Annotated in this window: 58 protein-coding genes, 1 tRNA gene and 1 pseudogene; 17 read left to right on the plus strand and 43 right to left on the minus strand. The window is 63.1% G+C overall.

Annotated elements, in window-relative coordinates; genetic code table 11:
- Both DXK50_RS08440 and DXK50_RS08445 read left to right on the plus strand, forming a co-directional pair.
- Nucleotides 1-606: pseudogene (locus DXK50_RS08440) on the plus strand (hypothetical protein); the annotation flags it as partial.
- The gene (locus DXK50_RS08445; RefSeq protein WP_212630006.1) at nt 606-1,631 is read left to right on the plus strand and encodes a phage integrase; all 1,026 of its coding nucleotides are present in this window, start codon (nt 606-608) and stop codon (nt 1,629-1,631) included. The pseudogene DXK50_RS08440 and the gene DXK50_RS08445, both read left to right, overlap by 1 nt.
- Nucleotides 1,632-1,656: 25 nt before the next feature.
- Here the strand turns inward: DXK50_RS08445 and DXK50_RS08450 are convergent.
- The 5 genes from DXK50_RS08450 to DXK50_RS08470 form a co-directional block, all read right to left on the minus strand.
- Nucleotides 1,657-1,730: transfer RNA gene (locus DXK50_RS08450), tRNA-Gly, on the minus strand.
- A gap of 85 nt (nt 1,731-1,815) precedes the next feature.
- Entirely contained in the window at nt 1,816-2,703 is an 888-nt protein-coding gene (locus tag DXK50_RS08455; protein ID WP_212630007.1) for an alpha/beta fold hydrolase, read from the minus strand.
- Nucleotides 2,704-3,092: 389 nt separating this feature from the next.
- Nucleotides 3,093-3,785, minus strand: coding sequence for a pseudouridine synthase (locus DXK50_RS08460; protein WP_212630008.1), 693 nt, complete (start codon nt 3,783-3,785; stop codon nt 3,093-3,095).
- A 3-nt stretch (nt 3,786-3,788) separates the two neighbouring features.
- Complete coding sequence (locus DXK50_RS08465) at nt 3,789-3,995, minus strand: cysteine-rich CWC family protein (RefSeq protein ID WP_212630009.1); 207 nt, start codon at nt 3,993-3,995, stop codon at nt 3,789-3,791.
- Nucleotides 3,995-5,464 (minus strand): sensor domain-containing diguanylate cyclase, encoded by a 1,470-nt coding sequence (locus DXK50_RS08470; RefSeq protein ID WP_212630010.1) that lies wholly within the window; start codon nt 5,462-5,464, stop codon nt 3,995-3,997. Before DXK50_RS08470 ends, DXK50_RS08465 begins: the two co-directional genes overlap by 1 nt.
- 353 nt (nt 5,465-5,817) lie before the next feature.
- On the opposite strand from DXK50_RS08470, the gene DXK50_RS08475 reads away from it, so the two are divergent.
- The 3 genes from DXK50_RS08475 to DXK50_RS08480 all read left to right on the plus strand — a co-directional run bounded on the left by DXK50_RS08475 (nt 5,818) and on the right by DXK50_RS08480 (nt 6,663).
- A complete protein-coding gene (locus DXK50_RS08475) occupies nt 5,818-5,997 on the plus strand; it encodes a hypothetical protein (RefSeq protein WP_212630011.1) in 180 nt (59 codons plus the stop codon).
- On the plus strand, nt 5,997-6,149 hold the full coding sequence (locus DXK50_RS24905) for a hypothetical protein (RefSeq protein WP_233787472.1): 153 nt from the start codon (nt 5,997-5,999) through the stop codon (nt 6,147-6,149). Before DXK50_RS08475 ends, DXK50_RS24905 begins: the two co-directional genes overlap by 1 nt.
- A gap of 76 nt (nt 6,150-6,225) precedes the next feature.
- Entirely contained in the window at nt 6,226-6,663 is a 438-nt protein-coding gene (locus tag DXK50_RS08480) for a hypothetical protein (RefSeq protein WP_212630012.1), read from the plus strand.
- Between the two features lie 535 nt (nt 6,664-7,198).
- On the opposite strand, the gene mmsB is transcribed toward DXK50_RS08480, so the two are convergent.
- The 7 genes from mmsB to DXK50_RS08515 all read right to left on the minus strand — a co-directional run bounded on the left by mmsB (nt 7,199) and on the right by DXK50_RS08515 (nt 15,135).
- Complete coding sequence (gene mmsB / locus DXK50_RS08485; protein WP_212630013.1) at nt 7,199-8,083, minus strand: 3-hydroxyisobutyrate dehydrogenase; 885 nt, start codon at nt 8,081-8,083, stop codon at nt 7,199-7,201.
- Nucleotides 8,084-8,106: 23 nt separating this feature from the next.
- Entirely contained in the window at nt 8,107-8,937 is an 831-nt protein-coding gene (locus DXK50_RS08490) for an isocitrate lyase/PEP mutase family protein (protein ID WP_212630014.1), read from the minus strand.
- A gap of 92 nt (nt 8,938-9,029) precedes the next feature.
- A complete protein-coding gene (locus tag DXK50_RS08495; RefSeq protein ID WP_212630015.1) occupies nt 9,030-10,133 on the minus strand; it encodes an enoyl-CoA hydratase/isomerase family protein in 1,104 nt (367 codons plus the stop codon).
- 97 nt (nt 10,134-10,230) lie between these two features.
- Entirely contained in the window at nt 10,231-11,049 is an 819-nt protein-coding gene (locus tag DXK50_RS08500) for an enoyl-CoA hydratase (protein WP_161864458.1), read from the minus strand.
- A 78-nt stretch (nt 11,050-11,127) separates the two neighbouring features.
- Complete coding sequence (locus DXK50_RS08505) at nt 11,128-12,291, minus strand: acyl-CoA dehydrogenase family protein (protein ID WP_212630016.1); 1,164 nt, start codon at nt 12,289-12,291, stop codon at nt 11,128-11,130.
- Nucleotides 12,292-12,297: 6 nt separating this feature from the next.
- Nucleotides 12,298-13,545 (minus strand): ABC transporter substrate-binding protein, encoded by a 1,248-nt coding sequence (locus DXK50_RS08510; protein WP_212630017.1) that lies wholly within the window; start codon nt 13,543-13,545, stop codon nt 12,298-12,300.
- 93 nt (nt 13,546-13,638) lie between these two features.
- Complete coding sequence (locus tag DXK50_RS08515; RefSeq protein WP_212630018.1) at nt 13,639-15,135, minus strand: CoA-acylating methylmalonate-semialdehyde dehydrogenase; 1,497 nt, start codon at nt 15,133-15,135, stop codon at nt 13,639-13,641.
- A gap of 125 nt (nt 15,136-15,260) precedes the next feature.
- Between DXK50_RS08515 and DXK50_RS08520 the strand changes: the two genes are divergently transcribed.
- A complete protein-coding gene (locus DXK50_RS08520) occupies nt 15,261-16,142 on the plus strand; it encodes an AraC family transcriptional regulator (protein WP_212630019.1) in 882 nt (293 codons plus the stop codon).
- Nucleotides 16,143-16,148: 6 nt separating this feature from the next.
- Here the strand turns inward: DXK50_RS08520 and DXK50_RS08525 are convergent, their stop codons facing one another.
- Together DXK50_RS08525 and DXK50_RS08530 are read right to left on the minus strand one after the other, a co-directional pair.
- Entirely contained in the window at nt 16,149-16,562 is a 414-nt protein-coding gene (locus tag DXK50_RS08525; RefSeq protein ID WP_212630020.1) for a PaaI family thioesterase, read from the minus strand.
- A gap of 97 nt (nt 16,563-16,659) precedes the next feature.
- Complete coding sequence (locus DXK50_RS08530; RefSeq protein ID WP_161864452.1) at nt 16,660-17,472, minus strand: HDOD domain-containing protein; 813 nt, start codon at nt 17,470-17,472, stop codon at nt 16,660-16,662.
- 137 nt (nt 17,473-17,609) lie between these two features.
- On the opposite strand from DXK50_RS08530, the gene ung reads away from it, so the two are divergent.
- Nucleotides 17,610-18,299 carry a uracil-DNA glycosylase gene (ung, locus tag DXK50_RS08535; protein ID WP_212630021.1) on the plus strand — a complete coding sequence of 230 codons (690 nt, stop codon included), beginning with the start codon at nt 17,610-17,612 and terminating at the stop codon, nt 18,297-18,299.
- Here the strand turns inward: ung and DXK50_RS08540 are convergent.
- The 6 genes from DXK50_RS08540 to DXK50_RS08565 all read right to left on the minus strand — a co-directional run bounded on the left by DXK50_RS08540 (nt 18,294) and on the right by DXK50_RS08565 (nt 24,315).
- Complete coding sequence (locus tag DXK50_RS08540) at nt 18,294-19,196, minus strand: DUF6279 family lipoprotein (RefSeq protein WP_212630022.1); 903 nt, start codon at nt 19,194-19,196, stop codon at nt 18,294-18,296. The genes ung and DXK50_RS08540 overlap by 6 nt on opposite strands.
- 158 nt (nt 19,197-19,354) lie before the next feature.
- Nucleotides 19,355-20,056: an ABC transporter ATP-binding protein gene (locus tag DXK50_RS08545; RefSeq protein ID WP_161864449.1), complete on the minus strand. Its 702-nt coding sequence runs from the start codon at nt 20,054-20,056 to the stop codon at nt 19,355-19,357.
- A gap of 3 nt (nt 20,057-20,059) precedes the next feature.
- Nucleotides 20,060-20,827, minus strand: coding sequence for a high-affinity branched-chain amino acid ABC transporter ATP-binding protein LivG (livG, locus tag DXK50_RS08550; RefSeq protein ID WP_212630023.1), 768 nt, complete (start codon nt 20,825-20,827; stop codon nt 20,060-20,062).
- The gene (locus tag DXK50_RS08555; RefSeq protein ID WP_212630024.1) at nt 20,824-22,083 is read right to left on the minus strand and encodes a high-affinity branched-chain amino acid ABC transporter permease LivM; all 1,260 of its coding nucleotides are present in this window, start codon (nt 22,081-22,083) and stop codon (nt 20,824-20,826) included. Before DXK50_RS08555 ends, livG begins: the two co-directional genes overlap by 4 nt.
- Nucleotides 22,080-23,003: a high-affinity branched-chain amino acid ABC transporter permease LivH gene (gene livH, locus DXK50_RS08560; protein WP_161864446.1), complete on the minus strand. Its 924-nt coding sequence runs from the start codon at nt 23,001-23,003 to the stop codon at nt 22,080-22,082. Before livH ends, DXK50_RS08555 begins: the two co-directional genes overlap by 4 nt.
- 193 nt (nt 23,004-23,196) lie before the next feature.
- The gene (locus tag DXK50_RS08565) at nt 23,197-24,315 is read right to left on the minus strand and encodes a branched-chain amino acid ABC transporter substrate-binding protein (RefSeq protein WP_161864445.1); all 1,119 of its coding nucleotides are present in this window, start codon (nt 24,313-24,315) and stop codon (nt 23,197-23,199) included.
- 295 nt (nt 24,316-24,610) lie between these two features.
- Here DXK50_RS08565 and DXK50_RS08570 point away from each other — a divergent pair, with 295 nt between their 5' ends.
- Complete coding sequence (locus tag DXK50_RS08570; protein WP_212630025.1) at nt 24,611-24,928, plus strand: DUF2288 domain-containing protein; 318 nt, start codon at nt 24,611-24,613, stop codon at nt 24,926-24,928.
- 93 nt (nt 24,929-25,021) lie between these two features.
- Entirely contained in the window at nt 25,022-25,390 is a 369-nt protein-coding gene (locus DXK50_RS08575; protein ID WP_161864443.1) for a DUF5064 family protein, read from the plus strand.
- Nucleotides 25,391-25,463: 73 nt separating this feature from the next.
- Here the strand turns inward: DXK50_RS08575 and DXK50_RS08580 are convergent, their stop codons facing one another.
- The 3 genes from DXK50_RS08580 to pyrC form a co-directional block, all read right to left on the minus strand.
- A complete protein-coding gene (locus tag DXK50_RS08580; RefSeq protein WP_024307369.1) occupies nt 25,464-25,682 on the minus strand; it encodes a bacterioferritin-associated ferredoxin in 219 nt (72 codons plus the stop codon).
- Nucleotides 25,683-25,862: 180 nt separating this feature from the next.
- Nucleotides 25,863-26,537 carry a ribonuclease T gene (gene rnt, locus DXK50_RS08585; RefSeq protein WP_012017982.1) on the minus strand — a complete coding sequence of 225 codons (675 nt, stop codon included), beginning with the start codon at nt 26,535-26,537 and terminating at the stop codon, nt 25,863-25,865.
- On the minus strand, nt 26,534-27,580 hold the full coding sequence (gene pyrC, locus DXK50_RS08590) for a dihydroorotase (RefSeq protein ID WP_212630026.1): 1,047 nt from the start codon (nt 27,578-27,580) through the stop codon (nt 26,534-26,536). The genes rnt and pyrC overlap by 4 nt, the downstream gene beginning before the upstream one ends.
- A 152-nt stretch (nt 27,581-27,732) precedes the next feature.
- On the opposite strand from pyrC, the gene DXK50_RS08595 reads away from it, so the two are divergent.
- The 3 genes from DXK50_RS08595 to gloA all read left to right on the plus strand — a co-directional run bounded on the left by DXK50_RS08595 (nt 27,733) and on the right by gloA (nt 30,461).
- Nucleotides 27,733-28,674 (plus strand): flagellar protein MotY, encoded by a 942-nt coding sequence (locus DXK50_RS08595; protein ID WP_461818615.1) that lies wholly within the window; start codon nt 27,733-27,735, stop codon nt 28,672-28,674.
- 106 nt (nt 28,675-28,780) lie between these two features.
- Nucleotides 28,781-29,998 carry an argininosuccinate synthase gene (locus DXK50_RS08600; protein ID WP_024307372.1) on the plus strand — a complete coding sequence of 406 codons (1,218 nt, stop codon included), beginning with the start codon at nt 28,781-28,783 and terminating at the stop codon, nt 29,996-29,998.
- A 70-nt stretch (nt 29,999-30,068) separates the two neighbouring features.
- Entirely contained in the window at nt 30,069-30,461 is a 393-nt protein-coding gene (gene gloA, locus DXK50_RS08605; RefSeq protein ID WP_024307373.1) for a lactoylglutathione lyase, read from the plus strand.
- Nucleotides 30,462-30,517: 56 nt separating this feature from the next.
- Here gloA and DXK50_RS08610 read toward each other — a convergent pair whose 3' ends face one another.
- The 9 genes from DXK50_RS08610 to metG all read right to left on the minus strand — a co-directional run bounded on the left by DXK50_RS08610 (nt 30,518) and on the right by metG (nt 40,064).
- Nucleotides 30,518-30,697, minus strand: coding sequence for a PA3496 family putative envelope integrity protein (locus tag DXK50_RS08610; protein WP_003245600.1), 180 nt, complete (start codon nt 30,695-30,697; stop codon nt 30,518-30,520).
- A 111-nt stretch (nt 30,698-30,808) separates the two neighbouring features.
- Nucleotides 30,809-31,447, minus strand: a complete 639-nt coding sequence (nth, locus tag DXK50_RS08615; RefSeq protein ID WP_212630027.1) for an endonuclease III — start codon at nt 31,445-31,447, stop codon at nt 30,809-30,811.
- Nucleotides 31,444-32,151 (minus strand): electron transport complex subunit E, encoded by a 708-nt coding sequence (locus DXK50_RS08620; RefSeq protein ID WP_161864428.1) that lies wholly within the window; start codon nt 32,149-32,151, stop codon nt 31,444-31,446. The genes nth and DXK50_RS08620 overlap by 4 nt, the downstream gene beginning before the upstream one ends.
- Nucleotides 32,148-32,783: an electron transport complex subunit RsxG gene (rsxG, locus tag DXK50_RS08625; RefSeq protein ID WP_212630028.1), complete on the minus strand. Its 636-nt coding sequence runs from the start codon at nt 32,781-32,783 to the stop codon at nt 32,148-32,150. Before rsxG ends, DXK50_RS08620 begins: the two co-directional genes overlap by 4 nt.
- 2 nt (nt 32,784-32,785) lie before the next feature.
- Nucleotides 32,786-33,817: an RnfABCDGE type electron transport complex subunit D gene (locus DXK50_RS08630; protein WP_212630029.1), complete on the minus strand. Its 1,032-nt coding sequence runs from the start codon at nt 33,815-33,817 to the stop codon at nt 32,786-32,788.
- 298 nt (nt 33,818-34,115) lie between these two features.
- Nucleotides 34,116-36,755, minus strand: coding sequence for an electron transport complex subunit RsxC (gene rsxC, locus DXK50_RS08635; RefSeq protein ID WP_212630030.1), 2,640 nt, complete (start codon nt 36,753-36,755; stop codon nt 34,116-34,118).
- Nucleotides 36,752-37,327 carry an electron transport complex subunit RsxB gene (gene rsxB, locus DXK50_RS08640; protein ID WP_012017990.1) on the minus strand — a complete coding sequence of 192 codons (576 nt, stop codon included), beginning with the start codon at nt 37,325-37,327 and terminating at the stop codon, nt 36,752-36,754. The genes rsxC and rsxB overlap by 4 nt, the downstream gene beginning before the upstream one ends.
- On the minus strand, nt 37,324-37,908 hold the full coding sequence (rsxA, locus tag DXK50_RS08645) for an electron transport complex subunit RsxA (RefSeq protein ID WP_003245591.1): 585 nt from the start codon (nt 37,906-37,908) through the stop codon (nt 37,324-37,326). The genes rsxB and rsxA overlap by 4 nt, the downstream gene beginning before the upstream one ends.
- Before the next feature lie 119 nt (nt 37,909-38,027).
- Nucleotides 38,028-40,064 carry a methionine--tRNA ligase gene (metG, locus tag DXK50_RS08650; RefSeq protein ID WP_212630031.1) on the minus strand — a complete coding sequence of 679 codons (2,037 nt, stop codon included), beginning with the start codon at nt 40,062-40,064 and terminating at the stop codon, nt 38,028-38,030.
- 184 nt (nt 40,065-40,248) lie between these two features.
- On the opposite strand from metG, the gene apbC reads away from it, so the two are divergent.
- Nucleotides 40,249-41,337 (plus strand): iron-sulfur cluster carrier protein ApbC, encoded by a 1,089-nt coding sequence (gene apbC, locus DXK50_RS08655; protein WP_212630032.1) that lies wholly within the window; start codon nt 40,249-40,251, stop codon nt 41,335-41,337.
- A 605-nt stretch (nt 41,338-41,942) separates the two neighbouring features.
- Here the strand turns inward: apbC and DXK50_RS08660 are convergent.
- Nucleotides 41,943-42,152, minus strand: coding sequence for a cold-shock protein (locus tag DXK50_RS08660; protein WP_013714598.1), 210 nt, complete (start codon nt 42,150-42,152; stop codon nt 41,943-41,945).
- Nucleotides 42,153-42,451: 299 nt separating this feature from the next.
- Between DXK50_RS08660 and dcd the strand changes: the two genes are divergently transcribed.
- Nucleotides 42,452-43,018, plus strand: coding sequence for a dCTP deaminase (dcd, locus tag DXK50_RS08665; RefSeq protein ID WP_013714599.1), 567 nt, complete (start codon nt 42,452-42,454; stop codon nt 43,016-43,018).
- Nucleotides 43,019-43,147: 129 nt separating this feature from the next.
- A complete protein-coding gene (locus DXK50_RS08670) occupies nt 43,148-43,360 on the plus strand; it encodes a hypothetical protein (RefSeq protein WP_161864422.1) in 213 nt (70 codons plus the stop codon).
- Between the two features lie 56 nt (nt 43,361-43,416).
- On the opposite strand, the gene nadE is transcribed toward DXK50_RS08670, so the two are convergent.
- The 3 genes from nadE to DXK50_RS08685 are packed head-to-tail and all read right to left on the minus strand — an operon-like array spanning nt 43,417 to nt 46,095.
- Nucleotides 43,417-44,244, minus strand: a complete 828-nt coding sequence (gene nadE / locus DXK50_RS08675; RefSeq protein WP_212630033.1) for an ammonia-dependent NAD(+) synthetase — start codon at nt 44,242-44,244, stop codon at nt 43,417-43,419.
- Between the two features lie 10 nt (nt 44,245-44,254).
- Complete coding sequence (pncB, locus tag DXK50_RS08680; protein WP_212630034.1) at nt 44,255-45,454, minus strand: nicotinate phosphoribosyltransferase; 1,200 nt, start codon at nt 45,452-45,454, stop codon at nt 44,255-44,257.
- On the minus strand, nt 45,451-46,095 hold the full coding sequence (locus DXK50_RS08685; protein ID WP_212630035.1) for a nicotinamidase: 645 nt from the start codon (nt 46,093-46,095) through the stop codon (nt 45,451-45,453). The genes pncB and DXK50_RS08685 overlap by 4 nt, the downstream gene beginning before the upstream one ends.
- Nucleotides 46,096-46,237: 142 nt before the next feature.
- On the opposite strand from DXK50_RS08685, the gene DXK50_RS08690 reads away from it, so the two are divergent.
- Nucleotides 46,238-46,930 carry an NUDIX domain-containing protein gene (locus DXK50_RS08690; protein ID WP_024307384.1) on the plus strand — a complete coding sequence of 231 codons (693 nt, stop codon included), beginning with the start codon at nt 46,238-46,240 and terminating at the stop codon, nt 46,928-46,930.
- 273 nt (nt 46,931-47,203) lie between these two features.
- On the opposite strand, the gene DXK50_RS08695 is transcribed toward DXK50_RS08690, so the two are convergent.
- From DXK50_RS08695 to DXK50_RS08710, 4 genes are all read right to left on the minus strand, one after another.
- Nucleotides 47,204-49,717 carry a penicillin acylase family protein gene (locus DXK50_RS08695; protein ID WP_212630036.1) on the minus strand — a complete coding sequence of 838 codons (2,514 nt, stop codon included), beginning with the start codon at nt 49,715-49,717 and terminating at the stop codon, nt 47,204-47,206.
- A gap of 99 nt (nt 49,718-49,816) precedes the next feature.
- On the minus strand, nt 49,817-50,281 hold the full coding sequence (locus tag DXK50_RS08700) for a DUF2489 domain-containing protein (protein WP_024307386.1): 465 nt from the start codon (nt 50,279-50,281) through the stop codon (nt 49,817-49,819).
- Between the two features lie 7 nt (nt 50,282-50,288).
- Nucleotides 50,289-50,483, minus strand: a complete 195-nt coding sequence (locus DXK50_RS08705; protein WP_024307387.1) for an SEC-C metal-binding domain-containing protein — start codon at nt 50,481-50,483, stop codon at nt 50,289-50,291.
- 17 nt (nt 50,484-50,500) lie between these two features.
- Entirely contained in the window at nt 50,501-50,998 is a 498-nt protein-coding gene (locus tag DXK50_RS08710; protein WP_212630037.1) for an LEA/WHy family protein, read from the minus strand.
- A 192-nt stretch (nt 50,999-51,190) separates the two neighbouring features.
- Here DXK50_RS08710 and DXK50_RS08715 point away from each other — a divergent pair, with 192 nt between their 5' ends.
- Nucleotides 51,191-51,742, plus strand: a complete 552-nt coding sequence (locus tag DXK50_RS08715; RefSeq protein ID WP_161864417.1) for a hypothetical protein — start codon at nt 51,191-51,193, stop codon at nt 51,740-51,742.
- Nucleotides 51,743-51,804: 62 nt separating this feature from the next.
- Here the strand turns inward: DXK50_RS08715 and DXK50_RS08720 are convergent, their stop codons facing one another.
- The 3 genes from DXK50_RS08720 to DXK50_RS08730 all read right to left on the minus strand — a co-directional run bounded on the left by DXK50_RS08720 (nt 51,805) and on the right by DXK50_RS08730 (nt 53,972).
- Entirely contained in the window at nt 51,805-52,920 is a 1,116-nt protein-coding gene (locus tag DXK50_RS08720; protein WP_212630038.1) for a hypothetical protein, read from the minus strand.
- A 67-nt stretch (nt 52,921-52,987) separates the two neighbouring features.
- Nucleotides 52,988-53,470, minus strand: a complete 483-nt coding sequence (locus DXK50_RS08725; RefSeq protein ID WP_212630039.1) for a YchJ family protein — start codon at nt 53,468-53,470, stop codon at nt 52,988-52,990.
- A 4-nt stretch (nt 53,471-53,474) separates the two neighbouring features.
- Complete coding sequence (locus tag DXK50_RS08730; protein ID WP_212630040.1) at nt 53,475-53,972, minus strand: DUF6231 family protein; 498 nt, start codon at nt 53,970-53,972, stop codon at nt 53,475-53,477.
- Between the last annotated feature and the right edge of the window lie 55 nt (nt 53,973-54,027).

Below are 54,027 nucleotides of genomic sequence, written 5' to 3' on the forward strand. Positions count from 1 at the left end.
CGAGCTATCGACAAGCTCGATTACTGCGAAGGTGTCTGGAAACGTCGCGATAGCTTCGATGAAGGCGACCCGGACAACTACGATCCCGAGCAAGACGTATGGCGTGTCGAGCTTCGTTACCACCACTCAGTCATCCAGCAGTTCGCCTCCGGCTCGTTCGATCTGCAGAGCGGCCAGACCATCGAAACCAACAGCTACGCTGCCTTCGCTCCGCACCTAGACGGCCTGTGGCGTTATGGCCTGCGCCAATTCAAGCTGCTGGCTCGCCCTGGCTACTTCGAACCCATCTGGACGCTGATCCGTGACGATGTGCGCGTCGATCTGCCGGTGGATTCCCTGGTGGATGAAACCGAGTACAAGCGCCAATACAAGACCTCGCGGGGCTTCTCAGGCAAGAACGTCGAGTTATTCCTGGGAAACTTCGTCAGCCTGCTGGCACGGGAGCGAGTGGGCGCTAGGCGAGCATTTCACCGGCTCAAGGATTGGGAATGCTGGCCGGTGATCCGCGACCACTATGCTGCCAAAGGCATGGATGAAGACGGGTTGTATAAGCACATCAAGGGAATACTTGAAGAACGGCATGTGCGTTGGGGGCGTGCTGTCTGATGGCTATCGAGCAACTGGCTGACGGTCGCTGGAAAGTCGATGTTGAACCCATCAAAGGCCGGCGTTTCCGCAAGACGTTCAAGACCAAGGGGGAGGCTCAGCGATTTGAGGTGTCCTGCAGGGCTAAGGTAATGGAAACGCCCAGTTGGGCACCCAAGCCAAAAGACCGTCGCAAGCTCTCCGAGGTGTTCAGCCGCTACTACGATCTGCATGGGCACACTCTTGCTGACGGAAAACGCTTGAAGCAGGTACTGGCGAATATCGCTCGCGACTTGGGCGACCCTATAGCGGTCAAGTTCACGGCTGACCAGTTCTGTACACTGCGTGGTAAACAACTGACTAACGGTATCCACGGCAAGACGCTGAACAACCGCCTGGGCTACGTGAAGTCGGTATTCAACGAGCTACACCGACTTGGCGATATCGACTACCCGAATCCCTTGGCCAAGGTTCGTCCGTTACGCCTGCAGGAGCGTCCGCTGTCGTACCTCTCTCACGAACAGATAACCGAGCTGCTGGAGGCCTTCGACAACTACCCGAACTGCACGCATATGGCGCTGATCGCTCGCGTCTGTCTGGCTACCGGGGCACGTTGGGGAGAGGCTCAGGGGCTGGTGCCATCCAGGGTGAAGAATGGCGCGGTGACCTTCGCCAATACCAAGTCGAGGCGGACACGAACCATCCCGATTGCTCCCGCCCTGGAGCGGATGCTGTTGGACTACTTCAAGGAGTACGGGGCGTTCCCGAACTGCATCCGACATTTCAGTCGCGTGCTGCAATCGACCTCGATCACGCTACCGGCCGGACAAGCTACGCACGTTCTGCGGCACACCTTCGCCAGTCATTTCGTCATGGCCGGTGGCAACATCCTGACCTTGCAGAAGGTCCTGGGACACTCTTCGGTGACGATGACCATGCGCTATGCACACTTGTCGCCCGATCACCTGCAGGACGCGCTACGGCTGAATCCCATCGTCGACACTTTATCGACACTTCAAAAACCCGGAAACGAAAAAGCCCTGTAAAAACAGGGCCTTGAAGCTGCGATTTTGGAGCGGGTGATGGGAATCGAACCCACGGCTCTAGCTTGGGAAGCTAGGGTATTACCATTATACGACACCCGCAGCGGGTGCCTTTATACCGGAACCTGCGGCGAAAATGAAGGGCGAACCGGAACCTGTCGTGCAGCCGGTTCGCCTCTGCGCCTGTTCATACGGCAATGGCCTGCAGTTCCTGCAGCTCGCCGCGCGTCGGCACTTGCAGGCGTTTGCTGGGGGCGTTGAAGAAGTCCAGCAGTACGCGCTGGGTCTGCAGCCACGCGGCCTTGTGTTCCATGTCGAGGAAGTGGCCGGCGTCGTCGATCACCGCGAATTGGGCGTGGTCGATGTGCTGGGCGAACAGGCAGGCGTCTTCCACCGAGGTGTATTCGTCGCGCTCGCCGTTGACGAACAGCAGGGGGATGTCGATGGCCTGCAGGCACTCCATGCGGCAGTGCGCTTCCATGTTCAGCACCTGTTTGATGTGGGCGTACATCTGCCGGTATTCGTGCTCGTCCAGGGTGCTGACGTGCTTGTGGTTGAAACGCTTGAACAGCGACGGCAGGTGTTTGCCGATGGTGCTGTTGACCAGCAGGGCGATGTTGTCGCGATCCACGGCGTTCAGAAAGCGCAGGCCTTTGTGCAGGTAGTCGAGCATCGGCACGTTGAGGATCGGCGAGAAGGAACAGATCGCCGCCTTCTCCAGCGTGGCCGGGCGCTGCGCCAGGGCGAGCATGGAAGCGACGCCGCCCCAGGAGAAGGACATCAGGTAGTTGGCGCCGTAGTGGTCGATCAGCTTGAGCAGGATAGCGGCTTCGTCTTCCTTGCTGATGGGCGTGAAGTCGCTGTTATGCGGCTTCGATTGGCCGGCATAGGGCAGATCGAAGGCCACCACGTTGAACTGCGGTTGCAGGTACTTGACCGTCTGCGCGAACGAGGCGGTGGTCGCCAGGGAGCCATTGACCAGGATGATGGTCTTGCTTGCTGCCGGGTTGCCGTAGAACTCCGTGTGTACCTTGTGCTTCCTGTTGATCTCGACGACTGCGGTTTCTGGCCTCATGTCGTTTCCTCCTGGCGCAAGTGAACAAGGCGAGCGGGCGGCCGTTCGCATTTGATTGAGCAGTCAGAAAAGCGCCTGAGCGTGACAGCTTGATGTCAGGCTGGAGATTTTTATAAGTATTGGAATTTCAAGCAGTTAGGATCGAAACAGGCGAGCGCTCCAAGCCTGTTATGGCGTTGGAGAGGGCGGTGTTACCAGGCAGGAATCCAGTCGGCGCAGAGCGCCAGCAACTGAAAGAACGCTTAGATGTCTTGCGGTGACCGATTGGTCATCTCAGGACTTATGGTTCGATTCAAGCAGTTGCCTTGCAGCCGTGCAAGGGTGAGTCACATTTTTATCGCGGTTTGTGGATACCGTTGGTCGGGTTGCAAGGTGCAGCGCCTGCGCGATCAGACGCTGGCGATTTCGGCAGCGGTCAGCGCGCGGTACTGGCCTGGGGCGAGCTGTGGATCGAGCTTGATCTCGCCCATGCTTTCGCGATGCAGGGCGACCACGCGATTGCGGAAGTGGCCGAACATGCGCTTGACCTGATGATAGCGGCCCTCGAACAGGGTCAGGCGGGCTTGGTGACTGCTCAGTACGTCGAGCTGTGCGGGCAGGGTGGTGAGATCTTCGAAGGCAAAGTACAGGCCGCGCTCGAACACTTCGGCATACTCGCCGGTGATCGGCTGTTCGGTGGTGACGTGATAGACCTTGGGCTTGCGCTGCTGCGGCTGGGTGATGCGCCGCGACCAGCGCCCGTCGTTGGTGATCAGCAGCAGGCCGCTGGTATTGAGATCCAGGCGTCCGGCCAGGTGCAGGTCGTGCTTGTCCGGCTCGTCGAGCAGGTCGAGGACGGTGCGGTGCTCGTGGTGTTCGGTGGCGCTGACCACGCCGACCGGCTTGTGCAGCATCCAGTAACGCGCGCTGCGCCCGGCCTGCAGCAGTTCGTCGTCCAGCTCCACGCGGTGGAAGTCGCGGATCTCATGGCGCGGATCGTTAATGACCTCTCCGTCCACACGCAGGCGACCGGCGCTGATCAGCAGGCGGCTGTCCTGGCGGCTGAAACGCGGAAAGTTGCTGAGGAAGCGATCCAGGCGCATGGCTCAGCCTCGCTCTTTGCGTTTGGCGGCTTCAACGGCACCGGCGCAGGCGGGGCAGAGGCAGGCCTGGTCGCGTTGCTCGGGCGTCAGACGCTGCAACGCGGCGGGGTCGATCTGCGCTGCGAAGCACCAGCAGGGGACATCGATGCGGCCAGCCGCGATGCTGCACTGGTTGGTCTGGCCGCATAGCGGACAATGCTCGGCGTCCATCAATGCTCTTCACAGACGCGGTCGCGCCCGGTCTGTTTGGCCCGGTAAAGGGCGCGGTCGGTGCGGCCTAGCAGGTCGTGTAGCGCTTCGCCCGGCCGCCACTGGCTGAGGCCGAGGCTGACGGTGACCTGCAGCGCTTCACCGCTTACCGGGTAGCGCTGATCGGCACAGTGCTGACGCACCTTTTCCGCCAGTTCGTGGGCAGCGTGGCGGTCGGTGTTCTTCAGCAGCAGGATGAATTCCTCACCGCCCCAGCGGCAGAGAATGTCGGACTGGCGCAGCGCCGCGCGCAGTCGTTCGGCGAAGCGGCGCAGTACCTCGTCGCCGGCCAGGTGGCCGTGCTGGTCGTTGATCAGCTTGAAGTTGTCCAGATCCAGCATCACCGCAGACAACGGGCTGCTGTCGCGCTGCGCCTCCTGCAGGGCCTGCTCCACATGGAGTTCGAAGCCGCGGCGATTGGGCAGATTGGTGAGGCTGTCGGTGGTGGCCAGGGCGGCGATCCGCTGCTGGTAGCGACGGATCACCAGGCTCACCAGGGCCAGCACGATGCTGGTGACCAGCAGACAGATCAGCAGGTTGATATAGAGACTGTGGCGAACGGCGGCCAGCGCGCCTTCTTCGTGCTTGTCGACGAACAGGAACCACTCGAGCTCGGGAATGTAGCGCACGTTGAGGAAGTGTCCGCGCTGGTGCTCGTCGTAGCGATAGTCGCCGCTCTTGGGCTGCGGCAGCACCGCCAGGAGGTTTTCCAGACCAGGCACTTCGCTCAGCGGCTGGCCGCGGTGGGCGCCCATGGGACCACCTCCGGCTCCGGTCAGTACCAGATGGCCGTTGCGATCGGTGAAGAAAATGTTGCGGTCGTAGCGCCGCTGGTAGTCGTCCACCAGCTTGACCACGGCATCCACGGTCAGGCCGACGCCAGCCACGCCGATAAAGCGTTCCTGGTAGTCGAACACCTTGAAGTTGATGAAGAAGGTCAGTCGGTCCTCATTGGCCATGTCCGGATCGACGCTGATCTCGTAGGGTTCTTTCATGTTGCGCACGCGGAAGTACCAGGCGTCGCGTGGCTCGCCTTCATTGATCTGTTTGAGCACGCCCTTGGCCTGATAGTAGGTACGGGTTTGTTCGGAGATGAAGAAGGCGGTGAAGGTGCCGTAGTGATCCTGTATCTCGCGCAGGTAGCGGGTGACGGGCTCCGGGTTCTGCTCACCGGCCAGCGCCCAGTCGCGCAGGAAGGTGTCGCGCGACATCATCGAGGCGATCTGCGTCGGGCGGATCAGGTCTTTCTGAATCTCGGAATAGATGGTGTCCGAGGTCAGCGGTAGTTCGGTGTCGACGATGTTCTGGCGAATGCTGTCGCGCGAGGCGTAGTAGCTCAGCAGCGAGGTGGTGAGAAAGCCGCTGCCGAGCAGGAACAGGAGCAGTAACACCAGCGAGGTTTGCGTGTGCCGTTTGGGGCGCGGGGACATGGGTGAATCCGGCGGCGGGCTGATGGCTTGATGCTAGCTTGCTGAACGGGGATAGCGCTAGTTGTGATCATGGTTACGGGAGCCAGACGGAGTCCCGAGGCTGCTTGATGGTTCCCCCTGCTGGTGTCCTGGAACGCTCAGCGTTTATTGGTCGCAGCGAATCTATCCGCGATCCGGCAGGCAGCTGCGGCTGCAAGCGAATGGTGTGTCAGTGCTGTTCGTCGACTCGTTGTGCGGCTCACTCAGTAGCGCGGAACGGGCGTATGTGCAGCGTGTCTTACCAACAGCTGAAGGTGCTGCGCCTCGTGCCGTCACCGTCCAGCGGATATTGGAAATTCGAGGAGTATTCCAGCATGCGTGGTTTGACCGTGATGACATTGGCCTTTTTCCTGGGGGGCTGCAGCTTCAGTGCGCCCGGTGTGCATGCGCGCGTCGGTGACCCCGACGTGATTCGTGTCGATCTGGATGGGCATGGCTATTCCAGCGGTGGTTCCTTTTGCCCGCCGGGACATCGCATGAAGGGCAGCTGCTGATGAAAGCCTTATTTGCGCTGTTGCTGGCGACGAGCCTGGTATCTGGTCTGTCTGGGTGCAGTCTCAGGCTGCCGGGTATCGGGATCGATATCGGTGATACCGGTGGCCCACCCCATTGCCCGCCTGGCCAGGCGAAGAAAGGCCGTTGCTGATCCGGCTCCGGGCTCGCTGCCCGGCTTATCGTCCGAGGAGCTGAGCGCTCCTCCTGCTTCCTCAGCGGAGGCTTGCATGTTCGACAGACTTTTCTTCGCCGCCCTGCTGTTCCTCTCGCTCAGTGGATGTGCGGTCTATGACTACGACCGTGGCTATCACAACGGCCACGCCTACCGTTACCACGACGGCTACCGACGTGATCACTACGCGCCGCCTGTCTACGTGACGCAGCGCTATTACTACGAGGATCGCCGTAAGCACTACTACCCGGCGCCTCCGCGCTATGTGCCAGCGCCACCGCCGCGTCATCACTATGGTCACGACCAGCCTCGCCGAGATGGCTACAACCGCTACGACCAGCCGCGGCACGACTATCGCCGCAATCATGGTCTCCGGGAGCACCGAGGCGGACAGAGACAGCGTGGCTGGGATGCCGGCCGCAGCACGCAGCAGCGCTTCTCCAACGGGCGCAGCCATAACGACCAAGGCCGTAGCGGCGAACGCCGCTGGTAAGCCGCCCAATTCGCCGCGTGCCTGCACGCGGCGTCCGCTCATCTACTCGACGAATCGCTACGGCTAGGGCCTGCCCCGGTGGCGCCAGGTTGAAGGTGGACGCTGGAGGTTCGCCGTGGCATGGCACGTTTGCACAAGGGGACTTGCTAGGGTGACGCTTGGCGCCTGAGCAGTTCCTCTATAGCTTGCTGAGCGGTGACGGCGGACTGGCCCAGGAGCGCGCTGCTCGGCGATGTGCAGGTCGATTCGCCAGTGCTCAGCTGCTTCGACAGTAACGAGACCTTCGGGCTGACTCTTCGCTAGAAGCCTGCGCCAGTCGAAAGAAGGGCGGCCATCCTACCGACGGGCCGGCACACTTCAGGCTCATCCAATCGGAGGCTGACGATGAACCTGTTGTCTTTTGCCAAGGGCGCGCTTTGGCCGGCGCCGCTCAATCTGTTCATCCCTTTTCAAGGATTGCCTCGAGCGTAACATTGCCGCTGACTCGTCAGCGATGCGTAGTAAGGAATTGCCAGCAAGCAGGCGTAGCAGGACCCTATTCCACGAACAGCTGCTGCACCACCGAAAAATCCTGCTTGCCCTGGCCCTGTTTGAGCAGCAGGCGGTAGAGCTGCAGCGCCAGTGCGCCCATCGGGGCGCTGTTGCCGTTGTGGCTGGCGGTTTCCTGGGCCAGGCCGAGGTCCTTGGCCATCAGCTCGGCCATGAAGCCGCCGCTGTAGCCCTTGGACGCCGGGGCGTTCTCCATCACCCCGGGCCAGGGGTTGTATTTCTCCAGCGTCCAGTTGCCACCTGAACTCTGCCGCATGATCTCGGCCAGCACGGTCGGCTCCAAGCCATTGGCCACGCCCATCGCCATGGCCTCGGCAGTGGCGATCATCTGCACGGCAAGCACCTGGTTGTTGCATACCTTGGCTACCTGGCCCGCACCATCGGGGCCTGCATGGAAGATGTTCTTGCCCATTGCGGCGAGCATCGGTCGGGCTCGTTCCAGCGCTTCGGCTTCACCGCCGACCATGAAGGTCAGGGTGCCGGCGGCTGCGCCGCCGGTACCGCCGGACACCGGCGCATCGAGCAAGGCGATGCCGCGCTCACGGGCAGCCGAGTGCACCTTGCGCGCGGATTCCGGCGCGATGGTCGAACACTCGATCACCAACGTGCCGGCGGGCAGTCGTGCGAGCAGGCCTTCATCGCCCAGGTACAGGCCTTCCACATGGCGACTGGCCGGCAGCATGCTGATTACCACCTGTGCCTGATCGGTGGCATCGGCGGCGCTTTCGGCGGCCACGGCTCCCTCGCCAGCCAGGGTATCGACGGCGCCGCGCACCAGGTCGAAGACTTTCAGCGGATAACCCGCCTTGAGCAGGTTGCGGGCCATGGGCAGGCCCATATGGCCGAGGCCGATAAAGGCGATCTGGGTCATGTCGGTTCTCCTTGTTCTTGTCGTCAGCGTTTGAACAGGTCGTTGAGTTCGACGAAGGGCGCTGCGTCCCTGGCAAAGTCGGCGCGGCCCTGATGCAACTCGCGAGCGGCCTTGAGGAAACCGCCAAAGGCCGCACGGGCCAGGCTGGAGCCAACGCTCACCCGGCGCACGCCGAGCTCTCTCAGATCGTCCAGAGTCAGGTTGCTGCTGGACAGCCCCAGCAGCACGTTGACCGGCCGTGGTGTAACGGCACGCACCACGGCGTCGATCTGCGCGCGGGTGGTCAGGCCAGGGGCATAGAGCACATCGGCGCCGGCCTCGGCATAGGCTTGAAGGCGGCGCAGGGTGTCGGCCAGGTCTTCACGCCCGTGCAGGAAATTTTCCGCGCGGGCGCAGAGGGTGAAGGGGAAGGGCAGGCTGCGTGCCGCCGCCACCGAGGCGCGGATGCGTTCCACGGCCTGTTCCAGCGGGTAGATGGGCGCATCCACACACCCGCTGGCATCTTCGATGGATCCACCCACCAGCCCGCAGGCAGCGGCCTGCAGCAGGGTGTCCGCACAGCCTTGCGGGTCATCCGCGAAGCCGTTTTCCAGATCGGCCGCCACCGGCAAGGGCGTGGCTGCCACGATGGCGCGGGCATTGGCCAGGGTTTCCTCGCGGCTGACCTGACCTTCGCCATCGGGTCGGCCAAGCGCAAAGGCCAGGCCGGCGCTGGTGGTGGCCAGGGCTTCGAAGCCCAGCGCCGCGAGTATCTTCGCCGAGCCGGCGTCCCAAGGGTTGGGCAGTACCAGCAGTTCGTCGCGTTGATGCAATGCCTGGAAGGCCTGGGCTTTTTGCAGTTGCGTATCGGTCATGCCGTTACTCCTTGGGTCAGCGACGTGCCTGTAGGTCTTCAGGTCGCGGCTAAAGCCCCTCCCACAAAAGCCCTGCTACAGCGCCGAAAGCATCACAAATCCGCCAACGGATGCTCGCCGTCCCAGGCCGGGGCGAAGTGCGCGTCGATCACGGCTCGTGGAATCGCGGTCACATCCGGCCAATGCCAATGCGGCGTCTGATCCTTGTCGATCAGGCGTGCGCGCACGCCTTCGGGAAATTCCGGGTGGCGACAGCAGTTCAGGCTCATGGCGTATTCCATGCGGAACACCTCGGCCAGCGACAGGTGGCGGGCACGACGGATCTGCTCCCAGACCAGGTGCGCAGTCAGCGGACAGCCGTGGGCCAGGGTCTTGGCGGCGCGGGCGAGCAGGGCATCATCATCCTGCTGCAGGGCGCTGATGGCCTGTACCGCTGCCGGTAGATCGGCGACATCGAGCAGTTCGTCGATGCGCTCGCGGCGCGGCAGCCATTGGGCCGCCGGCAGTTCGCCGCGTGCCTCGTTCTCCATTGCGCGCAGCAGGCTGTGCAACTGCGCCGCCGGCTGCTCGCGCCAGTTCAGCTGCACGAGGCCTTCGAGCAGGGCGTCCTGCTGATCGTCACGCAGGAAGCGGTCGGCCAGATTCAGGTCCAGCGCATCGCGGGCATTGATGCTGGCGGCGGTCAGGCCGAGAAACAGGCCCAGGCGGCCCGGCAGGCGGGCAAGGAACCAGCTGCCGCCGACATCCGGATACAGGCCGATATTGATTTCCGGCATGCCCAGGCGGCTGCTCGGCGTGACGATGCGGATGCCGGCGCCCTGCATCAGGCCCATGCCGCCGCCCAGCACGTGGCCATGGGCCCAGCAGATGAAGGGCTTGGGGTAGCTGTGAATGCGATGATCGAGGCGATATTCGTCGGCGAAGAAACGTCGGGCCAGGGCAGGTATTTCGCCTGGCTGTTCGCGACACTGCTTGACCAGTTGCACCACGTCGCCGCCGGCGCAGAAGGCCTTGGGGCCGTTGCCACGCAACATCACGCAGGCGATGGTCGGGTCTTCGGCCCAGGCTTTCAGGCGCGCATCGAGCGCCTCGATCATCGGCAGGGTGAGGGCGTTGAGGCTCTTCTCGGCGTCCAGGCTGGCGATGCCGATGCGGTAGCCATGCAGGCTGGGGCGTTCTTCAAATTGCAGATTCATAGGATAACCTTTGGGGCTACAGGCTACAGGCTACAGGCTACAGGCGATGCGCCGCTCTTGCCTAAGGCCTGCAGCTTGCAGCCTATAGCCGCTCTTCTCATTTGTTGCGCCACTGCGGGTCGCGTTTCTCCAGGAAGGCGTTGACGCCCTCACGGGTATCGTCGGCATCGAACAGGTCGACGAAGCGTTCGCGTTCTTCCGGCAGCCAGGTGTTCGGGCCACGCTCGCGCGCGCCCTGGATCAGCGGCTTGATGGTGCGTACCGCCACCGGGCTCTGCCGTGCCACCTTGGCGGCCAGGAGCAGGGCGGTGCCACGGGCCTCGCCGGTGTCCACTACCTGTTCGACCAGACCTATACGCAGCGCGGTGTCGGCGTCGATGCGTTCGCCGCAGAGGATCATGCGCTTGGCCCAGCCTTCGCCGACCAGCCAGGGCAGGGCCTGGGTGCCGCCGGCGCAGGGCAGCAGGCCCACGGCCGCTTCCGGCAGGGCCATCTGCGCCTGGCGTTCGGCGATACGGATATCGCAGGCCAGGGCGCATTCCAGGCCGCCACCCATGGCGTAGCCGTTGATCGCGGCGATGGATACGCCGCGAAAATCGCGCAGGGTCTCGAAGGCTTCGCCGAAGCGCCGCGCCATCTCACGGGCGCGCGCCTTGTCGCCGTCGGCGAACATGTTCAGGTCGGCGCCGGCGGAAAAGAACTTGGGCCCCTGGCCGGTCACCACCAGGGCGTACACCTCGTCGTCACGGTTGAGGTGCTCGACCACCTGCTTGAGGCCGATCAGCGAGTCGCGGTCCCAGGTATTGGCCGGCGGATGGTTGATGGTGATCAGCGCGGTGTGGCCGTGCTTTTCCACGGTGAGCTTGTGGGTCAGGTCGAAGATGCCGGATTTGTAGGTTTCGATGGCTGTACTCATGGTCGTCCTCGATACGGATCATGGCTGTAGGAGCGAGCTCTGCTCGCGAACATCGCTCGCTTCTACATATCGTGGTTACTACAGCAGGCGATCGAGCATGCCGCCCTGCAGGAGCAGGCGGCGGGCGATGATTACCCGCATGATCTCGTTGGTGCCTTCCAGTATCTGGTGCACGCGTGCGTCGCGTACCCAGCGTTCCAGTGGATAGTCATTCAGATAGCCGTAACCACCATGGAGTTGCAGCGCTTCGTTGCAGACCTCGAAGCAATGGTCGGTGGCGAAGCGCTTGGCCATGGCGCAATAGAGGCTCGCTTCGCCATGGCCCTGGTCGAGCTTGTATGCGGCCAGGCGCACCATCTGCCGGCTGGCCGTCAGGCCGGTGAGCATGTCGGCCAGCTTGAACTGCAGCGCCTGGAATTCGCTCAGCGCCTTGCCGAACTGCTTGCGCTCTTCGGCGTAGCGCAGGCTTTGCTCCAGCGCCGCCTGGGCTGCACCCAGCGAGCAGCTGGCGATATTCAGGCGGCCACCGTCGAGGCCTTTCATGGCATAGACGAAGCCTTCGCCTTCCGGGCCGATGCGGTGGCTGGCGGGAATGCGCACGCCGTCGAAGGTGATGGTACGGGTCGGCTGCGCCTTCCAGCCCATCTTGTCCTCGTTGCGCCCATAGCGCACGCCGGGGGCGTCGGCGGGCACCAGGAAGCAGGAAATGCCCTTGGCGCCGTCCTCGCCGGTACGCGCCATGACGATCAGCACATCGGTCGAGCCTGCGCCGGAGATGAAGCACTTGCTGCCATCGATCACGTAGTCATCGCTATCGCGTCGCGCGCGGGTGCGCAGGTTGGCGGCATCGGAGCCGGCATCCGGCTCGGTCAGGCAGTAGGAGGCCAGCGCCTGGCCATTGATCAGTCCGGGCAGCCAGGCGTCCTTGAGCGCCTGGCCGGCGAAGCTGGCGAGCATCCAGGTGGCCATGTTGTGAATGGTCAGGTAGGCGGTGGTGGCTACGCAGCCCGCCGCCAGTTGTTCGAAGATCAGTGAGCTGGACAGCCGCGAGAGGCCCAGACCGCCATCCTCCTCGCGCAGATACAGGGCCAGGTAGCCCTGTTCCGCGGCGCGGCGAATCACCTCGATAGGGAAGTGATGCTCACGGTCCCAATCCGCGGCATGGGGCGACAGCTCCCGCGCGGCGAAGGCGCGGGCACTGTCGGTGAGCAGGCGTTGTTCATCACTGAGTTCGAAGTCCATGGCATCTCATTGCAAGGTCAGGGGTTGGCCGCCAGCCCGCCGCTCGGCCTGCCACTCGGCGAGGCTGGGCAATGCACTGCTGGCGTCGAGGCGGTCGACAATTTCGAAGTAGTCCTGCTTCAGCGGGTCCTTGAGCACTTCGTCGCGCGCCTTCACCTTCACCGCATATACGGTCTGCAGGTTCTGGTGGTCGAAGGCGCGCCATTGCTGTTCGTCCTTGAGCAGGGTGTAGCGGTGACCTTCCAGCGCCTTGATCAGCGCTTCGCTGTCCAGGCTGTTGGCGCGCTTGGCGGCATCGGCCCACTGCTGGACGATGCTGTAAGCCGAAGCGGCTGAGCTGGACGGGTACATCTCGTAGCGGGTCTTGAAGGCTTCGACGAAGGCTTCGCCACGGGCGGACTTTTCCAGTGCCGGCACCCGCCAGGTCCAGGGTTCGGTGCCGATCACACCCTGCATCAGCCCGGGACCTGCCTGTTCGACCATGCTTTGCGTCAGGTTCGGCGCAATGACCTGCATACGCGAAGTCAGGCCCAGGTCATGGGCGATGCGCATGGCGCGCACCAGATCCTCGCCGAACAGCACCAGGGCGAGAACGTCGGCATCACTCGATGCGGCCTGGGTCAAGGCATCGGTGTAGTCGGCCAGGCGAGCGCCGGGGAAGGGGATGCGTAGACTTGCATGCTGGCCAGCATCGACGCTTGCCGTGGCCTGGCGCAGTGAAGCTTCGGTGGTGTGGCCCCAGGTGTAGTCGGCGGTGACATAGAAATAACGCTTGTTCGGCAAGGTCTTGCTCAGGTACTGGCCGAGTACCTTGGCGCTCATCCAGGCGTTGTTGCACTCGCGGAACATGTAGCGGTGGCCGTCCTTGCCGGTGGTGTCGTTGGAGTAGGTGAGGGTGCCGAAATACAGCAGGCCGTGCTCCTTGGCGCGCTTGCCGGCGGCAATGGCGACCGCGCTGGAAGAACCGCCGAAGAGCATCGCTGCGCCCTCGGCAGCCAGCTTGTCGACGTTCTTTTCCGCCTTGGCCGGACGCGAGGCCGTGTCCTTGCTGGACAGGCGCAGGGGCCGACCCAGTACACCGCCCTGAGCGTTGATCTCGTCGATGGCCAGCAGGGCTCCACGCATTTGCGCCAATCCCTCCTCCTTGTATGGTCCGGTGCGCGGGTAGTTGAGGCCGAGGGTAATGGGCTCGGCAGCCTGCGCACAGGCAGTGATTCCGGCCCACAGGGCCAGGATGGCAGACAGTTGGCGCATTGCAGTTCTCCTTGTTTTTGTTCTGCAAAGAGTCCTTTTACGCCGCTTGTCCAGTTCTAGTGATCGTCTTTTCGTCTAATAAGAACGCCGTTCTCATTTCAGTTGAATGGTCATGTTCGGTCCGTCGCCGAGCGGGGTGTCGTCGAACCAGCGACAGGTCACCGTCTTGGTCTCGGTATAGAAACGCACCGCCTGTTTGCCGTAGGCGTGCAGGTCGCCGTAGAACGAACCTTTCCAACCGGTGAATGAGAAGAACGGCAGCGGCACCGGGATCGGTACGTTGATGCCCACCTGACCGACCTCTACCGCATGCTGGAAATGCCGTGCGGCGCCGCCGGAACGGGTGAACAGGCTGGTGCCGTTGCCGTAGGGGCTGGCGTTGACCAGCTCGATGGCCTCTTCCAGGCTGTCCACCTCCATGCACACCAGCACCGGGCCGAAGATTTCCTCGCGGTACAGGCCCATCTTCGGTGTCACGCCGCGGAACAGAGTCGGGCCGATCCAGTTGCCGTTCGGATAACCCTCGACCGTGCACTGCGAACCGTCGAGCAGGCACTCGGCGCCTTCAGCCTTGCCTTCGTCGATCAGGCGCAGCACGCGCTGGCGTGCCTGCGGGCTGATCAGCGGGCCGTAGGCGGCGCCGCCGTCCTGCCAGTGGCCGGGCCGCAGTGCGGCCATCTGCGTCGCCAGCTCGTCGATCCACTGTTTCGACTCGCCGACGAACACCGCCACGCTGATCGCCATGCAGCGTTGCCCGGCGGCGCCGCAGCTGGCACCGAGCAGGTTGCTGATGACCTGATCCTTGGGCGCGTCCGGCATGATCACCATATGGTTCTTGGCTCCGGCGAAGGCCTGCACCCTTTTCAAATGCTGGGTGCCGGTGCGATAGACGTGCTGGCCCACCGTCACCGAGCCGACGAAGGACACCGCGCGTACCGCCGGGTGCACCAGCAGCGCATCGACCTGCTCGCGACCACCATGCAGTACCTGCAGCACCCCGGCCGGCGCACCGGCCTCGAGGAAGAGTTCGGCCAGCCGATTGGGCGTCATCGGATCCTGTTCCGACGGCTTGAGGATGAAGGTATTGCCGCAGGCGATGGCCAGCGGAAACATCCACAGCGGGATCATCGCCGGGAAGTTGAAGGGGGTGATGCCGACGCACACGCCCAGCGGCTGGATCCAACTGGCAGTGTCGATCTCGCGGGCGACGTTCTCCACCGTCTCGCCCATCATCAGGCTGGCGATATTGGCCGCGTGCTCGGCCACCTCGATACCACGCCATACGTCGCCCTTGGCATCGGCGAAGGTCTTGCCGGTTTCCGCCGCAAGAATCTCCGCCAGCTCATCGTGATGTTCCTTGAGCAGATGCTGGTAGCGCAGCATCAGGCGCGCGCGTTCCGATACCGGCACCTCGCGCCAGGTGAGGAAGGCCTGTTGCGCACCGGCTACCGCGGCTTCTATCTCCTCGGTTGTCGCTCTGGGGGCGAGGGCGATCACTTCCTGAGTGGCCGGGTCAGTCACTTCGATCAGGTCCGTTGCCTGGCTTGGCAGCCACTGGCCGTCGATCAGTTGCGGGAGCGTGCGGGGCATGGGCGCCTCCTGTTGTTCTTGTATGGAGTCTTTATAGCCACTTCATGTGCCCTTGTGGATTGACGATCTTGGTCTTGAGATGGACGATCTTGGCATTCGATCTGTCTTTATCGGGAGCGTCAGGCATGGGCCTGCGAGTGGAAACCTCCAATTGGCCGCTGCCGCTCGGCGGGCAACGCTTCATCACGCCGCCACGTCTGCGGCGACTGCTGGCACGTCATGCGCTGAGCTCGGGTTGCTATCCCCTGGCGATGGGGTTCTATCCTGACGCGGCCGGTCACCAGATGCGGCGCCTGCAGCCGGATGATCATCTGCTGATCTATTGCCGCTCCGGCAGGGGCTGGCTGGAGACGGTGGATGGACGATTTGAAGTCGCTGCTGGCGATTTGCTGCTGCTGCCAAAGGCGATGCCGCATGGCTATGGCGCCGATGGGCAAAGCCCCTGGACAATCTATTGGGTGCACTTCGATGGCAGCGTCAGCGAGGACTTTCTGCGTCTGCTGGGGGCGCAGCCGCTGCGGCGTATCGGTTTACAGCCGCGGCTGATTGGTGACTTCGAGGCGTTGCTGGGCCTGCAGCGGCAGGGCCTCAACGCCTTGCCCTTCATCCATGCCGCGCACCGTCTGCAGGCGATGCTCAGCTCACTGGCAGTGCTGCCGGCGCGGGTCAATCTCAAGTCCGGACGGGTGCTGGATATCGAGGCGGTGCAGGCGGTGATGCGCGAGCATCTGCATGGCAGCCTCAACCTCGATGAACTGGCGGTGCAGTTCAAGCTGTCTCGCTTTCACTTCGCCAAGACCTACCGCGCGCTGACCGGCCATGCGCCGATTCAGGACTTCATCCAGCTGAAAATGGCGCTGGCCTGCCGCCTGCTCGACCGTGGCGATATCGAGGTGCGCCAGGTTGCCGAGCAATTGGGGTATGAAGACCCGTATTACTTCTCGCGGCTGTTTCGCAAGGTGGTGGGCATGGCGCCCAGTCATTACCGGGCGCTGCATCAGGGGTAGTCGCTGCTAGACCCGCGCGATGGTCGCCAGCCCGGTGGCTACCAGCTTTTCCTGGCCGTCTTTCACCGCGAACACGTCGGCTCGGCAGACCGCCTGGCGCTGACCGGCCTTGAGGACTTCGGCGCGGCACAAGAGGCGTTCGCCAAGGGCCGGTGCGAGCAGGTTGAGCTTGTATTCGCTGGTGACCACGTCGCCGACCATCGATGCTGCAGCCCAGGCGCAGCCACTGTCGACCATGAAACCGAGCACGGCGCCATGCATGTAGCCGTGGTGCTGGCACAGGTCGGGACGGCTGCGCACCTGCAGGCTGACTCGTCCCGGTGCGAAGTCGAGCAATTCGGCGCCGAGCAGCTGGGCAAAGGTGGAGTAGGCGAGCGCCTGTTCCAGGCGTTCGCGACTGATGCCGTTCAAGTCGCTCATATGACCTCCTGCACGGTGCGTGCAGGAGAGTCTCGAACGGCTCACGGAGGTGGGCAAGCTGCATCCAGATGCCTGATGAGGCCGTATAGCAAGGCCCTCAGGCGAGCAGGCGTTTCCACAGTTGTAGCTCGCCGGCCAGCTCCTGGCGCAGCTCGGCCAGCGGTGGTTCCAGGCCCAGCTTCGCCTGAGCCGGAAGCGGCTCGGGCAGGATGGCGTTGCTCTGCAGGGCGCTGGCGAGCAGGACCAGATCGGCCAGGTCGGCACTGCCGTCATGCTGGCGCTGCCATTGGCCGTACAGACGAGTGGATTCGATGACCGCTGAAGGCAACTGCCAGCGTGTGAGAATCAGGGCACCGAGATCACCCGACAGTTGCTCGCACAGCTCACGCAGCGTCTCACCATCGCGAGGCACATCCGGCCAGTGCTCCAGTTCCGAGAGCAAGGGCAGACTGCCGATGTCCTGCAGCAAGCCGCCGAGCATGGCATCGTCCAGCGACAGTTTCGTGCGCTGCGCCAGTACCGCGCAGTAGGCGGCGCGCTCCCGCGCGTTGCGCCAACGGGTGCGAAAGGCCTGCTGCAGTGCCGGTTCGGTACTGGTGAAAAGATTTTGCAGGCTGAACCCCAGCACAAGGTCGGCCAACTGGCGGGTGCCGAGACGGCTCAGCAGTTCGCGCAACGAGCTACAGGCGCGGTCGCCGCGTAGCAGGGGGGTGTTGGAGAATTGCATCAGGTAGGCGGCCAGTGGCGGATCGCCGGCAATCACGCGGGTCAGTTGTTCCAGCGAGGTACGTGGATCGTCCAGCAGCTTCTTGATGCGCACGGCGGCTTCAGGCATCTGCGGAATTCTGGCTTCACCCTTGAGGAAGCGGTTGAGCAGCGCCATGCGCAGGGTATCGGTAGAGGTAGGCATCAGCTTGGTATCATCGATTGAAACGGTTCTCCAAAGGCTAGCAAATCATCCTCCGGCCTGCCGGAGTGCTCTGCCTTGACTTGCCCTGCTCGCTTCTCTAGCGTGCCTGCACTCATTTGCACCGGCAGGAAAAGCGCATGACCGAAGATCGCATCAAACTCGAAGCCAGCTGGAAGGAGGCGCTGCGCGAGGAGTTCGACAAGCCCTACATGAAGGAGCTGCGCGAGTTTCTGAGGGCGGAGAAGGCAGCGGGTAAGGAAATCTACCCGCCTGGCCCACTAATCTTCAACGCGCTCAATTCCACGCCGCTGGAGCAGGTCAAGGTGGTGATCATCGGCCAGGATCCCTACCACGGTCCGGGTCAGGCTCATGGCCTGTGCTTCTCGGTGCAGCCGGGCGTGCAGACGCCGCCGTCGCTGGTGAACATCTACAAGGAACTCAAGCGCGATCTCAACATCGACATCCCGGCGCACGGATACCTGCAGAGCTGGGCCGACCAGGGCGTGCTGCTGCTCAACACCTCCCTGACCGTGGAGCGCGGCAACGCCGGCTCGCACGCGGCCAAGGGCTGGCAATTCTTTACCGACCGGGTGATCGAAGTGGTCAGTGAGCATCAGCCCAAGCTGGTGTTCCTGCTCTGGGGCAGCCATGCGCAGAGCAAGCAGCGCCTGATCGATCCGACCAAGCACCTGGTGCTGCGCTCGGCGCATCCGTCGCCGCTGTCCGCCCATCGCGGTTTCATCGGCAACGGTCATTTCAGCCGCTGCAACCAGTTCCTCAGCCAGAACGGCATGACACCCATCGACTGGAGCCTGCCGGCGCTATAAGCGGGAGTGCTGCGTACGTCCATCGGCTGCTGAGGTTTCACGACTGACGACCGACTCGCCCGCTTGACACTGTTGTGCAGCCAGGTCGCTATGCAGGCTTTGCAGGCGATTGTCGGCGCGCGCCATCTGACGCGAGTCGGCCAGGGCGACCAGATCGACGACCATCGCTGCCATGGCCTGACGGTTCTTCTCGTAGCTGGCCTGATAAGCGCTGGTGTAAAAGCGTTCGCGCTGCTGCAGCAGGGCGGTCATGCGGTCGGCAAAGTCGTCGCCGCGGCGAACTTCCAGTGCCTCGCGCAGTGCCTGCTGCCAGGCCAGGCGGTTATCCATCCACACCTGATTCTGTTCACCCAGACCTTCTGCCCAACGCTGCACCCGTTCGCGCTGCTCGGTATTGAGATTGCCGAACCAGGGTTGCAGGCGTTCCTCCATGCGCTCGGCGCGCCGGCTGATCTGCTCCGGCAGCGGGGGGGCGAGAAACTCTTCGCGCAGCTTGGCATTCTGCTCGTCCAGTGATGCCAATAGCTGCTCGACCTGGCGCGGGCTGAGGCCGCGCAGCAGCTCGATGGTGCTGGGGGTGATTTCCACGGCGATGCGCTGCATGGCCTGTTCGAATTCGCTCAGCTGATCGGCCATCAGTTCGCTGTCGCGGCTGCTCAGCGCCTGCTGACTGCGCTGCAGCCAGTCGAGGTAACGTGGCAGCTCGACGCTGCAGTGCCAGGTCAGGTGTTCCTGCAACTGAGGTTTGAGCCAGGCGCTCTGCTCGCTGGTCAGCGTCACGTAGTCGCCCAGTTTCCAGGGAATCAGCCTGTCGAGGTTGCGATAGGCCAGGCCGACACGGCTGCAGGCGCTGAGCAGCACAGCGATGACCAGTAGCAGGAGCAGGGATTTGCGCATGAACGCGTCTCGCAAAGGCAGAGCCCTTGAGACTAATACTCGTCGAACCTGGCGCAAGAGGGCGGAAATATCCGCTTAAGACTTCAGCGAGACGGTTGATCGAATCGCGGACAAAAAGAAACCGCCCCGAAGGGCGGTTCTGACATCGCAGGGTTGGCTTAGCCGCCGAGGTAGGCGTCGCGTACCTTGGGGTCGCTGAGCAGCTCTTCGCCAGTACCGCGCATGACGATGTGGCCGTTCTCCAGCACGTAACCGCGATCAGCCAGCTTCAGCGCCTGGTTGGCGTTCTGCTCGACCAGGAACACGGTCACGCCGTCCTTGCGCAGTTGCTCGATGATGTCAAAGATCTGCTGGATGATGATCGGCGCCAGACCCAGCGACGGCTCGTCGAGCAGCAACAGGTTGGGCTTGCTCATCAAGGCGCGGCCGATGGCGAGCATCTGCTGCTCACCACCGCTCATGGTGCCGGCACGCTGGGCGAAACGTTCCTTCAGGCGCGGGAACAGGTGCAGGACCTTGTCCAGCTGCTCCTGATTGTCCGCCTTGTCACCGAAGAAGCCGCCCATGGCCAGGTTTTCCTCGACGGTCAGGCGGGCGAACACGCGACGGCCTTCCGGCACGATGGCGATGCTCTTGCGCATGATCTCCGGGGTGTCCATGCCCACCAGCTCTTCACCCAGGTAACGGATGCTGCCACTGGTGGCGCGCGGGTTGCCGCACAGGGTCATCAGCAGGGTCGACTTGCCGGCACCGTTGGCGCCGATCAGGGTGACGATCTCGCCTTTCTGCACTTCGATGCTGACGTCGTGCAGGGCCTGGATCTTGCCGTAGAAGGTTGAGACGTTGTTGAAACTCAGCATGGATTACGCCTCCCCCAGATAGGCTTTGATCACGTCCGGGTTGTTGCGGATCTCGTCCGGCGTGCCGTCGGCCAGGGGAGTGCCCTGGTTGATCACGTAGATGTGGTCGGAAATGCTCATCACCAGCTTCATGTCGTGCTCGATCAGCAGCACGGTGACATTGTGCTGGTCGCGCAGCATGCCGATCAGTGCCTTGAGGTCTTCGGTCTCGCGCGGGTTGAGGCCGGCGGCCGGCTCGTCGAGCATGAGGATGCTTGGACGCGTCATCATGCAGCGGGCGATTTCCAGACGGCGTTGCTGACCGTAGGCCAGGGTGCCGGCACTGCGGTTGGCGAAGTCCACCAGGTCGACCTGCTCCAGCCAGTAGGCGGCGTATTCCATGGCCTCGCGTTCGCTGCGCCGAAATGCCGGAGTCTTGAACAGGCCGGCCAGGTAGCCGGTGTTCAGATGGCGATGCTGGGCCACCAGCAGGTTTTCCACCGCGGTCATGTCCTTGAACAGACGCACGTTCTGGAAGGTCCGCACCACGCCCTTGCGGGCGATCTTGTGGCCCGGCAGGCCTTCGATCGCTTCGCCGTTGAGGCGGATGTTGCCGGAGCTCGGCTGGTAGAAACCGGTCAGGCAGTTGAATACGGTGGTCTTGCCGGCACCGTTCGGGCCGATCATCGAGACCACCTGCTTTTCCTTGACGTTCAGGCCCACCCCGTTGACGGCCAGCAGGCCGCCGAAACGCATGGACAGGCCGCTTACTTTGAGAATCGTGCGGCTCATCGCTTCAGCTCCAGGTGGGGACGTTGCATCGGCAGCAACCCTTGCGGGCGCCAGATCATCATGAAGATCATGACCAGACCGAAGAACAGCATGCGGTACTCGCTCAGTTCACGCATCTCCTGCAGCATCACCATGATGACCGCCGCCAGGATCACGCCCAGTTGCGAGCCCATGCCACCCAGCACGACGATGGCGAGGATCATCGCCGACTCGATGAAGGTGAACGACTCCGGCGTCACCAGGCCCTGACGGGCGGCGAAGAAGCTGCCGGCGAAACCGGCCAGGCTGGCGCCGATGGTGAAGGCCGAGAGCTTGATCACGGTTGGGTTCAGACCCAGCGCGCGGCAGGCGATCTCGTCTTCACGCAAGGCTTCCCAGGCACGGCCGATTGGCATGCGCAACAGGCGGTTGACCAGAAACAGTGTCAGCAGCACCAGCAGCAGGGCGATCAGATAGAGGAAAATCACCTTGTACTGCGAGTTGTAGGCCATCTCGAAGTAGCCGTGGAAGGTCGGCATGTCCGCCGGTACGCGACGTTCGAAGGACAGGCCGAACAGGGTCGGCTTGTTCTCGTTGGCGATGCTCAGGCCGTTGGGGCCGCCGGTCAGGTCGGTCAGGTTGCGCAGCAGGATGCGGATGATCTCGCCAAAGCCGAGTGTGACGATGGCCAGGTAGTCACCACGCAGGCGTAGTACCGGGAAGCCCAGCAGGAAGCCGAACAGCGCCGCCATCATGCCGGCTAGCGGCAGGCAGATCCAGAAGCCCAGGCCGAAGTAGTGCGCCAGGATCGCGTAGCTGTAGGCACCGACCGCGTAGAAGCCGACGTAACCCAGATCGAGCAGACCGGCCAGGCCGACCACGATGTTCAGGCCCAGGCCGAGCATCACGTAGATCAGGATCAGCGTAGCGATGTCCACCGCGCCGCGGCTGGCGAAGAATGGCCACACCAGCGCCACCATGACCATGGCCAGAATGATCCAGCGCTGGGTGGAGGGCAGGGTGAGGAAGTTGCCAATCTGGCCGGAGCCGCTGGGTAGTTTCGGCCGACTGGCCCAGGCCGGGGTGATGCGGTCACGCAGCAGTTGCCAGAGGAAGATCAGCGTGGCGGCGCCGCCGATGCACCAGAGTTCGAAGGTGGTGGCCCCTTCCACGCGCAGGCCGATGCCGACGGTGGTGAGTTTCAGGCCCAGTACCGGGTAGGAGATGATCAGCACCAGCAGGGCGCTGAAAATCGCGGATTTGAGGTTGCGGCTCATACCTTTTCCACCTCCGGGCGGCCAAGGATGCCGGTTGGACGGAACAGCAGCACCAGCACCAGCAGGCTGAACGCCACCACGTCCTTGTATTGATCGCCGAAGATATCGGCGCCGAAGGCTTCGGCTACGCCCAGCAGCAGGCCACCGAGTACCGCACCGGGGATGCTGCCGATACCACCGAGTACTGCAGCGGTGAAGGCCTTGATACCGGCGAGGAAGCCCAGGTGCGGGTTGATCACGCCGTAGTTCATGCCCAGCAGCACCGAGGCGACGGCGGCCAGCGCCGCGCCGATGACGAAGGTCAGGGCGATGATGTTGTTGGTGTTGATACCAAGCAGGTTGGCCATCTTCAGGTCTTCCGCGCAGGCACGGCAGGCGCGGCCCAGACGCGAACGGGAGATGAACAGGGTCAGGCCGACCATGGTGACGAAGGTAACGATGAAGATCAGCACCTGCATGTAGGACACCACCACGCCGTTGGCAGCACTTTCACCGAGGATGAAGTTGCCCGGCAGCAGGCTCGGAATGGCCTTGTCCTTGGAGTCCTGCGAGAGCAGGACCGCGTTCTGCAGGAAGATCGACATACCGATCGCGGAGATCAGCGGGATCAGACGGTTGCCGCCGCGCAGGGGGCGGTAGGCCACCCGTTCGATGCTGTAACCGTAGGCGCTGGTAACGATCATGGTGGCGGCAAAGGCGGCGACCATGATCACGGGGACGGCGTCGATGCCGAACATGGCAAGGCCGGCGATTACCGTGAAGGCTACGTACGAGCCAATCATGTAAACCTCGCCGTGGGCGAAGTTGATCATGCCGATGATGCCGTAGACCATGGTGTAGCCGATGGCGATCAGGGCATAGGTACTGCCAATGGTCAGGCCATTGAGCAGCTGCTGTAGATAGTGATAAAGATCAGGCATTGCCTAACTCCTGGGCGCTTGCGTAAAGCGGCGCTTGTGGCGCAGCGCGAGGCCGGAATTCTTCTAATGAACAAAGCCCACTGCAGCAGTGGGCTCTGGGTTAAGAACCTGATCATGAGCTGCTGCGCGTCGGCCCGCCGGGTTAATGGCGGGCACTCGCTCGCTAGCTCATGAATCAGCTTCTTCGGCGGGGTTACTTGGCTTCGGACTTGGTGCCGTCCTGATGCCACTCGTACACCACGAAGCTGAAGTCCTTCAGATCGCCCTTCTCGTCGAAGGCCAGGGTGCCGGTGGGGGTGTCGAAGCTGTTGGCGCGCAGAGCTTCTGCGACCTTGGCGGTGTCGGTGTCGCCGGCTTTCTCGATGCCTTCGGCGATGACCTGAACGGCAGCGTAGGCCGGGAATACGAACGGACCGCTCGGGTCTTCGTTCTTGGCCTTGAACGCCTCGACCAGCGCCTGGTTCTTCGGATCCTGGTCGAAGGATTTCGGCAGGGTCACCAGCAGGCCTTCGGAAGCCGGGCCGGCGATGGCGGAGATTTCCTTGTTACCCACGCCTTCCGGACCCATGAACTTGACGTTCAGGCCGCGCTCCTTGGTTTGGCGCAGCAGCAGGCCCAGCTCCGGGTGGTAGCCGCCGTAGTAGACGAAATCGACACCGGCCTGGTTGAGTTTGGCGATCAGCGCGGAGAAGTCCTTGTCGCCGGCGTTGATGCCTTCGAACATGGCGACTTTCACGCCTTTGCCTTCCAGTGTCTGCTTGACCGCAGTGGCGATGCCTTCGCCGTACTGCTGTTTGTCATGGATCACGGCAACGGTTTTCGGCTTGATGTGGTCGGCAATGAAGTTGCCGGCGGTCGGGCCTTGCAGACTGTCCAGGCCGATGGTGCGGAAGACCAGCTCGTAACCGCGGGAGGTGATGTCCGGGCTGGTGGAAGCCGCGGTGATCATCAGGATGCCTTCGTCTTCGTAGATGTCGGAAGCCGGTTGAGTGGAGCTGGAGCACAGGTGGCCAACCACGAACTTGACGCCGTCGTTGACGATCTTGTTGGCAACGGCAACGGCCTGCTTCGGATCGCACGCGTCGTCGTAGACCACGCCTTCGAGCTGGGCGCCATTCACGCCGCCGGCCTTGTTGATCTGCTCGATGGCCATCTTGGCGCCGATGAATTGCATCTCACCGTACTGAGCAACCGCACCGGTTACCGGACCGGCCAGGCCGATCTTGATGTTGTCGGCCGCCATCGAATAGCTGGCCGCCCCCGCCAGTGCCATTGCCGCGAACAGCTTGGAAATCTGCTTAGCCTTGTTCATGAGTGCTCCACTCTTGTGTTTTTCGTTGTTGTAGTTCTTGCGGCCGAAGCTGCAGAACCGGGTCTGTTACCCCGGTAATGCCCCCGGCAACTGTACCGGAACAGTGTAGAGCGCGGATTTGCGCCTTGAAAAGCCGGCAGCTGGAGGCGAAACGCGGAGTTGTCGCTAAATTGCAAGGAATGTATAGAAAAACGGCGTGGCCTGGGTCGGCTGGCGAGCGTCGTGCGGTTGCCAGCGCAGTTGCCGACGCTATCATTGCGCGCCTGCATTCAACGCCATCGACACGGGACACACCATGACGGATCAATCTAGCACCCTCTATGCCAAGCTGCTCGGCGAGACCGCGCCGATTCGTTGGCAGGAACTGCAGCCGTTCTTCGCCCGTGGTGCGCTGCTCTGGGTCGAGGGCAACCAGGATCTGGTGGCGGTCGCGCAGGCCGTGGCCGAGAATGACCAGGCTCGTGTTGCGCAATGGATGAACCAGGGGCTGCTGTGCCGGTTCGAAGATTCGCGTGCCGAAGATCTGCTTACGCGTGACCCGCAACTGTGGGCAGTGGTGGTTGCGCCCTGGGTGCTGGTTCAGGAAAGAGCAGGGGATTCAACTCTGCACTGAAATGGCGCATGCAGGGCTGGAAGTGGCGGACTAGACTCTTCGGGCGCTCCGTCAGGAAGCATCAAGCGGCGTTACGGCAAAGGAGAGAGCACCATGTTCGAACCCGGTCACCTTCATCGCAGCAATCCGCCTGGTCTGGGCGGACAACCCGGTTACAGCATCGATTTCTATTATGAGGTTCGCAAGGACCCGCGGGAGGGGCCGATGCTGCACGGGCGTCTGGTCGGCGAGATCGACGGCAAGGCCTTCGAGGAGGTCTTTGACATGCACCGCGATACCGCCTTCAACTTCGCCAGCGTGATTTCCCGTCTGGTGGCCAAGCACGGCTTGCCACCCAACCACAGCCCGATCATGCGTGCGCATGCCGAATACGACGCGATTTTCGAGGACATCCGCGCCCAGTTGCATGCCGCACCGGGAGAAGCGGTGGACCTCGACCATCTGCAGCGCGACGGCCTATAGACGACCTCGAGGGGTTTTGCAGGCGAAAAAAAACCGGATTCCAGGATCCGGTTTTTTATTCGCGGGCTGTGTTTCAGGCAGCGACGAAACCTGCGGGGTAGGCGAGCGATGCCTGACTGCTCTGCACTTCGGCGATGGTTTCGCGAACTACCTGCTTGGCCAGGCAGGCGCACTTGCCGCACTGGCTGGCGATGCCCAGCGTGCCGCGTACTTCGCGGTAGCTGCAGCAGCCTTCATAGACCGCTTCGCGGATTTGCGTATCGGTGACACCTTCACAGAGGCAGACGTACATAAGCAAGGCTCGTCTTGGTAGTTCTGTTCGATGGGTCGGATACTAATGTTAATGAGAATGCTTGTCAAAGATCGATTGCGAATGCTCGCATCTCCTGACGAACGGTGTATGAGACCGTTGCGCAGATATGAAAAAACCGGCCTTGGCCGGTTTTTCATTGAATGGTGAATGCGCCGAGGCTTACTGATCGAACTCGTCCCAGCCGCCCATTTCCTTCCAGCGGTTGACGATGCCGCAGAACAGCTCGGCGGTTTTCTCGGTGTCGTAACGGGCCGAATGCGCCTCCTTGCCATCGAATTCGATCCCGGCGGCCTGGCAGGCCTTGGCCAGCACGGTCTGACCGTAGGCGAGGCCGGCCAATGTGGCAGTGTCGAAGCTGGAGAAGGGGTGGAAGGGGTTGCGCTTGATGCCGCAACGCGCCACCGCGGCATTCAGAAAGCCCAGGTCGAAGCTGCTGTTGTGGCCGACCAGGATCGCGCGCTTGCAGCCGGCCGATTTGATCGACTTGCGCAAACCCTTGAAGATTTCTCCGAGGGCATGCTCTTCGCTCACCGCCATGCGCAGCGGATGATCGAGCTTGATACCGGTGAACTCCAGCGCCGCCGCTTCGATATTGGCGCCTTCGAAGGGCTCGATACGGAAGAAGTGGGTGTGATCCGGATAAAGAAAACCGCTCTCGTCCATGGCGATGGTGGTCGCGGCGATTTCCAGCAGGGCGTCGGTAGCACTATTGAAGCCGCCAGTCTCGACATCCACCACCACCGGCAGGTAGCCGCGAAAGCGCGCCGCCATGGGCGTGCGCGGGCCGGAGGGCAGGCTGGGTTCGAGTTCGTCTTCGTAGTTGTCTTCGCTCACGCCTGGCCCTCCAGCAGTTTCCAGCGCAGGGTTTCGCCGGCACGCAGCGGTACTACGCTGTTTTCGCCCAGCGGCAGGCTGGCCGGTACGGTCCACTCATCACGTACCAGGGTAATGCTGTCGGTGTTGCGCGGCAGACCGTAGAAGTCCGGGCCGTGGAAGCTGGCGAAGGCTTCCAGCTTGTCCAGGGCGTTGCGCTGCTCGAAGGCTTCGGCGTACAGCTCGATGGCGGCATAGGCGGTGTAGCAGCCAGCGCAGCCGCAAGCCGCTTCCTTGGCGTGCTTGGCGTGCGGCGCCGAGTCAGTGCCCAGGAAGAACTTGACGTTACCGCTGGTGGCGGCGTCGAGCAGGGCTTCCTGGTGTACGTTGCGCTTGAGGATCGGCAGGCAATAGAAGTGCGGACGAATACCGCCAACCAGCATATGGTTGCGGTTGTACAACAGGTGGTGGGCCGTGATGGTGGCGCCGACGTTGGCCGAGGCCGCCTCGACGAACTGCACTGCGTCACGGGTGGTGATGTGCTCGAACACCACTTTCAGCGTGGGGAAGCGCTCGACCACGCGGGTCAGGTGCTCGTCGATGAAGGCCTTCTCGCGGTCGAACACGTCGATCTCGGCGCGTGTCACCTCGCCATGCACCAGCAGCAGCATGCCGACTTCGGCCATCGCTTCCAGCGCCGGGAAGATCTTGTCGATGCTGGTGACGCCCGAATCGGAGTTGGTGGTGGCGCCGGCCGGGTAGAGCTTGGCGGCATGCACGAAGCCGCTGGCCTTGGCTGCGCGCACATCCTCGGGGCTGGTGTTGTCGGTGAGGTAGAGCACCATCAGCGGCTCGAAGCGGCTGCCAGCCGGGCGCGCAGCGAGAATGCGCTGGCGATAGGCGTCGGCTTCGGCGGCATTGCGCACCGGCGGTACCAGGTTGGGCATGATGATGGCGCGGCCGAAAGTGCGCGCGGCGTCGCCGACGGTGTGTGGCAGCACCGCGCCGTCGCGCAGGTGAATGTGCCAGTCATCGGGACGCAGGAGAGTCAGGCGGTCGGACATGAAGGCTTCCAGGCGGGTAAAACGTGGCCGCATGTTAACTGAAAAGCGCCTGCTCGCGCTCGCGCCGACGCGACAATCGCACGCAGGGGTCAAGTTTCCGCGCACCTGACCGATACCCCGTGAGAATGCCCTGAACCGCCGTGGAGCCTGTCGTGCGTGCGCCCAATTTCCTCCTGATCAGCCTGCTGGCTGGCATGCCTCTGTGCCTGCCGGCGCATGCCATCAGCTTCCAGACGCGGCTGGAGAAGGTGGAGTGGACGGTGGAGGGCGATCAGTTCGAATGCCGCCTGAGTCAGCCGATCAGCAACTTTGGCAGCGGCGAGTTCGTGCGCCGCGCGGGTGAGCAGGTCACCTTCCGCCTCAAGGCCCGTGAGCGCTGGATGGGCGCGGGCTCGGCAACCCTGTTGGCGGCAGCGGCGCCCTGGCAGCCGGGGCGCGGCGATATCAACCTGGGCGTTGTCAGCGTCGGTAATGGCGAGGTGCCGTTCAACAGCTCGCAGGAGCAGGGCGCGCGCCTGCTCACCGGTCTGCTGGAAGGGCGCAGCCCGGTGGTGCGCCATCGCACCCTCAATGGCGGCGAAAATCTGGAAGTGCGGCTACTGCCGGTGAAGTTTCACAAAGCCTATGACGATTACCAGGCGTGCACCGCCAAGCTGCTGCCGGTCAATTTCGATCAGATTCGCCAGGCGCAAATCGGCTTTCCCGGCGGGGGCATCGATCTCGACCCAATGGCCAAGGCCAAGCTCGATATCATCCTCGACTTCGTCAAGGCCGACCCCAGCATCAACAGCTTTCAGATCGACGGCCACGCCGACAACAGCGGCAATCGCCTGACCAACCGTGATCTCTCGCGTCGCCGTGCCTTGGCCGTGCAGGAGTATCTGATAGCCGGTGGTATTCCTGCCGAGCAGATCACCATGCGCTTTCATGGCGAGCGTTACCCGCTGGTGCCGAACAACAACGAAGCCAATCGTGCCAAGAACCGCCGGGCGACCCTGCGCCTGGATCGCGTGCCGCAGCCCGAGACGCCGCAGCAGAGTGCTCCTGCTCCCGCCACGCCGCCTGCCGATCCAGCGGGCAGCCGAGCCTCCTGAGCCACTTTGGCGTCGCTTGGTCAACTCCGACTGTCGCACCCCTGTAAATTAAGCCGCTTGGCCAGTAGAATCACCGGTTTTACCGTACAACCCGTGGAGTGATGGCATGGCGGACGTCAAAAAGGTAGTTCTGGCCTATTCCGGTGGCCTGGACACCTCGGTGATCCTCAAGTGGCTGCAAGATACCTATAACTGTGAAGTGGTGACCTTCACCGCCGATCTCGGCCAGGGCGAGGAGGTCGAACCGGCTCGTGCCAAGGCTCAGGCCCTGGGCGTCAAGGAAATCTACATCGATGACCTGCGCGAAGAGTTCGTCCGCGATTTCGTCTACCCGATGTTCCGCGCCAACACCATCTACGAAGGCGAGTACCTGCTGGGTACCTCGATCGCCCGTCCGCTGATCGCCAAGCGCCTGATCGAGATCGCCAACGAGACCGGCGCTGACGCCATCTCCCACGGTGCCACCGGCAAGGGCAACGACCAGGTGCGTTTCGAGCTGGGCGCCTATGCGCTGAAACCGGGTGTGAAAGTCATCGCCCCGTGGCGCGAGTGGGATCTGCTGTCGCGCGAGAAGCTGATGGACTACGCCGAGAAGCACGCCATCCCGATCGAGCGCCACGGCAAGAAGAAGTCGCCGTACTCCATGGATGCCAACCTGCTGCACATCTCCTATGAGGGTGGCGTGCTGGAAGACACCTGGACCGAGCACGAAGAAGACATGTGGCGTTGGACCAAGTCGCCGGAAGCGGCGCCGGACACTCCGACCTACATCGAGCTGACCTACAAGGCCGGTGACATCGTCGCCATCGACGGCAAGGCCATGACCCCGGCCCAGGTGCTGGCCGAGCTGAACCGCATCGGTGGCGAGAACGGCATCGGCCGTCTGGACATCGTCGAGAACCGTTTCGTTGGCATGAAGTCCCGCGGCTGCTACGAAACCCCCGGCGGCACCATCATGCTCAAGGCCCACCGCGCCATCGAGTCGATCACCCTCGACCGCGAAGTGGCTCACCTGAAAGACGAGCTGATGCCGAAATACGCCAGCCTGATCTACAACGGTTTCTGGTGGAGCCCGGAGCGTCTGATGCTGCAACAGATGATCGACGCTTCCCAGGCCAACGTGAACGGTGTGGTGCGCCTGAAGCTGTACAAGGGCAACGTCATCGTCACCGGGCGCAAGTCCGACGATTCGCTGTTCGACGCCAACATCGCGACCTTCGAGGAAGACGGCGGCGCCTACAACCAGCAGGACGCGGCGGGCTTCATCAAGCTCAACGCCCTGCGCATGCGTATCGCTGCAGGCAAGGGGCGCAAGCTGGTCTAAGCTGAACTTCTTGCCTCACAAGGACCCCGGCCAAGTGCCGGGGTTCTGCTTTCTAAGAGAGGAAAATCTGATGAGACTGCTGCATACCATGCTGCGCGTCGGCGATCTGGACAAATCCATCACCTTCTACACCGAGGTGCTGGGCATGACCCTGCTGCGGCGCAAGGACTACCCGGACGGTCAGTTCACCCTCGCGTTCGTCGGCTACGGCGACGAGGCGCACAACAGCGTGATCGAGCTGACCCACAACTGGGGCGTCGATAGCTACGAGCTGGGCACTGGCTACGGCCATATCGCTCTGGAAGTCGAGGACGTCTACAAGGCGTGCGAGGACATCCGTGCGCGCGGCGGCAAGATCACCCGCGAGCCCGGTCCGATGAAGCACGGCACGAGTATCCTGGCCTTCGTCGAAGACCCGGACGGCTACAAGATCGAATTGCTTTCGCCGTCGCGCCGCGACTGATCGACAGATACGAAAAGCCCCGCAATTCGCGGGGCTCTTTCTGTGCGGCTCGACGTTCAGATATCGAAATCGTATTCGGCCAGCTGCTTGTGCAGGCGACGCTCTTCGAGGAAGTTGTCGATGATGCGGCGCTTGGTCAGGTTGGTCTTGGCGACTTCCACCGCAGGCTCGGCATCGTCCGATTCATCCGCGACAAAGTCTTCGTCCAGTTCGAGATCTTCTTTGTCAGTGCTCATTCATTCCACTCCAGGCCAGTTACCGGGGCCGTTTGCGCACCTTATAGCGGCAAAAATTGAGCGGGTAAAAAAGATTTTTTCAATCAGAGGATCGCCGGATTCTATGGTCGATCAATCGTCGGAGGTTTTTGCCTTGTACTCGCACAGATCCTCGATGCGGCAGGCGCCACAGCGCGGTTTGCGTGCGGTGCAGACGTAGCGTCCGTGCAGGATCAGCCAGTGGTGGGCGTCGAGCAAATAATCCTTGGGCACGAACTTGAGCAGCTTTTTCTCCACCTCGACCACGTTCTTGCCCGGCGCGATGCCGGTGCGGTTGCTGACGCGGAAGATGTGCGTGTCCACGGCCATGGTCAGCTGACGGAAAGCGGTGTTGAGCACCACGTTGGCGGTCTTGCGGCCGACGCCGGGCAGGGCTTCGAGGTCCTCGCGGTTGTCCGGCACCTGGCTGCCGTGTTTCTCGACGAGGATGCGGCAGGCCTCGATGACGTTCTTCGCCTTGCTGTTGTACAGGCCGATGGTCTTGATGTACTCGGAGAGTCCCTCGACGCCCAGGGCGTAGATGGCTTCCGGCGTATTGGCCACCGGAAACAGCTTGGCCGTGGCCTTGTTGACGCTGACGTCGGTGGCCTGGGCCGATAGCGTCACCGCTACCAGCAGCTCGAACGGCGTGCTGTAGGCCAGCTCGGTCTTTGGCTCGGGGTTATCCTCGTGCAGGCGACGGAAGATTTCCAGGCGTTTGGCGGCGTTCATTCGATGACTCCGGTAACGCGAACGCGGCGGCTTTGTGCAGGCGCTTCGGGCGCGGCGGCCTTGGCCCGTTCCGCGGCGATCTGGTCGATGCGGTTCTTGCCGGCGATCAGCAGGCCCAGGACGATAAAGGCGCCCGGCGGCAGGATGGCCAGCAGAAAGCCCTTGTAATCCTGTACCAGGGTGAGCTTCCACTCTGCGGCAATCGGCCCGAACAGCAGGTGCATGTTGGCGAACAGGGCGCCGGTGCCGAGCAGCTCGCGGATGGCGCCGATCATGACCAGCACCAGGCCGAAGCCCAGGCCCATCATCAGGCCGTCATAGGCGGCGCGGGCCGGGTCGTGCTTGGCGGCGAAGCCGTCGGCGCGGCCGAGGATCACGCAGTTGGTGGTGATCAGCGGGATGAAGATGCCGAGGATCTGGTACAGCTCGTAGGTGAAGGCCTGCATCAGCAGCTCGATGCAGGTGGTCAGCGCGGCGATGATCATGACGAAGGCCGGCAGGCGCACGGCGGTGTTGACCACGCCGCGCACCAGCGACACCGCGGTGTTGGAGCACACCAGCACCACCGCGCTGGCCAGGGCCAGGCCGAGGGCGTTGACCGTGGAGTTGCTCACCCCCAGCAGCGGGCACAGGCCGAGCAGCTGCACCAGCGCCGGGTTGTTCTTCCACAGGCCGTTGAAGCTGATTTCGCGGTAGCTGGTCATTGCTCGTCCTCCGCCAGGCCCAGCAACTGGGCGCGGTGCTTGTCGAAGTAGCGCAGGGCGCCGTGCACGGCCTTGACCACGGCGCGCGGGGTGATGGTGGCGCCGGCGAACTGGTCGAAGTCGCCGCGATCCTTCTTCACTGCCCAGCCGTCTTCGTTGGGATCGCTCAGGGACTTGCCCTCGAAGCTGCGTATCCAGTCGCTCTTGGCCAGTTCGATCTTGTCGCCCAGCCCCGGAGTTTCTCGGTGGCCAAGCACACGCACACCGGCCAGGCGGCCATCGGCGAAGATGCCCACCAGCAGGTGGATGGCGCCGCTGTAACCATCCGGTGCGGTCACCGGCAGGATCAGCGCGCTGGGCTGGCCGCCCTTCAATGCCAGGTAGGCCGACTGCGGGCTGCGGTGGCCCAGCTCGGTGGCGTTAAGCTCGATGCGGTTGTCCAGCAGGTGGTTGTCATAGCTGCCGCTCGGCAGGATTTCGGCCAGGGCGCGTACCTGTGCTTCGCGCTCGGCGGCAGCGATGCGCGTGGCGGTGCCCTGTTGCAGCAGGGCCACGCTGCCGACGGTGCCAATGGCGAACAGGCCAAGCACCAGGGCGTTCTTCAGCATCGAGCGGCTGATTTCCGGCAGCATGCTCATTCTCCCAGCTTGAAGCCGCTGTTGGGTTTGCGATGGCCGTAGCTACGCGGCCGGGTGTAGTAGTCGATGGTTGGGGCTGCGAGGTTCATCAGCAGCACGGCGAAGGCCACCGCGTCCGGGTAACCGCCCCAGGCGCGGATGACGTAGACCAGCACGCCGACGCCGATGCCGAACACCAGACGCCCACGATTGCTGGTGGCGCCGGAAACCGGGTCGGTGACGATGAAGAAGGCGCCGAGCATGGTCGCCCCGGTGAGCAGGTGAAACAGCGGCGAGCCGTTGGAGTCCGAGCCGCTACCATTCCAGAACAGCAGGCTCATGACGAACAGCGCGGCGAGCATGCCCACCGGCGCGTGCCAGGTGATCAGCCGCTTGTGCAGCAGGTACAGGCCGCCGGCGAGGAACGCCAGGTTGACCGCCTCGCTGCCGGCGCCGCCGAAATGGCCGAAGGCCGGGTTACCGGCGTACAGCTCGTCGATGGTCAGGCTCTTGTTCACCTTCAGGGCGTCCAGCGCGGTGGCCTGGGCCCAGCCATCGGGCAGGCTGGCGATGCCGAGGATGTGCTTGATGCCGTCCAGCGCGGCGACGCCGTGAGGCGCGGGCCAACTGGTCATTTCCACCGGGAAGGAGATCAGCACCACCACATAGCCGACCATCGCTGGGTTGAACGGGTTCTGTCCAAGACCGCCATAGAGCTGCTTGCCGAAGCCGATGGCGAAGCCGCAGGCGATCAGGGTCAGCCACCAGGGCGAGTAGGGCGGCAGGGCCAGGGCCAACAGCACGGCAGTGACCAGGGCGCTGTAGTCCTTGAGGAAGAAGACCACCGGGCGCTTGCGCGCGGCCAGCAGCGCGGCCTCGAAGCCCAGCGCGCAGAGGCTGGCCCAGAGCAGGTTGAACAGGGTGCCGGCGCCGAACAGCCAGGTCAGGGCGAGAATGCCCGGCACGGTGGCCAGCAGCACCTGCAGCATGACCTGCTGGGTGCGGTTGCTGCCCGTGGCGTGGGGCGATGTGATGCGGGGCAGGGCCATCGGCGCTCCTGTTACTGCGTTCGTATTGAGCGCAGTGGTGTTCATTTCCCGGATTGCATCCGGGCTACGGTGTCTGTGCCGCCCGGGTGCTCCGACGCGACGGATGTCTTTTGTAGCCCGGATACAATCCGGGGCGCTGTACCGGCGTGCCGGCGTTTTCGTTCCCCCTCTCCCGTTTACGGGAGAGGGCCGGGGAGAGGGGGCGGCGTGCTGGCCCTCTCCCCAACCCCTCTGCCACAAGTGGGAGAGGGGCTTTAATCGTTGTGCTGCCTGCCCTGGAGGTAATCCGGGGCGATCGCTACGGCTGGTATTCGGCCAGCTTGCGTTCGGCTTCGGCCAGGCGTGTGCGCGCCTGTTCCAGCGCCTCGCCAGCGGCACTCTCGTCACGCTCCAGCTTGCGCAGGTCGGCGCGGGCGAAGGCCACCTCGGTCTTCAGCGCCTTGAATTTTTCGTCCACGCCGGGGCGTTCGGTGCGTACCAGCTCCGGCGCTGGCTTGCCCGAGGCCGCCTCGGCCGCATGCAGGGCTTGTTCGGCGGCGGCCAGGGCATCGCGCAGTGGCTGCAGGTCGGCGTCGTCGGTGCCGGCCTTCTCGGCCTTCTTCAGCTCGGCGCGTTTCATCGCCAGCTCGACCTTGGCCTTTTTCAAGGCGTCGTCACCGGCGGGTTTGGCGGCAGGGGCGGGTGCCTGGCTTTCCAGATCGGTCAGAACCTTCTCGGCGGCTTCCAGTTGCTGGCGCAGGCGGGCGAGTTCGGCCTGCTGCTCGTCGTCCGGGGTCTCGATCTTCTCCAGCTTGCGCAGCTGGGCCTTGAGCATGGCCGCTTCGATCTTGGCCTTCTTCAACGCTTCGTCGCCGGCCGGTTTGGCGGCGGGAGCAGGCGCCTGGCTCTCCAGATCGGCCAGGGCCTTCTCGGCGGCTTCCAGTTGCTGGCGCAGGCGGGCGATTTCGGCCTGCTGGTCGTCGTCCGGGTTCTCGATCTTTTCCAGCTTACGCAGCTGGGCCTTGAGCATGGCGGCGTCGATCTTGGCTTTCTTCAGCGCCTCGTTGCCGGCTGGCTTGGCAGCGGGGGCGGGTGTCTGCTTCTCCAGATCGGCCAGAGCCTTCTCGGCGGCTTCCAGCTGCTTGCGCAGGCGAGCGAGTTCGGCCTGCTGGTCGTCGTCCGGGTTTTCGATTTTCTCCAGCTTGCGCAACTGGGCCTTGAGCATGGCGGCTTCGATCTTGGCCTTCTTCAGCGCCTCGTCGCCGGCCGGTTTGGGCGCTGGGGCCGGGGTAGCTGCCTGTGCGTCGGCCAAGGCCTTTTGCGCGGCTTCGGCAGCGGCGCGCAGCTCGCTGACCTGCGCCTGCAGTTCGGGCGTGTCGTGGGCGGCCAGCTGTTTTTCCGCCTTCTTCAGCGCGACCTGGGCCATGCTGGCTTCGATCTTGAGTTTCTTCAGCGCCTCATCGGCCGGCGCGGCTGCCGCTACCGTCGGTGCCTCGGCCTGCGCCGCCTTGGCGCGGGCGGCCTTCTCGGCACGGGCCTTGCGCTCGGCTTCCTTCTGTTCCTCGGCGCGGCGCAGGCGTTCCTGGCGCTGTTCGAAGCGCTGCTTGGAGTGCTCGGCCTTGAGCTGCTTCTGCTCCAGCTCGCGGATCTCCGCCTTGGCCGCGCGGTAGTACTGCACCAGCGGAATGCTCGATGGGCAGACGTAGGCGCAGGCACCGCACTCGATGCAGTCGAACAGGTTGTGCGCCTTGAGCTGTTTGTGTTCCTGGCCCAAGGCGAAGAAGTGCAGTTGCTGAGGCAGCAGGCTGGCCGGGCAGGCCTCGGCGCACTCGCCACAGCGGATGCAGGGCATGGCCGGCGGTGGCGGCGGCAGTTCCACGGCGGTGCTGGCCAGCAGGCAGTTGCTGGTCTTGATCAGTGGCACCTCGAGGCTGGGCAGGGTAAAGCCCATCATCGGTCCGCCCATGATCAGGCGATTGAGTTTGCTGGTGTCCAGCCCGGCGAATTGCAGAAGCTCGCCCACCAGCGTGCCGAGCAGCGCCTCGACGTTCCCCGGGCGCGCCAGCGCCTCGCCGGTCAGGGTGGTGATGCGCGAAATCAGCGGCTTGCCCAGCATCACCGCGTCGTGAATGGCCGTACAGGTGCCGACGTTCTGGCAGAGGATGCCGATATCGGCCGGCAGCCCGCCCGAGGGGACCTCGACACCGGTGAGAATCTGAATCAGCTGCTTCTCGCCGCCGGAGGGGTACTTGGTGGGAAACACCCGCACCTGGTAGCTGCGCTCGCTGCAGGCGCCGCGCACCGCGGCGATGGCCTCGGGCTTGTTGTCCTCGATGCCGATCAGCACCTGATCGGGCTGGATCAGCTGCACCAGGATATCGATGCCGGAAACCAGCTCGCCGGCGCGCTCGCGCATCAGCAGGTCGTCGGCGGTGATATAGGGCTCGCACTCGGTGCCGTTGATGATCAGTGTGTGGATCTTCTGCGTCGGCCGCGCGGTGAGCTTCACCGCGGTGGGAAAACCGGCGCCGCCCAGGCCGCTGATACCGGCCTCGCGGATCAGCGCCAGCAGCTCGGCAGATTCCATATGCTGGTAGTCGGCATGCGGCTTCAGTTCGATCCACTCGTCCAGACCGTCGCTGTCGATGACGATGGCTGGCGCCAGCATGCCGGAGACGTGTGGGTAGGGCTGCGGGCCGATAAAGCTGACGGTGCCGGAGGTCGGGGCATGCAGCGGCGCGCTGACGAAGCCGTTGGCCTCGGCGATCTTCTCGCCCTTGCGCACCCGTTGGCCGACCACCACGCAGGGTTCGGCGACGGCACCGATATGCTGGCCGAGCGGCAACACCAGGCGTTTGGGCAGCGGCGCCTGCTGGATCAGCGTGCGGTTGGACAGCTCCTTGCGCTCGGCAGGGTGGATGCCGCCGGGTATATCCCAAATCTTTTCCTGCGCGCTCATGCCGCCTGCTCCCGGTCGCTGGCGATCAACTGGCCGGGCGCCAGCGGTTTGTCCCATTTCCAGCTTTGCACGGTGCTACCGACTTCGATCATGTCGATGCAGTCCACCGGGCAGGGTTCAACGCACAGGTCGCAGCCGGTGCATTCGCTGACGATCACCGTGTGCATCTGCCGCGCGGCGCCGACGATGGCGTCCACCGGGCAGGCCTGGATGCACTTGGTGCAGCCAATGCATTCGGCTTCGCGGATAAACGCGACCATCTGCGGCTTCTCGCCTTCCACCGCGTCCAGCGGCTCGGGTTCGACGTCCAGCAGGTCGGCCAGCGCCTGGATGGTCGCCTCGCCGCCGGGCGGGCACTTGTTGATCTTGTCGCCGCCGGCGATCGCCTCGGCGTAGGGCTTGCAGCCTGGGTAGCCACACTGGCCGCACTGGGTCTGTGGCAGCAGCGCGTTGATCTGTTCGGCGATGGGGTCGCCCTCGACCTTGAAGCGCACCGCGGCGAAACCGAGGATGGCGCCAGCGATCAGGCACAGGCCGAGCAGGGCGAGGACGGCGACGAGAACCAGGCTCATAGCTTGATCAACCCGGCAAAGCCCATGAAGGCCAGCGACATCAGACCGGCGGTAATCATACCGATGGCCGCGCCCTGGAAGGACTTCGGTACGTCGGCGATGGCGATGCGCTCGCGCATGGCGGCGAACAGCACCAGCACCAGGGAGAAGCCCAGGCCGGCGGCGAAACCGTTGACGGTGGCAGTGATGAAGGTGAATTCGGCCTTGTTGGCGTTGAGCAGGGCGACACCGAGGACGATGCAATTGGTGGTGATCAGCGGCAGGAAGATGCCCAGCACGCGATACAGCAGCGGGCTGGTCTTGTTCACCACCATCTCGGTGAACTGTACGGTCACTGCGATCACCAGAATGAAGCTGATGGTGCGCAGGAATTCCAGGTCCAGCGGTTTGAGCACGTACTGTTGCACCAGGTAGCTGCACATCGCGGCCAGGGTCAGCACGAAGGTGGTGGCCAGCGACAGGCCGATGGCAGTTTCGATCTTCTTCGACACGCCCATGAACGGGCACAGGCCGAGAAACTGCACCAGCACGAAGTTGTTGACCAGGATGGCGCTGACCATGATCAGGACGAGTTCGGTCATCGGGTTGCCGTCGAGTGCGCAAAGGCCGTAGGAAAAGGGCGCCTATTATCGGGAAGCGCGTAGATGCAAACAAGCCGGCATTGGCCGGCTTGTTCGACGCCTATAAGCCTGGCTGGCGCTTACTTGACGCGCTGACCCGGCTTGGCGCCGCTGTCCGGGCTGAGCAGGTAGATTTCCTCGCCACCGGGGCCGGCGGCCAGGACCATGCCTTCGCTGATGCCGAACTTCATCTTGCGCGGCGCCAGGTTGGCGACGTACAGGGTCAGGCGGCCTTCCAGCTTGCTCGGGTCCGGGTAGGCGGACTTGATGCCGGAGAACACGTTGCGCTTCTCGTCACCGATATCCAGCGACAGGCGCAGCAGCTTGTCGGCGCCTTCGACGAACTCGCACTTCTCGATCAGGGCGATACGCAGGTCCACGGCGGCGAAGGCGTCGAAGTTGATCTCGGCGGCCAGCGGGTCCTTGGCCAGTTCGCCATTGCCCTGCGGTTTGGGCGCTTCGGCGGCCAGATCTTCCTTGGAGGCTTCGACCATGGCTTCGATCTTCGCCGGCTCGATGCGGGTCAGCAGCGGGTTGAACGGGTTGAGCTGGTGGTTGGCCAGCGGCAGCGACAGGTCGGCCCAGGTTTGCGGCTTCACATTGAGGAAAGCTTCGGCATCGGCGGCCAGCTTCGGCAGCACGGGTTTCAACATGATCACCAGCTGGCGGAACAGGTTGATGCCCAGCGCGCAGATTTCCTGCACCTCGGCCTGCTTGCCTTCGACCTTGTTCAGGGCCCAGGGCGCCTTGTCGGCGATCCAGGCGTTGGCGCGGTCGGCCAGCGCCATGATCTCGCGCATGGCGCGGGAGAAGTCGCGCGCCTCGTAGGCCTCGGCGATGCTCGGCGCGGCGGCCTGGAAAGCGTCCCACAGCTCCGGCTCCGGGTTGGCGGCGACGAGCAGGCCATTGTTGCCCTTGTGGATGAAGCCGGCGCAGCGGCTGGCGATGTTGACCACCTTGCCGACCAGATCCGAGTTGACCTTCTGCACGAAGTCCTCGAGGTTCAGGTCCAGATCGTCCACGCCGCGGCCCAGCTTGGAGGCGTAGTAGTAGCGCAGGTATTCCGGGTTCAGGTGATCCAGATAGGTGCGCGCCTTGATGAAGGTGCCGCGCGACTTGGACATCTTCTGCCCGTTCACCGTCAGGTAGCCGTGCACGTTCACCGCGGTCGGCTTGCGGTAGCCGGCGCCTTCGAGCATCGCCGGCCAGAACAGGGCGTGGAAGTTGACGATGTCCTTGCCGATGAAGTGGTACAGCTCGGCGGTCGAATCCTTGCCCCAGAACGCGTCGAAGTCCAGCTCAGGACGGCGCGAACAAAGATTTTTAAAGCTGGCCATATAGCCGATCGGCGCGTCCAGCCAGACGTAGAAGTACTTGCCCGGCTCGTCGGGAATCTCGAAGCCGAAGTAGGGCGCATCACGGCTGATGTCCCACTCCTGCAGGCCGCTGTCCAGCCACTCGGAGAGTTTGTTGGCGACCGCTTCCTGCAGGGTACCGCTGCGGGTCCACTGCTTGAGCATGGCTTCGAAGTCGGGCAGCTTGAAGAAGAAATGCTTGGAGTCGCGCAGCTCCGGCACCGCACCGGAGATGGTCGAGCGCGGGTTCTTCAGCTCGGTCGGTTCGTAGGTGGCACCGCATTTTTCGCAGTTGTCGCCGTATTGGTCTTCGGACGCGCATTTCGGGCAGGTGCCCTTGATGAAACGGTCCGCCAGGAACATGCCCTTCTCGGGGTCGAAGTACTGGGTGACCGAGCGCGTAGTGATATGGCCGGCATCGCGCAGCTTGAGGTAGATCGCGGCGGACAGCTCGCGGTTCTCCTCGGAATGGGTCGAGTAGTAGTTGTCGAAGTCGACCAGGAAGTCCGCGAAGTCGGCACTGTGTTCGGCCTTGAGACCGGCGATCAGTTGCTCCGGCGTGATGCCTTCCTTTTCCGCGCGCAGCATTATCGCCGAGCCGTGGGCATCGTCGCCACAGACGTATACGGCCTGGTGGCCGCGCAGCTTCTGGAAGCGCACCCACATGTCGGTCTGCACGTACTCGAGCATATGGCCGATGTGGATCGACCCGTTGGCATAGGGGAGGGCGCTGGTAACGAGAATCTTGCGGGCTTCGGTCATGGTGATCGGCTGCACTGGTAAAACGAGGGAAGTCGGCAACTATAAAGCAGCGGCAGGCTGCAAGCCACAAGCTGCAAGCAAGAGCGGATGCAGGCAGGGTCCTGGTCGTCGTGAGACGCGTAGAGCTGTTCGCTGCTGTTAAGATGAACACCTTATTTTTCTGCCTGCCTTCTGGAGTTCTTACATGAATGCCGTCACCCGCGAAGCGGTCGAAGCCTGTCTGCGTCAGTTCACCGACCCCCATCTCGATCAGGACCCGGTCAGTGCCGGGTGCCTGCGCGAGGTCGACATTCAGGGTGCGCGCGTCGCCGTGCGTCTGGAACTGGGCTATGCCGCCGGCCTGTTCAAGAACGGTTGGGCGCAGATGCTGCAGATGGCGCTGGAGAATCTCGATGGCGTCGCCAGCGTCCAGGTGCAGGTCGATTGTGTGATCGACTCGCATCAGGGCCAGGCCCAGGTACCGGCACTGGCCGGGGTGAAGAACGTGATCGCCGTGGCCTCTGGCAAGGGCGGTGTGGGCAAGTCCACCACCGCGGCCAACCTGGCGCTGGCGCTGGCGCGCGAGGGGGCGCGCGTGGGCATTCTCGACGCCGATATCTATGGGCCCAGCCAGGGCATCATGTTCGGTATCGCCGAGGGGACGCGGCCGGAAGTCCGCGAACAGAAGTGGTTCGTGCCGCTCGAAGCCCATGGCGTGCAGGTGATGTCCATGGCCTTTCTCACCGACGACAACACGCCGATGGTCTGGCGCGGGCCGATGGTCAGCGGCGCGCTGCTGCAGCTGATCACCCAGACCGCCTGGAACGACCTCGATTACCTGGTGGTGGACATGCCGCCGGGTACCGGCGACATCCAGCTGACCCTGGCGCAGAAGGTGCCGGTGGCCGGCAGCGTGATCGTCACCACGCCGCAGGACCTGGCCCTGCTCGATGCCAAGAAAGGCGTGGAGATGTTCCGCAAGGTGCATATCCCGGTGCTGGGCGTGGTGGAGAACATGGCGGTGCACATCTGCTCCAATTGCGGCCATGCCGAGCACCTGTTCGGCGAGGGTGGCGGTGAGAAGCTGGCTGCGCAGTACGGCGTCGAGCTGCTGGCCTCCCTGCCGCTGTCGATGGCCATCCGCATGCAGGCCGATGACGGCAAACCGACCACCATTGCCGATCCGGAAAGCCAGATCGCCATGATCTATCAGGACCTGGCGCGCAAGGTCGGCGCGCGTATCGCCCTGGCTGGCAAGCCGTCGATGCCCAGCATCGAAATCAGCGAGGATTAAAAGCAGCCGCGCAGCGGCATCTGATGACCCTCTCCCATTTATGGGGCGAAGAGGCGCGTTTTGGAAGCATCGCTTCCTGCGCCTATGAGCGCCTGATCGCGAAGCGATCAGGCCGGGGCGCGGAGCGGGGTGCCCGAAGGGCGGGAGAGGGCAATGGACGACTGCGATGCTAATTGTCTGCCGCTTGCGGGAGACGACTGCATGGATGCAGGAGGTAGGGCGGCGCAGGAGCCAAAGCCGAGGGTGCCAGAAGGGCGGGAGAGGGCGCAGGCGGCTCGGCCCTGACTTGGCTTTTTTCAATTGCCTTGCGACGTGGGCATCCAGCGCAGCTCTACCACCCGACGCAGTTCAAGTGTCGGAGTATCGAGTTTGTAGGAGCGGCGCCCCGCCGCGAATCAGAGCGGGGCTCATTTAAAAAAACTTCGCCCCGGGGCGGGGCTCCTACGAAAAGCTGCTTTGGCAGCCGATCCCGCTTCTGTAGGAGCGGCTGGGCGGCATTCCGCTTCAGCCGCGATTTCGCGGATAAATCCGCTCCTACCAGGCGTGAAACACCCATAAAAAAGCCCCGCACTAGGCGGGGCTCTTTTCAAGCGGGGTAGTGCAGGTTAGATAACCTGAACTTCCTCAGCCTGCATGCCTTTCTGGCCACGGGTAGCCACGAAGGAAACCTGCTGGCCTTCCTTCAGGGTCTTGAAACCGTCGCTCTGGATGGCTTTGAAGTGTACGAACAGGTCGTCACCGGATTGCGGGGTGATGAAGCCGTAGCCTTTCTCATCGTTGAACCACTTGACGGTGCCAGTCTGACGATTGGACATGTGATGTCTCCTAACAAAAGTAATAACAGCCCTGGAAAAGCCCAGGCCGGGACTGAGTGCAACGAGTACTAGGAGTCGGACGATGTTTGGATCGAGATCTAGGCATCTAGTAGCGATTCGCGGTGACACATGCAGCACAGTGGGGACACCATACGTGTTTTTATCGACAAGTGCGATGCTCCGTTCAGCTTTTTTGCAAATTATCGGCACCGCCTGACGCGGCAAGCTTTGATGCATGGCTCCGGGCTCGGTAAGATGCGCTCACTTTTTTGCTACAACCCAATTCAGGACTCCTCGCCATGAGCATCAAATCGGACAAGTGGATTCGCCGCATGGCCCAGGAACACGGCATGATCGAGCCGTTCGTGGAGCGTCAGGTGCGTGGCGCCGACGCCAGTCGGGTGATTTCCTACGGTGTGTCCAGCTACGGCTACGATGTGCGCTGCGCCGATGAATTCAAGGTGTTCACCAACATCCACTCGGCCGTGGTGGACCCGAAGAATTTCGACGAGAAGAGCTTCGTCGACATCAAGAGCGACGTCTGCATCATTCCGCCGAATTCCTTTGCTCTGGCCCGCACCGTCGAGTACTTCCGTATTCCGCGTGACGTGCTGACCATTTGTCTGGGCAAGAGCACCTACGCGCGCTGCGGCATCATCGTCAACGTCACGCCGCTGGAGCCGGAGTGGGAAGGCCACGTGACCTTGGAATTCTCCAACACCACCAACCTGCCGGCGAAGATCTACGCCAACGAAGGCGTGGCGCAGATGCTGTTCCTGCAGTCCGACGAGGCCTGTGAGGTTTCCTACCGCGACCGCGGTGGCAAGTATCAGGGGCAGACCGGCGTAACCCTGCCGAAAGCCTGATCACTGATACGCGCAGCAGAAGCCGGGCGAAGCCCGGCTTTTTCATGCCGGTCTGCGCTTGGTCGGATAAGCTGAATTTACTTCTGAGCTGGGGCTCCACCTGTAACAGCCCACAGTCAGGAGAAACTCATGCCTTTGATCGACCTCAATGCGGGAGGCATCCCCGGCCAACCCGAACCCGATATTCCCGATCAGCCAGGTAAACCCTTACCTCCCCAGGAGCCGGGCGAGCCGACGTTGCCGGATCAGCCGCCACCCGCGCCGGTGGCCCAGTGTCGGCCTCGGGAGGTTTTCGAGCGCTGTGCATCACCGGCGGAGCGCATTGCCGGCGAGTGGCATTGAACAGGTATGCAGATGAAGAAGCCGGGCAATGCCCGGCTTCTTTTGGCCTGCACAGATCAGGGCGCCAGCGGTAGTTCACGCTTGTGACGCGAGGCGTCATAGGTGCGCACTATGGTGGCGTAGGCTTCGTCGCTGACCTTCTGGCCGTGCAGGAAGGCGTCGATCTCGGCATAGCTCACGCCATGGGCCTCCTCGTCCGGCTTGCCGGGGCGCAGCTCCTCCAGGTCGGCGGTCGGGGTCTTCTGCACCAGATGCTCGGGCGCGCCCAGTTGCGCTGCGATGGCGCGCACCTGGTGTTTCACCAGGCCCGACAGCGGGGCGAGGTCGCAGGCGCCGTCACCGAATTTGGTGAAGAAGCCCATCACCGCCTCGGCGGCATGGTCGGTGCCGATCACCAGGCCGTTGCTGGCATTGGCGATGGTGAACTGGGCGACCATGCGAATGCGCGCCTTGACATTGCCGACCACGAAGTCGCGACGGGCGTCGCTCAGCTGCTGCAGATGGCTCACCTGCTGGGCCAGGCCATTGACGCTGTCGGCAATGTTGACGGTGCTGACCTCATCGGCGCCGATGAAGTCCAGCGAGGCCTGGGCGTCGTGCTCGTCATGCTGAGTGTTGTGCGGCAGGCGCACGGCAATGAAGCGATAGCCGGCGTCGCCGGTCTCGGCACGCAGTTCTTCGACCGAAAGCTGAGCCAGACGCCCGGCCGTGGTCGAGTCCACGCCACCGCTGATGCCCAGCACCAGCACCTTGAGGCCGGACTGCTTGAGGGTGTTCTTGATGAAGGTCTTGCGCCTTTCGATTTCGGCGCTCAGCGCAGCGTCGTCGGCGAATGGCGGTACCACGTCGAGGGCGGCGGCGATTTCGGCTTGGCGGTTGCTCATGTCTGGTTCCTCACTGGTTCACGCGAAATACGTGTTTCAGGTAATGGACGAAGTTCTCGTCGCGGCACTGGGTCTTGCCGGGGGTATCGGAGATCTTCGCTACCGGTTGACCGTTGCAGGCGATCATCTTGATCACGATGTTCATCGGCTCTACGCCGGGGATGTCGCAGGTCAGGTTGGTTCCGACCCCGAAGCTTACGTGGATTCGCCCGGAAAGTGCACGGTAGAGCCGCAGCGACTTGGGCAGGTCGAGTCCGTCGGAGAACACCAGGGTCTTGCTCATCGGATCGATGCCCAGTTTCTCGTAGTGGGCGATGGCCTTTTCCGCCCACACCAGCGGGTCGCCGGAGTCGTGGCGCAGGCCGTCGAACAGCTTGGCGAAGTACAGATCGAAGTCGGCCAGGAAGGCGTCCATGGTAATGCAGTCGGTCAGGGCGATGCCGAGCAGGCCACGGTATTCGCGCACCCAGCAGTCGAGCGCGGCGATCTGGCTGTCGATCAGCCTTGGGCCGAGCTGCTGGTGCGCCATCAGCCACTCGTGGGCCATGGTGCCGATGGGCTTGAGGTCGAATTCTCTGGCCAGGTGCATATTGCTGGTACCGACGAAGCGCCCGGGGAAATCGCGCTTGAGGATATGCACCGCCTGTTCCTGCACGCGGTAGGAGAAGCGCCGGCGGGTACCGAAGTCGGCAAGCTGAAAACCTGCCAGTTCGCTTGGCGAAGCCTCGGCCTTGAGCCAGTCGAGCTTCTCGTACAGGCGCTCGGCGGCCTGCTCCAGCAGCACCTCGCGGTAGCGATAGCGGTTGCGCACCTCGCTGACGATGGCCAGCAGCGGCACCTCGAAGAGGATCACATGCAACCAGGGGCCGCGCAGGCGGATGTTCAACTGACCGTCTTCGATGCTGGTGTGCACATAGCGCAGGTTGAAGCGGAACAGGCTGAGGAAGCGAATGAAGTCCGGCTTGATGAACGGGATGCTTTCGAGGAACGCGAGCTGATCGACGCTCAGGCTGAGTTCGCTCAGGCGTTCGATCTGGTAGCGAATCTCGGCCAGGTAAGGCGTCAGATCCTCGCTGCTGCGGCAGCGGAACTCCCATTCCACCTCGGCGTTGGGGTAGTTGTGCAGCACCGCCTGCATCATGGTCAGCTTGTAGAAATCGGTATCCAGCAGGTTCTGCACGGTGCGTTCGGCGAAGATGCTCTCGCTCATCGCAGGTTCTCCTTGGCTATGACGCTGTCCAGCTGTTCCAGGCTGGCGGCAAGTGTGATGTCATGCTCGCTCATGGCGATGCAGGCGGTTTCGGCAGTTTCGCTGGCGATGGCTCGGCAGGCCGGCAGATACACGATCACCTCGAAGCCGGCGCGGCGCAGTTGCAGAGCGGTGGTCCTGACGCAGTAGTCCAGCGCCAGACCGCCGACCAATATAAGGTCGACGCCATTTTGCCGAAGAAATTCGATCACGCCCGTGCTGCGCTTCTCGGCCAGGTCGTGGTAGCAGGCGCCGTAAGGATGCAGGTCGGGTTCCACGCCCTTCCACACGAAGTAGTCGTAGTCCAGCGGCGCTGGCAGGCCGTCGAGCAGTTCGAAGCCGGGGGTGCCGGGCACGCAGTGGCTGACCCAGGTCAGGTCGGCATTGGCCAGCGGCAGCGCTTGCAGCATCTGCGCGTGGTCCGGCACCACCCAGGCGGCTTGCGGGCTGTGGGCATCCTTGCTGCCGACGCGTAGCTGAGCGCGTGCTGCCAGCTGGTTCAGTGCCGGGACGATGGCGTCTCCCTCGGGTACTGGTAGCTCATTGGGACAAAGCGGCGTGAAGCCTTTCTGGGCATCGACGTCGAAGCTGGCGATCTTCATGGTGCGCCTCCTTCCTGCGCTGGGGTGACTACATATTTCATCTGATGAAATATGTAGTCAAGCGTTTTTACCAATTCTTGCGTGAAAGAAGGCGAATTATTGGTCAAGATGAAATAAGTCCATGGCGGAGGCGAATGACAGGATGAGTGCAGTGGAAGTACTGGCCGGGGTGGATATCGTCGCCCTGCGCCTGAGCGAAGAGGGGACGTTGCAGGTGCTGCTGCTGCGTCGCCAGCGCGAACCCTACATGGGGCAGTGGGCGCTGCCGGGCGTGCTGGTCAATGGTCGTTGCGCCGATGCCAGCCTGGATGCCGCCGCCGCTCGTGCCCTGGCGGACAAGGCGCGTCTGCAACCGCAGTATCTGGAACAGGTGACAACGGTGGGCAACGGCGTGCGTGATCCGCGTGGTTGGTCGCTGAGCACCTGTTACCTGGCGCTGCTGGCGCCTGACGTCGCGCCGCAGGATGAGAATCTGCAGTTCGTCGAGTTGGCCGCTGTCATTTCCGGGCAGCAGGCGTTGCCATTCGACCATACGCAACTGGTGCGTCTGGCGGCCGAGCGTCTGCGGGGCAAGTCGGTTTACAGTTCGCTGCCGCTGTATCTGCTGGCTGCGCGCTTTACCGTGACCGAAGCGCTGGCGGCGTTCCAGGCTTGCCTGGGCGAGCCGGTGCAGCACACCACCTTGCGTGGACGGCTGGAACGGATGAAGACCCAGGGCTGGATCGGCGAGACCGGCGAGAAGAACTACCCGAAGATGGGACGGCCACAAAATTTGCTGGAGCATCGCCCCCTGGCGACCGAAGTGTTCGTCTTCGACCGCAACTTGCTGGCCTAGGATCACTCCTCAGCAGCTATGTTTATGGGCGATCTGAAAATATTGCAGGCAAAAAAATAGGCGCCGGAGGCGCCAGGGGAGCATTTCAATCGATGCACAGGTTCTGAACCAGCGGCGGTGAGAAAGTTCAGCCAGTGATGTAGAAGTGCCATCTTTTTTCTGCGGGCAAAAGAAAAGGCGCCAGAGGCGCCTTAAACGATGATCTATGGAGTAAGTCGATTACTCAGAGCCGGGCGCTGTGGAAATGGTTCAGCGCAACCCGACGAACGGTCATCATTTGGCCGGCATTAGCAGCAGGCGCTGGTTGCCGTAGACCTTGTCCAGATTTTCCGACTTGAACGGGAAGCTCATGTAGCCGCCCTTGAGCCATGCGTCGATGCCGTCGGCATAGTGCGAGCTGGCCGGATTGCCGGACTGGCCCGAGCTGTTGACGCCGATCAGCGGCTCGTCGGCGGCGAAATCCACCACGATGCGCATGGCCGGGACCAGGAAGGTATTGAAATCCTGGCCCCAGGCGTAGGCCGAAACGTTCAGCGTGCTGTGATCACCGCCAGCCGGATAGGGGCCGCGATCCAGATAACCTTTCAAGGCATTGATGCTGGTGCGCTGGCTGGCGCTCATGTAGGGCGCCATGCGCGTGGTATCGGTCACCCACTCGTAGGTGTGCAGCTTGCCCCATTGCCAGTTGCGCCGCTCCGTGCCGAGGCGGCTCTCCAACAGCTCGATGCTGGCGGCCAGGCTGCGGGCGAGGATGGTCGGCTTGTCTTCCTGTTCGGGGGTGCGGACGTCGTTCCAGAACGGACTGTCGGCGCGGCCGAGCAGATGGTCGGCCTGCGCCGAGTAGGAAGTGTTGGCGGTTTGCAGCAGCGCCTGCCAGGCGGGGCTGCTTTCCGGACCGAGTTCGTCGAGGAAGATCTGTCGCGCGCTTTCATGCAGGAAGGCGCCGTAGATGGCGGCATCGGCGGAACTGGCGGCGAGCTTGCCATCGAAGGCGAGCAGGCGTTTCAGGGCTTCATCGGCACGCTCGCGCTGACCAGCCGGCAGCGCCGCGATGGCCTGGCGCAGCGAGTCGTGCATGGCCGGGTCGCTGAACATGGCCTGCAGCTTGGCGACGAAGGGCGAGGTCTGGTCGTATTGCATGGCGATCATGCTGCGTCCGTCGTGCCGGCCGTTGCCGGCCAGTTCGGCGATGCGCTCGGCACGTTCCGGGTAGTACCAGGAACTCGACAGCTGCATGCCGTAGCCCGGCGGTACGCTGCGCTCGTTGGCAGTGCCCAGCCAGCCTTGCGGTGGGTCCTGATCGTAGGGATGCAGCATAGGGTCGGCGAAGCCGTCCCAGGCGTAGCGCTCGTCCCAGCCGGGGGAAGGCAGCAGGCCGCGGCCTTCACGGCGATTGGGGTAGCGACCGGTGACCTGCCAGCCGATGTGCTGGGCGTCGGCGAAGACGATGTTCAGCGGCATGGCGCGGATCTCGCGCGCCGCCTCGAAGGCTTCGTCCACCGACTGCGCACGGGACAGGTCGAAGAACGCGTCGAGGCTCTGGTCACGCTCGAACTGCGTGGTTTTCAGCGCCAGGCCATAACCGCTCTGCAACGGCAGAGGTTGCAGCATATGTTTGCGCTCGCCGAGCACCGAGTTGAGCAGCGGGCCGTTGCGGGTCTCGTACAGCGTCTCGCGGACCGGCCGCTGGCCCTTGATGAAGAAGGTTTCCTGACGTTCGGCGACCGGCAGCCACTTGCCGTCGGCCTGATACATCAGGCGGCTGCCTTCGCGGCGAATGCGTTCGAGATAGATGTCCTGGTTGTCACCCATGACCATGGTCATGCCCCAGGCCAGCTTGCCGTTGTAGCCGGCGACCACGGCTGGCACGCCCGCGAGGGAAACGCCAGCGGCCTGGTACTTGGGCGAGCGGATCTGCACGAAATTCCACAGCGAAGGCATGCTCAGCGGCAGGTGGGTGTCGTTGGCCAACAGGCTCTTGCCGCCGCGGGTGCGTTGCGGCGCGATGGCCCAGTTGTTCGAGGCGGCGACGCCGAGCATGTGCTGCTCGGCGATCTGCGCTGCGGTGCGGGAGATGGACTGCAGGCCCGGCAACTGGCCCTTCAGGTCGAGGCCGGCGAGCTTTTCCGCCTCAGCGAAGGGCAGCGGCTCGTCCGGGTAGATCGGCAGCAGCCAGGGCAGCTTGTCGGCGCCCACCTGCTGGGCCATGGTCAGCGCGGCGATCTCTTCCTGCAGGTTCACTGCCAGGCCGAAATTCAGCAGGCAGAACAGCAGCACCGAATCCTCGGGCTTCCAGTACTCGGGGCGGTAGCCGGATTCGGCCAGGTCCATCGGCAGGCGATCACGGTAGCGGAACATGTAGGCGTTGACACCGCGTGCATAAACCTCGAAGAAACGTTTCAGACGCGGCGAGGCATCGGCGTAGAGAATTTCCGCATTCTTTTTCAGATTCACCGCGCGCATGAAGCGGTCCATTTCCAACACGCCGGGGCCGGCCATTTCAGCCAGGCGGCCCTGGGCCAGGAGGCGCATGCCGACCATCTGGCTGAGACGGTCACCGGCATGCACATAACCCAGAGCGAACAGCGCGTCGTGGAAGGTACCCGACTCGATCAGCGGCATGCCAAGGGCGTTGCGCCGCACCGATGCGCTCTCGGCCACGCCCTGAATGCGTTCGACGCCGCGGGTGGGCGTTACGCTGTCGGCATAACGGCTGTTGAGCAGGGACTGGCAGCCGGCAAGACCGGTCAGGGAAGCAGCGAGAGTCAGGCAGGCCAGCGCGCGCATGGCGAATTTCCTTGGTTTGCGAACAGACGAGACCAGTCGCGCAGCAACCGGCCACAAAGGCGCCAAGGTAATAAGGCCATCGTGGCCTGGCAAGAGGGCTCAGGCGATTGCCCGAGACCCTTTCAGTCCTTCGTCCAGCAACCAGCGTGCGGCAATGCGCGCGGCCGCCTTGTGCTGCAGTTCCAGCTCGTTGAAACGCTTTTCGAAGCGGCGTCTCTCGGCCTTGTCCAACGCTTTCCAGGCCGCATGGGTGGGCACGTCGGCGGTGGCTTCGAAGAGCACGTGGAACACTTGGCAGCGGCTGTCATTGCTCAGGCTGCTGTCGTAGTTGTCGAGCAGCACCTTGATGCGGATGGCGCCCTCGATCAGCGGCAGTTGCTCGTCGAGCAGGCTGCTGGCGAGGATGTTCAGATCGCCACCGATGCGCTGCCGGCGCTCCTGTTGCGCTTCGTCGCGGGCGCGCTGGTTGGCCCATACGCGGCGCCACAGGTGCCACGCATAGGCCGCCAGCGCTGCGATCAGCAGCAGACCGGTCAGTAGCAGGATGAGGGTCAGAGCATCCATGCGCGGCTCAGGCGCCGTGGCACTTCTTGAATTTCTTCTGGCTGCCGCAAGGGCATGGGTCGTTGCGGCCGACATCCTTCAGCGCGTTGCGAACCGGCTCCTGATGGCCGTGGTTGCAGTGCGGGCCGTGTACATGGCCGTGATCGTGATGATCGTGGTCATGGTTGCAGTCGGGGCCGTGGATGTGAGGTTCGTTGCTCATGGTGTGACTCATGCAGGTTATTCGGGAATGTAATCGCCGGGAATTATCTCTCCATTGCGCGCTATGTGCACGCTGCGGCCGAACAACATGCCGGTTTTCACTTCGCCCTTGAGGCTGTAGCGAATCGGTACGTCGGGTTTTTCCAGAGCCTTGACGATCTGCCGCACGTGGCGCCAGAGGTTGGTGCGTACCGGCACGTCGAAGGTGTGGTGACCGTGGGCGGGCACGGTGAACCACTCGTTGGAGTAACCTTCTGCCAGTTGGATGCCATTGAGGTGAACGTTGTAGTTCAGCCCGCGCACCGGCAGGCTGACGCCATTGGGATTGTCGATTCGAAAGCGCAGGCTGAACTCCTGTTCGAGCAGCCTGGCCTTGATTACATCAACTTTGATGAGTTGGACGTCCGGGTCCTTGAAGCCACCTGTCATCCAGGTGGAGCATCCTGTCAGGCCGGACAGCAGGCCGAAAAACATCAATAGGCTGATAATTCTTATCATTTGCGCCTGAGAAAACATTTCACACCCCCATTGCGGCCCAGTGTAACAAGCAAGCGCTTGGCTGCAACGGGTGAACAGGCATTATTTTCAAGACGATAGCGGTGGCGTGTGGCGCAGTGGGTAATCGCGATGGCATGGATGAGAAGTCTGCAGTGTCAGGGCAAAGGAACCTGCGCCATACTGAGCGGCGAATAGGACAGGAGTGTGACCATGAGTCGCTACGAGATCGCCTTCTCCGGGCAACTGGTGCAGGGGGCGCAGCCGGAGTTGGTCAAGGCCAATCTGGCCAAGCTGTTTCAGGCCGATGCTCAACGTATCGCCCAGTTGTTCTCCGGACGCCGCATCGTGATCAAGAACAACCTCGATGCTGCTGCCGCGGAGAAATACCGCACGACCCTCGAGCGGGCCGGTGCTCGTGTCGAGGTGGTCGACATGGACATGCTGGTCGAAGAAGTCGAACTCGCACCGCCGCCAGCCGAGCCTGCGCCTGTTCCGGCCGCTGTTCCTGCTGCGCCCAGATCGGCGCGTTTGCAGGTCGCACCGCGTGATGAATACATGGCGGCGTTCAGTGATGTGGATGCACCGGATTTCGGTATCGCTCCGGTAGGCAGCGATCTTCAGGACGCCAGGCCTGACCCCAAAGCACCGCAGGTCGACCTGTCGCAATTCAGCCTCGCGCCGGTAGGCAGCGACATGGGCCAGGCCAAGCCTGCGGCCCCAGCACCCGCACCGGATACTTCGCACCTGAAACTGCAGGAATGACCGTCTGATGGGTAACGCCGTGAGCTGCGCTGGCAGCCACGGCATTTTTGCGTCGAGCGCGGCTAGCTCGCCTTGCACTTGGCCTGCGCCTGCTCTGGTTTGAGCTTGCGCACGCTGGTGAAGAACAGCTCGCAGGTTTGCGGTTTCTCCGTCACCTGCCATTTCCGGGTACAGCTATTGAGCAGCTGCTGCGCATCGCGCGTTGGTTGCTGGCCCATGCCGGCCTGCCAGCAGGCCGCGCTGAGATCCTGCCCCATGACCCTGATCCCTGCCGCGTTGGCGGCCTCCTCGCTGCCCTTGTTGTTTGCCGGGTCGGCGGCGTACCAGATATAGCTGGGATGATTGGCGCCGAGTACCGAGACCTGCCGGCCGGCCCCTGCGTCGATCTGGCCGAGCCCGAGCACCGGCAGGTTTACCCCGTATTGCTGCTTGATCCAGCTGCGCACCGGGCTGCCGAAGGCGACCATCGGCAGGCTGGCGTCGTTCGGGGCAGCGCTGAGTTCATCGACCATGCGTCGTTGGTAGTCGTTGAAGTAACCGTATACGCCTTCCAGGGTGCTGCCGGCACTGGCCGGGGCGGCAATGGGGGCGATGTCGACGATGGTCTGGTAGGCCGGCGTCTGCTCGGGGGCGACGCCGTTGTAGCTGAGCAGGGCGGCCCAGCGGTCGGTGGTGCTCGAACGCAGATAGTCCTGAGCCTGGGTCAGTGAGTAGTCCGGTGGGAAGTGCAGCAGTTCGATGCTCTTGCGGTTCTCCAATGCCATGCCCAGTGGCAGGAAGAAGTACCAGTTGTACTGCCATTTGCCGTCACGATTGAGTTGACTGGCGCCCTGATAGGCCAGCTCGCCGGCATCGAGCAGTTGCAGCAGGGGCTTGCCGTACTCGGCTGGTGTGCCCGCGAAGTGGGCTTGCACGCGCTCGCCGTTGCGCGTGACGCGAACGCTGGCCTGCGGGTAGCCATCGCGCGTGAGGCTTTGCTGCAGGTAGTGTTCCACCGTCTGCTCCAGCGTCCAGTCGCGGTAGCAGATCACGCTGCAGTTGTTCGGATAGGCGAACAGACGGCTGACGCGCTGGCTGTCGCCCAGATCCAGCGTTTGCCCTTGCGGCCCGCCGGGATGGTTGGCGCAGCCAAAGAGCAGGCCGGCCAGGATGAGCGCGATACCACTTTTCTTGTGCATGGCTTTCTCCTTGTCGAGCGTCCTCGCGGGACGATTCAACTCAAGCAGAAAGCGCGATTAACGCCAATCAACCGTTCAGATAAGGCGCGCAGCACTTCTTGAACTTCTGGCCGCCCTGACAGGGGCAAGGGTCATTGCGTCCGGCCTTCAGCGGCACTGTCGGGTCGAGGAAGTACCAGCGTCCCTCCACCTGAACGAAAGCGGAGCATTCGCGGTGACGATGTTCGCCATGCTCGTCATGCCAGTGGGCCACGAAGGCGACCTGTGCATGTTCGGGCTTGCCGCCGAATACCTCACTGGCCTCCACTTCCAGGCCGAGCCAGGTGCTTTGCGCGCTCCACGCGGCCATGGCCTCATGATCGAGCGCCTGCTGCTGAATGGGCAGGGTAGTGGCCACCAGATAGTCCACCAGGCCCAGCACATAGGCGCTGTAGCGCGAGCGCATCAGCAGCTCCGCACTGGGGGCATGGGTACCTGCATGATAGTGGCCGCAGCACTGGCTAAGCGGATTGCCACTGCCGCAGGGGCAATTGGGATCGAGTGGGTTCATCGCTCTACCACCAGTATTTGCCGAAGTTTTGTGGATTGGCCCAGAACTTTGCGTTCAACCAGTCGGGAACTTGCTTGTAATCGAGCAGATCATAGGTGAACAGATGCAGGGTCTGTCCCTCGCGCTGGAATTGCTCGCTGGCCTGCATGGCCAGGGCGAACAGGTCGGTTTCCTGCCAATCGGCAGCCTTGAGGTCGAGCAATACGGCGACCCGGCTGGCGTTGAGGTTGCGAATGCCGCCCAGTAGTTGCAATCCATTGCGTTTGGGTAAGTGCTCCAGACAGTCGACCAGCAATGCCAGGTCGAAGCGCTGTGCGGCCAATTCCGGCGCCAGGGGAGCAGCAGGTGCGGTGGTGACCTGACACTGCGGGTGGGCGCTGTGAAAGGCGCTGACTGCGGGTAGTTCACTTGCCCCGAGCAACAGCAGTTTCTCGGGTGTATAGCGGGCAAGCAGTGCCGCAATGGCCTGCTGCGGAGTACGGGTGCTAAGGCTGGCAGTCATCGAACTTCCTCGAAAAGTCTGCAAAGACTAACGTGGTGTCGGTATCAGGCCTAGA

Source organism: Pseudomonas sp. KB-10 (assembly GCF_018221585.1).
GTDB classification, from domain to species: domain Bacteria; phylum Pseudomonadota; class Gammaproteobacteria; order Pseudomonadales; family Pseudomonadaceae; genus Aquipseudomonas; species Aquipseudomonas yangonensis.

Coding starts and splice junctions, on each gene's coding strand:
- DXK50_RS08540 (WP_212630022.1), bottom strand. CDS start 19,196: ATGCGCAAATCCCTGCTCCTGCTACTGGTCATCGCTGTGCTGCTCAGC.
- nth (WP_212630027.1), bottom strand. CDS start 31,447: ATGAACGCCGCCAAACGCCTGGAAATCTTCCGTCGCCTGCACGAGGAT.
- DXK50_RS08565 (WP_161864445.1), bottom strand. CDS start 24,315: ATGAACAAGGCTAAGCAGATTTCCAAGCTGTTCGCGGCAATGGCACTG.
- dcd (WP_013714599.1), top strand. CDS start 42,452: ATGAGCATCAAATCGGACAAGTGGATTCGCCGCATGGCCCAGGAACAC.
- DXK50_RS24905 (WP_233787472.1), top strand. CDS start 5,997: ATGAAAGCCTTATTTGCGCTGTTGCTGGCGACGAGCCTGGTATCTGGT.
- rsxA (WP_003245591.1), bottom strand. CDS start 37,908: ATGACCGAACTCGTCCTGATCATGGTCAGCGCCATCCTGGTCAACAAC.
- DXK50_RS08660 (WP_013714598.1), bottom strand. CDS start 42,152: ATGTCCAATCGTCAGACTGGCACCGTCAAGTGGTTCAACGATGAGAAA.
- DXK50_RS08555 (WP_212630024.1), bottom strand. CDS start 22,083: ATGAGCCGCAACCTCAAATCCGCGATTTTCAGCGCCCTGCTGGTGCTG.
- DXK50_RS08500 (WP_161864458.1), bottom strand. CDS start 11,049: ATGAGTACAGCCATCGAAACCTACAAATCCGGCATCTTCGACCTGACC.
- DXK50_RS08685 (WP_212630035.1), bottom strand. CDS start 46,095: ATGAAGATCGCCAGCTTCGACGTCGATGCCCAGAAAGGCTTCACGCCG.
- livH (WP_161864446.1), bottom strand. CDS start 23,003: ATGCCTGATCTTTATCACTATCTACAGCAGCTGCTCAATGGCCTGACC.
- rsxB (WP_012017990.1), bottom strand. CDS start 37,327: ATGAGCCTGGTTCTCGTCGCCGTCCTCGCCCTGCTCGGCCTGTGCCTG.
- DXK50_RS08600 (WP_024307372.1), top strand. CDS start 28,781: ATGGCGGACGTCAAAAAGGTAGTTCTGGCCTATTCCGGTGGCCTGGAC.
- DXK50_RS08510 (WP_212630017.1), bottom strand. CDS start 13,545: ATGCGCCAACTGTCTGCCATCCTGGCCCTGTGGGCCGGAATCACTGCC.
- DXK50_RS08525 (WP_212630020.1), bottom strand. CDS start 16,562: ATGAGCGACTTGAACGGCATCAGTCGCGAACGCCTGGAACAGGCGCTC.
- DXK50_RS08445 (WP_212630006.1), top strand. CDS start 606: ATGGCTATCGAGCAACTGGCTGACGGTCGCTGGAAAGTCGATGTTGAA.
- DXK50_RS08690 (WP_024307384.1), top strand. CDS start 46,238: ATGAGTGCAGTGGAAGTACTGGCCGGGGTGGATATCGTCGCCCTGCGC.
- DXK50_RS08515 (WP_212630018.1), bottom strand. CDS start 15,135: ATGCCCCGCACGCTCCCGCAACTGATCGACGGCCAGTGGCTGCCAAGC.
- DXK50_RS08490 (WP_212630014.1), bottom strand. CDS start 8,937: ATGACCGATACGCAACTGCAAAAAGCCCAGGCCTTCCAGGCATTGCAT.
- rsxG (WP_212630028.1), bottom strand. CDS start 32,783: ATGCTGCCGGAAATCAGCCGCTCGATGCTGAAGAACGCCCTGGTGCTT.
- livG (WP_212630023.1), bottom strand. CDS start 20,827: ATGAGCCGCACGATTCTCAAAGTAAGCGGCCTGTCCATGCGTTTCGGC.
- apbC (WP_212630032.1), top strand. CDS start 40,249: ATGAATGCCGTCACCCGCGAAGCGGTCGAAGCCTGTCTGCGTCAGTTC.
- ung (WP_212630021.1), top strand. CDS start 17,610: ATGACCGAAGATCGCATCAAACTCGAAGCCAGCTGGAAGGAGGCGCTG.
- pncB (WP_212630034.1), bottom strand. CDS start 45,454: ATGAGCGAGAGCATCTTCGCCGAACGCACCGTGCAGAACCTGCTGGAT.
- DXK50_RS08520 (WP_212630019.1), top strand. CDS start 15,261: ATGGGCCTGCGAGTGGAAACCTCCAATTGGCCGCTGCCGCTCGGCGGG.
- DXK50_RS08700 (WP_024307386.1), bottom strand. CDS start 50,281: ATGGATGCTCTGACCCTCATCCTGCTACTGACCGGTCTGCTGCTGATC.
- DXK50_RS08475 (WP_212630011.1), top strand. CDS start 5,818: ATGCGTGGTTTGACCGTGATGACATTGGCCTTTTTCCTGGGGGGCTGC.
- DXK50_RS08620 (WP_161864428.1), bottom strand. CDS start 32,151: ATGACCAGCTACCGCGAAATCAGCTTCAACGGCCTGTGGAAGAACAAC.
- DXK50_RS08610 (WP_003245600.1), bottom strand. CDS start 30,697: ATGAGCACTGACAAAGAAGATCTCGAACTGGACGAAGACTTTGTCGCG.
- DXK50_RS08470 (WP_212630010.1), bottom strand. CDS start 5,464: ATGTCCCCGCGCCCCAAACGGCACACGCAAACCTCGCTGGTGTTACTG.
- DXK50_RS08495 (WP_212630015.1), bottom strand. CDS start 10,133: ATGAATCTGCAATTTGAAGAACGCCCCAGCCTGCATGGCTACCGCATC.
- DXK50_RS08725 (WP_212630039.1), bottom strand. CDS start 53,470: ATGAACCCACTCGATCCCAATTGCCCCTGCGGCAGTGGCAATCCGCTT.
- DXK50_RS08505 (WP_212630016.1), bottom strand. CDS start 12,291: ATGGACTTCGAACTCAGTGATGAACAACGCCTGCTCACCGACAGTGCC.
- DXK50_RS08670 (WP_161864422.1), top strand. CDS start 43,148: ATGCCTTTGATCGACCTCAATGCGGGAGGCATCCCCGGCCAACCCGAA.
- DXK50_RS08530 (WP_161864452.1), bottom strand. CDS start 17,472: ATGCCTACCTCTACCGATACCCTGCGCATGGCGCTGCTCAACCGCTTC.
- rsxC (WP_212630030.1), bottom strand. CDS start 36,755: ATGAGCGCGCAGGAAAAGATTTGGGATATACCCGGCGGCATCCACCCT.
- DXK50_RS08715 (WP_161864417.1), top strand. CDS start 51,191: ATGAGTCGCTACGAGATCGCCTTCTCCGGGCAACTGGTGCAGGGGGCG.
- DXK50_RS08580 (WP_024307369.1), bottom strand. CDS start 25,682: ATGTACGTCTGCCTCTGTGAAGGTGTCACCGATACGCAAATCCGCGAA.
- DXK50_RS08720 (WP_212630038.1), bottom strand. CDS start 52,920: ATGCACAAGAAAAGTGGTATCGCGCTCATCCTGGCCGGCCTGCTCTTT.
- pyrC (WP_212630026.1), bottom strand. CDS start 27,580: ATGTCCGACCGCCTGACTCTCCTGCGTCCCGATGACTGGCACATTCAC.
- DXK50_RS08460 (WP_212630008.1), bottom strand. CDS start 3,785: ATGCGCCTGGATCGCTTCCTCAGCAACTTTCCGCGTTTCAGCCGCCAG.
- DXK50_RS08705 (WP_024307387.1), bottom strand. CDS start 50,483: ATGAGCAACGAACCTCACATCCACGGCCCCGACTGCAACCATGACCAC.
- DXK50_RS08480 (WP_212630012.1), top strand. CDS start 6,226: ATGTTCGACAGACTTTTCTTCGCCGCCCTGCTGTTCCTCTCGCTCAGT.
- DXK50_RS08695 (WP_212630036.1), bottom strand. CDS start 49,717: ATGCGCGCGCTGGCCTGCCTGACTCTCGCTGCTTCCCTGACCGGTCTT.
- metG (WP_212630031.1), bottom strand. CDS start 40,064: ATGACCGAAGCCCGCAAGATTCTCGTTACCAGCGCCCTCCCCTATGCC.
- mmsB (WP_212630013.1), bottom strand. CDS start 8,083: ATGACCCAGATCGCCTTTATCGGCCTCGGCCATATGGGCCTGCCCATG.
- DXK50_RS08465 (WP_212630009.1), bottom strand. CDS start 3,995: ATGGACGCCGAGCATTGTCCGCTATGCGGCCAGACCAACCAGTGCAGC.
- DXK50_RS08575 (WP_161864443.1), top strand. CDS start 25,022: ATGTTCGAACCCGGTCACCTTCATCGCAGCAATCCGCCTGGTCTGGGC.
- DXK50_RS08455 (WP_212630007.1), bottom strand. CDS start 2,703: ATGAGGCCAGAAACCGCAGTCGTCGAGATCAACAGGAAGCACAAGGTA.
- DXK50_RS08710 (WP_212630037.1), bottom strand. CDS start 50,998: ATGTTTTCTCAGGCGCAAATGATAAGAATTATCAGCCTATTGATGTTT.
- nadE (WP_212630033.1), bottom strand. CDS start 44,244: ATGAGCAACCGCCAAGCCGAAATCGCCGCCGCCCTCGACGTGGTACCG.
- DXK50_RS08545 (WP_161864449.1), bottom strand. CDS start 20,056: ATGCTGAGTTTCAACAACGTCTCAACCTTCTACGGCAAGATCCAGGCC.
- DXK50_RS08730 (WP_212630040.1), bottom strand. CDS start 53,972: ATGACTGCCAGCCTTAGCACCCGTACTCCGCAGCAGGCCATTGCGGCA.
- gloA (WP_024307373.1), top strand. CDS start 30,069: ATGAGACTGCTGCATACCATGCTGCGCGTCGGCGATCTGGACAAATCC.
- DXK50_RS08570 (WP_212630025.1), top strand. CDS start 24,611: ATGACGGATCAATCTAGCACCCTCTATGCCAAGCTGCTCGGCGAGACC.
- DXK50_RS08630 (WP_212630029.1), bottom strand. CDS start 33,817: ATGGCCCTGCCCCGCATCACATCGCCCCACGCCACGGGCAGCAACCGC.